This window comes from Micromonospora sp. NPDC049801 (assembly GCF_040656575.1).
Classification (GTDB): Bacteria; Actinomycetota; Actinomycetes; order Mycobacteriales; family Micromonosporaceae; genus Micromonospora.
Genome location: NZ_JBFAMS010000005.1, coordinates 298,872 through 356,542, shown reverse-complemented (window position 1 = coordinate 356,542; position 57,671 = coordinate 298,872). Strand labels below are relative to the sequence as shown.

Below are 57,671 nucleotides of genomic sequence, written 5' to 3'. Positions count from 1 at the left end.
GGCGCCCGCAGTCCGGGAGAATCTGACATGACCGACGAAAACATCACCCCTCCCCGCACCTGGGAGGACTCGGAGACCCATTACCTAAAGGCGCTCCAAGGCGAATGGTACCGCCTCGTCGTCAAACTCCAGGATTGCGTCACCTCAGCCACGGTTGAATTCTGGAGTGCGCGCGGAGTCCGTTTCGGGCACCTCCCGGTCACGACCGGGTCGATCTCGTCACCGATGGGCCTGGGTAGTGATTCGACCCCCGTGTCGGTGTCGATGTTCGATGTGCGTACGTACCTCGCCGATTCCATGCAGTTCGGGCTCGAATACCTCTGCCGCCTCAGCGAGGCGGGTGCCTATTACATGATGCCGTCCTTCCGGGGGGAGGCCTCCGACTCGACCCACCTGTGCCAGTTCTTCCACAGCGAGGCGGAGATTCCCGGAACCCTCGCCGACACTCAGGTTCTCGTCGAGGAATACATTCGGCACATCCTCCTGCGCCTTCGCAGCGAGTGCGGCCCGGATATCGCTAGGGCCAGCGGATCTCTGGACCACTTCGCCCGTCTCGATGATCCAACGCCTTTCCGCAGTCTCACCCTCGATCAGGCGATCGACATGCTCGACGGCGACCCGGAACTGGTCAAAACCGATCCGGACCTTGGCTTCCGGGGGCTCACCCGCGCCGGCGAGCGCAAGCTCATGGAACTGTGTGGCGAGTTCGTCTGGATCACCCATTTCGACGAGCGCTCCGTGCCGTTCTACCAGGCGAACGACGGCGAGGGACACGCGCTCAACGGCGATCTGCTCTTCGGCCCCGGCGAAGTCGTCGGTGCCGGTGAGCGCCACGTCGACGGCGAATCGGTACGGGCGGCGCTGCGCCTGCACGAGGTACCTGAGACCGAGTACGGGTGGTATGTCGCGATGAAGGACACCGCGCCGATGCTGACCAGCGGCTTCGGCCTCGGGGTCGAACGACTGCTCATGTGGGTCACCCAGCAGACGGACATCCGCGACTTCCAGGTATTCGTCCGTGAGAACGGCGTTGCCATCCTCCCCTGACTGTCCCCAGCCGACCAACCACCATCGAGGATGAATCGAGGTGCCGCCGTGGCCACGCTGAACAGTTCCGGGTCGGCCGGCGATCGAGCACGCGCACGGACTCCAGAGTGGATGGCGCAGTGAAGCTTCCTCATCTGGTGGTCGTCTTCGACGGCGGATCCGCATCGCCTCTCGAGCTCCTGTCGAACGCCGAGGGTACGGCGGAGCTGTCGTTCGCGGTGCCGAAGGGCTCCGACGAGGTCGCGGCTCATCTCGACCTGCTACACGAGATCGCTCTGGTTCACGAGTTCACCCCGGGTGACCCGCTCGCCCTGCTGGATGTGATCGGCCAGCCGGACGGCGTCGTGTCGTTCGCCGACCCCGGCATCGCTCCGGCGGCCCAGCTGGCCGAGGCGCTGTCGCTCCCTTCGGTCGGGACGTCGGCCGCGCGGCTCCTGCGGGACAAGTTCCTGCAGCGCTCACGCCTGCGCGCAAAGGGCGCGCGTGGTCCCGATTTTCTTGTCCCGGTCGACGGCGTCTCGTCGCCAGGACTCGACAGCATCGGGTTCCCGGCCATCATCAAGCCGAGGGCCGGCTACGGCAGCCGGCACACCTATCGGGTCGCGGACCCGGGCTCACTGCGTCCGCTCCTCGACAGTCTGGCCGCCCAGGGGCTGCCCGGTGAGTCCTTCATCCTGGAATCGATCCTCCAGGGTGACACCACGGTCGCCGGAGCGGAGTGGGGCGACTACATCTCCGTCGAGTCGGCCGTGATCGAAGGCTCGCCGACGCACGTGGGCGTCTCCGGGCGGTTCCCCATCACGCCCCCGTTCCGGGAGACGGGCATGGTCTTCCCCGACAATCTCCCCGACACCGTCAGGGCCGACGCGTACGCCGAGGCGACGAAGGCGATCGAAGCCCTCGGTGTGGAGAACGGTCTCTGCCACACCGAACTCAAGCTCACGCCCGATGGCCCCGTCATCATCGAGGTCAACGGCCGGCTGGGCGGACTCGTCGACAGCCTGCTCTGTCAGCGCAGTCCCGGAGCGCTCGTCCGGGCCGGGTATGCCATCGCGCTGGGCCGCTCCGACGAGGCGCGGAACGAACTGGCATCGATCGGCTCCGACTCCGTCAGCTATCACATCTCCCTCTATCCCGAGTTGGAGGGGACCATCGCCGGCATCCGGGGGATCGAGGAGATGGCGCGGCACCCCGGAGTCGAATCGATCCGGGTGCTCAAACATCCGGGAGATGTCGTGTCGGTCGGCATGGGGACCTTTGGCGAGACCGTCCTCCTGCTCGGCGCTGCGGCAACCCACGACGACGTACTGCGGATTCTTCAGGCGTCGCGCACGACGATCCGGATCGCGACGGCATGACCGGCCCGGAGCGAGAGCCAGAAGAGGCCGACGTCGCCAAGGAGATCTCAGAGGCTGCAGGTCGACGCCAATCCGACCTTGACGGATTTCGGCGAGGCGACCGAGGCGCCGCGGGACTCCGGCTGGATTCCCCCGGACTGGCAGCCCACCAGCACCGATCACATCGCCTTTCAACCAGACATTCCTGAGATCGAAACGAGGGAGCGCCCGTGGTAGACCACAGATCGACACGCCCGGCCGTTGACACAGCGCCACCGCCGTCACCGCAGACCCTTGTCGAGCTCGTGTCCGCGACCGCCGCTGCCTATCCCGACCACAGCGCGTGCCGCGACGACCAGATGGATTTCACCTACCGCGAGCTCGACCGGCTCTCGACCGACCTCGCGCTGGCCCTCGTGGAGGCCGGCGCCGAGCCGGGCGATCGTATCGGTCTGCTTCTCGAGCGTTCGGCCATCGTTCCGGTCGCACTCCTCGCCGTCCTCAAGGCCCGAGGCGTCTACGTGTGCGCAGACCCACGGGATCCCGACCAACGTCGCAAGGAGATGTTCTCCCGGGCCGGGGTGGCCCTCGTCATGGTGTCGAGTTCGTTCGTCCACCGCGTCGACGGCGACGCGAAACTTCTCGTACTCGATGCCGGCGACCTTCCGGCGGCGTCCGGGGCGGTCGACGACCTCACCCCGCCGTCGCCGTCGGACGCGGCCGGCCTGGTCTTCACCTCCGGATCGACAGGTCAGCCCAAGGCCATCGTGCTCGGGCATTCGGGCCTGACCTGGTTCGCCCTGAACGACGCGCTGCCCGACCTGGGCACCGACGACTGCATGGGCCAGATCTCCAGCCTGTCTTTCGACGCCTTTCACTACGAGATCTGGCGTGCCCTGGCGACCGGCGCGACGCTGGTTACGCTGCCGCACATTCCCCAGATGCTCGCCACCGGCATCGAGCGGCAGCTGACCTCGCGAAGGATCACCGCTCTTCTGGTGCCGACGATGGCGTTCAACCACATCATCGAGGCGGATCCCCGGGCGTTCAGCGGAGTGCGCGTGCTGGGTGTCGGTGGGGACGTGCTCGCCGTCTCCGCGGTGCGCAAGCTGTACGACGGAGGCTTCGCTGGGGCGTTGTACAACCTGTACGGCCCCGCCGAGATCACCACCGCGTGCACGATCCACGCCGTCCGCCCGGCTGATGCGGACGAGCCGAGCATCCCCCTGGGTCGCACCCTGGACGGCTGCTCCATCGAACTGGTGGACGAGGCGGGTCGCCCCGTGCCTCCCGGCACGCCCGGCGAGGCCGTCATCGCCGGGCCCGGCGTGAGCCTGGGCTACCAGGACAGCCCGGTTGAGAACGCTGCCGTCTTCGGGACGGCCGTGATCGGGGACGCCGAGGTGGCGACGTACCGCTCCGGAGACATCCTCGTGCAGCACGATGACTGGCTCGAGTTCGTGGGCCGGCGCGATCGGATGGTCAAGGTCAGCGGGCACCGGGTGGACCCGATCGAGATCGAGCGTGTTCTGCTCGATCACGAGTCCGTCGACGACGCTGTGCTGATCGTGGAACGGCAGTCGGTGGAGCCGTCCCTGGTCGCCATCGTCGTACTGCGCTCGGGGGCGAGCGTCGCCGAACTGCGGGAGTTCGCCGAGTCGCGGCTCCCCGCGCACCTGGTTCCGCACTCGTTGGTCACCGTGGATCGACTCCCTTCCACCGACCACGGCAAGCGCGACGTGAGTGAGATGCGCATGCTCGCTCTCGCCGAGAGCGCACGCCTGTCGGCCTTCACTCCCCCTGTCACCGAGACGCAGAAGCGGGTCGGGGCCATGTGGAGCACGCTCCTGCGGGTCTCCCCCGTGGGTCTCGATGACGACTTCTTCCGGCTCGGCGGCAACTCGATCCTGCTGTTCCGCCTGAACAAGATGATCAAAGCGGAGCTCTCGGTCGACCTCGGCTTCAAGGATCTACTTCAGGAGAAGACGCTCACCGCGCTGTCCGAACTGATCGATGAGCGGGCCACGCGATGACGCAGTCCTTTCCCGACCTGCGCGACGCAAATCTCTTTCGCACCAACGCCCCCGAAGCGATGTTCGCGCAGCTGCGGAAAGAGCAGCCTGTCTACTGGAATGACGGTGGGTCGGAAGAGGGTTTCTGGAACCTCTCCCGCTACGCGGACGTCTCCGCCTGCTACCGCGACCATGACTGGCTGAGCTCGCTGAGCGGGGCCATCATGGGCAGCTCCTTCCACTCGGACCAGGACTCCGCCAGGAGCAAGATGCTCGTCGCGAGCGACCTGCCTGAGCATCGGAACTTCCGCCGGGTGTTCCTCGGAGCTCTCGGCCCCGCGATGGCGCAGCGAATCCGCCAGCAGCTCCAGGCCCTGCTCGATCGCGAACTCGGCATCCTCCTGGCCGACGGCGGTGGCGACTTCGCGCGTTCCATCTCGCGTCAACTTCCGGTCGCCGCGCTGATGACGCTGCTCGGCATCGACGAGTCCGCCGCCAATCACGTCGTCGACCTCACCGACGCCGTGGTCGGCTACCGGGACGAGACGCTGTCCGACCTCTCCGTGCCCGAGGAGACCCGACGGGCCGTGGCACAGATAGAGCTGCTCGGGTTCCTCGACGAAATTCTCGAGGAACGACACGCCACGCAGCCCCGTGACGACGCCCTCAGCCACTTCCTCGCCGCCGAACGCACCGGCACGCTCACCCGCGACGAGGTGATCTACAACCTCGTCAATCTCGTCTTCGGTGGCAATGAGACGTCCGCCCACACGGCGTCCGGGTCGTTGCTGCTCATGATGCAGGAGCCGTGGTCGTACACCGCGCTGGTCGAGAACCCCGATCTGGTGCCCAACGCACTCACGGAGATGCTGCGGCTCACCTCCGTCGCCGCCTACGTCAAGCGGGTGGCCACCAGTGACAGGACGATGCACGGCACGACGATCAAGGCCGGGCAGACCGTGCTGCTCTGGATCTACTCCGCCAACCGTGATCCTTCAGAATTCGAGAATCCCTTGGAACTACGCCTCGACCGAAAGGCAACGAACCACCTGGCCTTCGGCGTCGGCATTCACCGCTGCGTAGGGGCGACGCCGGCGCTGGTCGAGCTCGAAACGCTCCTTCACGCGGTCGCAGCGCTGAAGGACGTGCGACTGATCCCGGACGGTGAGCCCGTGCGACTGCAGTCCAACTTCATCCGCGGCTTCACCTCCCTCCCGGTGCGGGTCAAGTGACCGACGAGATGGAGCAGACCCCGAGCCGTCCGGGGCTGAAGCGCGAGTTCCGCCTCCTGCTGACCTCCCAGGGCGTCAGCGGCTTCGGCGATGTCCTCGCCCTCGTGGCAATTCCGTTCGCGATGCTCGCGCTGGACAAGAGTGGATTCCTCACCGGGCTCGTCCTCGCCGCACGCACGATCGCCCAGGTGGCGGTGCTGCTGCTCGGCAGCGTCGCGGTCGACCGCTTCCCGCCTCGGCCGCTCATGATCGCCGCGGATCTCGTGGCCTTCGGAACCCAGGCCTCGATCGGCATGTTGATCGTCTTCGGCAACCCCTCGGCGTGGCAGCTCGTGGCGTTGTTCGCGGTCAACGGGGCAGCCGCGGCGCTCTACATACCGGCGACGAGCAAGATCCTGGCCGGACTCGCCACCGGCCGCGACCTGCAAACCGCCAACGCCGGTCTGTCCATGACCTTCACGTCGGTCGGCATCCTCGGGTTCCCACTGGCGGGCCTCCTGGTGTCCGTGACCTCGCCCGGTGTCGCGTTGCTGGCCGATGCCCTGACGTTCCTCACCAGTGCCCTGCTCCTGACTCGCATCCGTGGGATCCCGGCAACTGTCGCCCAGTCGGACAGCTCCTGGGCCGCCGACTTTGTGACCGGGGTCAAAGAGGTGGCACGGACGCCATGGCTGACCGCCGGGCTCGCCAACGCCGGAATGTTCCAGATGCTCGTACTCGGCATGCTGCCGGTGCTGGGCCCGCTACTGGCGATCAAGCACTACGACGGCGTCGCCGGCTGGTCCGCGCTGCTACTCGCGAGCTCGCTCGGGATGTTGGCCGGCGGATTCGCCTCCACCCGCTTTGTTCCGAAGCGCCCGCTGCTGGCCGCGTACACGGCGACCGCGCTCGGGGTCGCGCCCGGCCTGATCCTGCTCGCGACGGGTGCCCCCCTGCCGATCACCCTGGCCGGCATGTTCGTCTACGGCGTAGCTCTCGCGATCTTCAACACCCTCTGGGGCACCACCGTCCAGCAGCGCGTGCCCGGCAAGATGCTGGGGCGGGTGTCGGCGCTCGACGGGTTCGTCTCGTACGGTTGCCGGCCTCTCGGCCTGCTGCTGGCCGTTCCGGTGGCTGCCGCCACGAGCCCGCTCCTCGTCGTGGTCATATCCGCCGTCGCGGTGGCGCTGCTCGCCGCGACCGTCTGTGCCGTGCCGGTGTTCCGAGGAGAGGAAGCCTCGCGACGTCTCCGCGAACGGCCCGACGTGAGTGACCCGGCCGCCCCGCAGCATGAAAGGCCGGTCGCCCGATGACACAGACCAGCATGCTCTCGCAACACCACGACCTCGACACGTACGTGCGCGAGCTCGCGGACCCCGACTCGTTCCCGGTGCTGCGGAGCAGGAGTGCACCGGTCGACGTCACGTCGCTGGGAACGCCGGACAGGTCCCGACCGGTCGCCGACCTTCGCGTCGTGTGCGTCTCAGCTTCGCCTGTCGCCCGCGTCGCCGAGGCGCTGGCGGCCCGCTTCGGTGGAACGGTCATCGCGCTGCCGGCCGGCGGCCTCGGCGAGCATCTCGTCCTCGACGATCAGGCCGCCCACGTACTCGTCATCGCCCTCGCCGACGAGGTGTCCGTCGATGACGCCCTCGCCGTCGTCGATCGGGTCAACGCGTACCGGGACCGGCCGGGCGGGCGGGTACCCCGGCTCGGGTTCCTGACGGCGGGCGACCTGGACCAGCTTTCCTGGCTGATCCTGAAGAACCTGGCGTCGGGGCATCGTGAACCGGCCTCTCGGAAACACGTGTTCCTGAGCCCCTTCCCCAATGGTCCGCTGCTGAGCGCCGGCGCCTTGGTCCTCAGCGGGGCGCAGGTCACCCGCGAATCGGTCCACCAGGCAGTCGTCGCCGGCAGCGCGACCTTCCTGTCGATCACGTCGTCCGGGCGGGAGCACGCGGTACTGCTCAACGACACCGTCCTGTGCGGCAGCGATCACGAGTCCCGCCGACAGTGGCTCGAGCTCGGTACGGGTGGTGGGGCTCCGCACTGCGCGTTCGAGGGCACGTGCTTCCTGCCCGGAGTGAGCCTGGACGACGTGATCGAGGCGAGATCGGTCCGAGCCGAGGTCGTCTTCACCAACTCCTGCCTCAGCTGGCGCCCGCACAGCGGCCGGGCGCCCCGTCAGTTCCTCCTGACCAACGCGCTCAGCTCCGGCTACGCCGCGGCGGCCATCGGCCCCATGTTCCCCTCCCACACGACGGACTGGGCCACCGAGACGTTCCACCGTCTGTGCGACGCGGGAGTCCCGCTGGGTGAGGTGGTCGCAGCCCTCAACGGCAGGGCGAGGGAGACCGGGACGGAACTGCCCTACTTCGCCCTGCTCGGGTTCCCGTGGTTGGTGGCCGGTGGAGTCGCACCGGCCGACGAGGCCACCTTGAGGCGTTGGGAGGCCGACGCCGCACGCTCGGCCGAGCCCGACGTCGCGCCCGCTGCGACAGCCCCGGCATCCGGTTCCGGCACGGCAGCGACCCCGCAACAACTGCTGCGGAGCCTGCTCGATCTCGGCCTGAACTCGACGGCCCTCGAAACCTGCGTGGCCGAGTTGGAAGCCCGGTCCGTACCCGACCCGGACCTTCTGGCCCGGGCACAGATGGCGGCGGCCGCCGAACTCATCGACTACACATCGGCCACCTACTCCGGGTTCGACAGCATCTGGGAGCCCGTGTTGGCCACCCGGACCCACGCGTCGCGGACGCCGTGCCCCTACTGCGACGCCACCGTCGAGGAGTTGGTCGGCACCAGCCCGGACCGACCCTGGACCTCCCGCACGGCCGCGTTCTGCCATCGATGCAGCCACGTGTGGGACGCCCCCGCCGATCCTCAGCTACAGGTGCCGCTGATCGACATACCCGAGGTCTGGCATCGCGGGGAGGACGTTCGCGGGACGGTTCGACTGCGTCCGGGCGCCGACGGCTGGAGGACCGACCGACTCACCGTGGGCTGGTTCCTGCACGGGCAGTACTTCCAGGGCGTCGACGTTCCGGACCCCGGTGAGGTACGGGTGACGCCCGGGAGCACCGACGATGTCCTGCTGTCGGCGCAGATGCACGTCAACAACGACGCCTTCCCCTATCACCAGCATTTCTGTCGCGTAATCGTGATCGCGTCCGGCGCCGTCCACCTCGGCGGGCGAGCGTTCGCGATCGTTCCCGAGGAACGGTGAGACCGAAGATGAGTGTCCCCCGCCAAGTCCAACCGCAGGTCCTAATCCTTTCCGAGCTGAACGCCGGCGGAGTGCGCTACATCGTGCACGCCCTCCGGGAGCGGGCGTACTCGCCCGTACTCGTGTCCAACGAGCCCGACGACCTCAACCGAGGACTGTGCGACGGCCACGTCCTGGTCGATTGGGCGCACGACTCGGAGTCTCAGCTTGCCGCCAAGGTGGCTGCCCTGGCCCCGGCGCCGGTTGCCCTCATCAATCTCGTCGAAGCCCTGATCCCGTGGCAGATCCACCTCGTGGAGCACTTCGGCGTGCATGGGGCTTCGCCCGGTCTGGCCACACTTCTCAGCAAGGCGAAGGTCAGGTCGGCGATGCGTGAGCACGGCCTCTCCGACCTGCGGTTCACGGCCGGGCCGGCCGCGTCGTTCCCACTCGACGACGTGCCGGGCTTCCCGGTAATCGGCAAACCGTCGCAACGCAGCGGCGCGTCCCGGAGCGTACGGCTGCTGCACGACCGTGCGGAGGCGACTGCCTTCCTGCTCGAAGCGGCCCACGATTTCGGCGCGGACTGCGAGATGATCCTTGAGGAGTTCGTCCCCGGCACCGAGTTCTCGATGGACGGTCCGGTGACCGGTTCCCGGTTCACCCCGGTGGTCATCTTCGAGAAGGACGCGCACGTCGGGCAGCGCTTTCACGACACCGGGCTACTCGTCTCCCCGCCCACGTCCGACGGGGTCGACGAGGCCGCCCGGCGCCTGGCCGACCGGGTGTCGCAGCTCTGCGCGGCCATCGGTGTCGACGAGGCCTGGTTCCACGTCGAGGGCCGGGCCGCCGGCGGCGTCGCGGAGCTGATCGAGATCAACCCGCGCGTGGGCGGCGGCGTGAACCTGCACGCCGTCACGCAACTCACCGGGCTGAACCCGATCGACACCCTGATCGACATGGCGCTCTTCCACCCCGACGAGCGCAAGCCGAGGGAGCCCGCTCGACAACCTCATCCGGTCGAGGCCCAGCTGTGGGGCGCGCTTCCGATCCAGGCGGACGAGGCAGGAATCGTCACGTGCCACAGTGCGGTGGCCGACCTGCTGGGCCTGCCGGGCGTCGTCGACGGTCTCGTCCTCTCCCCCTACCGGGCCGAGTCGATCGACCAGGAGAACTTCTTCGCTCACTTTCTCCTGGCCGCACCGGACGTGGCGACCCTGCGGGCTCGCGCTGCCGCAGTGCGCGACGCCCTGGTCTACACGGTCAGTCCGCTTCCGGAGCACACCGCCGCCGGATGACCGTCTGCCGATTTTTCCGCCAATGCCCAGCAAGGTGACGGTGATCCCGAACAACGTGTCGGCACGGGCTGTCAGACGGGGTTGAATCCGCTTTCTGACGCACTCCGCACTTCATGCCACGACCGCACTCCTACCCCACGCACAAAAGGCATACCAGCCAATGATCAGCCACCGAACCGGGTGCGAAACACCGAGTTCAGCGGGCGTGCACTTGGCTGCCCAAGACCCTGAAGAAACCGTCGATCAATTGATCAGAAGCCCCTTGTCGCACGTCACTGTCGTCCGGTAGGTTTCCTAGATATCGAGAACAGCCGCTCCAACCCCACCGAGGTGACGCAACGAGTTCCTACGCGCCGAGATGCCCGGTAATGACCGAACCAAACATTTGTCTCAAGCATCCGCGACTATGCGCATTCTTCGTTGATCAATGCCCTTTTACTCTCGACCAGTGAGGCCGCGTAGCTATGTCACTCATGAGTACTGAGCAGTTCGAAAAGTTCTTCGAGCCCTACGCCCCCAATGTGCAAGGATTCTACGAGGCACCTTTCTGGGCCTTCTCCGACGCGCTGGTGCGTGCGCTCATGGACAAACATCTGGGCATCCAGGCCGGTCAGCACATCCTCGACGCCGGAGGTGGCACCGCCCGTTGGGCGCTCTGGGCCGCCGAGCACTTCGACGTGGACGTCACCGTCGCCGACAAGTCGGAGAAGATGGTCGAGGAAGCGCTCCAGAACGTCGCCAAGTCGCCCTTCGGCGAACGCGTCACCGTGGTGCTGTGCGACCTCGAGGACGCTCCCATGCTGGCGGACGAGTCGTTCGACGCCGCCATCTCGACCTACGGGGTACTCAGCTTCCTGGACCAGCCGGCGGCGGCCTTCGACACCCTGGCACGCGTGCTCAAGCCGGGCGCCCAGGGCATGTTCATGTCCCACTCGCTCTCCAACGCGCTGCACTCCAAGCTGAGCCGGGACGGCGTCACCCCGGAGGAACTCGACACCCTCCTGAACGACCAGATCGTGCGCTGGGCCGAGCACGTTCCGCCGCTGCGCGTGTACTCCGCGTCCGACCTGCGGGAGCTCGGCGAAAGGGCCGGCTTCGAGGTTCCCCGCGTGTACGGTGTCCCGCTGCTCACCTACCCGGGCCCCGAGGACTTCGGCTACCCGTACGAGAAGCTCGGCTTCGTGTCGAACGCGCTTCAGGACCAGGAGTTCTTCAACGCGGCGCTGGCGGCGGAGCTGAAGGCGTCGGAACGCCCGGAGTGGGCCGACCGCGGGGTCAACCTGATGGTCCACGTCCGGAAGCCCGCCGATGACTGACGTAGGGGCCGGTGTCGAGATGCCGTACGCGCAACTGGCTCCCATCTACGACCGGTGGACGGCCGAGAACCCGTACGACCGGTGGGCCGACTTCGTGGAGCGACGGCTGAAGCAGCACGACGCCCGGCGCGTCGTGGACCTGTGCTGCGGCACCGGACGCCTGACGCGGCTGCTTCGCGGGCGAGGCTTCGACGTCACGGGGATCGACGGGTCCGAGGAGATGCTCGCGCAGGCCCGTGCGATCGACGGCGAGGGGGCGGACTACCTACTGCGTACCCTCCCGTCCGCCGATCTCGGCGGCACGTACGACGCCGCGTTGTGCACGTTCGACAGCGTCAACTACATGGCTGCGGACGGCGCGCTCGCCGAGCTGCTTCGCGGCGTGGCTACCGCCCTGCGGCCCGGGGGTGTCTTCATCTTCGACGTGAACACCCAGCGGAAGATCGAGCAGGTTTTCGGCTCCTCGCACTTCGGCGACGATCTCGATGATTTCGCCTATGTCTGGCGCAATCGTTACGACGCGGCGACCCGGAGCATCGAGTTCCTGATCACCTTGTTCACGCGCGGCGATGGCGCGAGCTTCACCCGGGCGACCGAGTATCACCGGCAACGGTGGTTCACCGAGGACGAACTCGAGACAGCCTGTGCGGAGTCGGGATTTCGGGTTCTGGAGGATCTCGACGACTACACCGACAACGCCGTGACGCCGGACACCATGCGACGCTGCCTCGTTCTGGTCAAGGAATGACCCAGAAGCTGCTCTACCCTTCGCCACTGCGGCCCGGTGACACGGTTGCCATCGCTTCTCCGTCGAGCCAACCGCCACCAACCCCTGCGCGGTTCCGTCGTGGTGTCGCCTTTCTCCGTGCGTCGGGGTTCGAGGTTCGTGTGCCTGAAGGAGCAGCCAGGTCAGAGCCTCGATCCCCGGCGCAACGCGCGGAAGAGCTCAACGCTCTGCTCATTGATTCCTCCGTGCGCGCGATCATCGCCAGCATCGGTGGCTACAACAGCAACGCCCTCCTACCGATGCTGGATTTCGACGCGCTGCGTCGAGACCCGAAGTTCCTCGTCGGCTACAGCGACATAACGGCTCTTCACCTGGGGATCCTCAGCCGGGCCGGAGTTGTCTCGTTGCATGGGCCGACCCTGCTGCCGGAGTTGGCGGAATTCCCGGCGCCGCAACCCGTTTCGGAACAGGAACTGCTGCGGTTCTTCTCCGGGGCCTGGGCGGGCCCTCTTCCGCACGTGCCCGCGTGGACGGATGAATTCCTCCAGTGGGATCAGGACGATGTCCGGCCCCGCACGAAGACGTCCGGGCCGGAGCAGCGTTGGCTTGGCGCCGGGAGCGTCTCCGGGCCGCTGATCGGCGGCAACCTCGAGACCCTCGAGGCACTGCTCGGCACCGCCTATTTCCCGAATCTGAACGGTGCGATCCTGTTCTGGGAGACCTGTAACACGTCGCTCGGCCCCATCGAGCGCTCGCTGGATCATCTGGAACAGGCCGGCGCGCTCGACGACCTCGCCGGCGTGGTCGTCGGCCGCACCTTCCGTGCACCGCCCGAGCTCTCCGCCGAGATCGAGAAGGCGATGGTCCGCCGACACGGCGGCAGCGGGATGCCGGTCGTCCTCAACGTCGACATCGGGCACACCGATCCGATGCTGACCCTGCCGATCGGCCATCAGGCATCGCTGGACGCGGACGCGCGGGAACTCGTGCTGGCACCCCGACCCGGCGAGGAGCTGCGATGAGTTCCGCGCTCGTCGTGGGCGGCCGGCGCGGACTCGGCCGGGAGGTGGCCGAGCAGCTGGAGCAGGCAGGTTGGTCCGTTCTGCGCACCGGCCGTTCACGGGCGGACCTCGAATCCGCGGACGGTCGTACTCGCGACTACGAGCCGCTCGATCTCCGTGACGACAGCTCGGTGGCGCGTCTCGCCCACGCCCAGGCGTCGCGTGGCAGGACGTTGGATCTCCTCGTGATCAGTGCCGGGAGCGCGTCGCTGGGTGGCATGACCGAGCTGGAGCCAACCACGTTTCTCACGATGCTCGACGAGCACGTGGTCGGGACCTATCGACTGGTCCGGCAGTTCCGTCCGCAGCTGGCCGCCGCTCGCGGCCACGTGATTGTGGTCCTGTCACGGATGGGCAGCCGCCCACGGCCGCACGGCTACGGGTACGGAACGGCGAAGGCCGCAACGGGGTTCCTCACGCAATGCCTGGCCATGGAGCTGGAACCAGACGGGATCCGATTGAACTACGTCAGTCCTGGGGCGATGGACACCGACATGTTCCGCACCGCATTCCCTGGCCGAGATCCCGCGACCGCCCTGGACGTGGGGGATGTCGCCCGGACGATCGTCGCGCTGACAACGCCGGAGTTTCACCATCTGTCGGGCGCGGTCATCGAGCTCCCCAGACCTCGATGACGAGATGGGTCGACGTCGCCCGCGGGCTGATCCTTGAGCCGCACGAATTCCAGTCCGGAAATCACATCCTCCCGAGGGGGTAGGGCCGGTGACAGAAGACAGGCACCAGATCACCGCTTTCCATGACTCCACCCCGGATCTCGACGATCCTGGGGCGCTGCTCGGCAGACTGCGCAGGGACGGCTACCTCTTCCTCCGTCAGGTCGTGAATCCCGAGCTGCTCGAACGCGTACTCGCCGACTTCACCCGACCGATCGGCGAGAACGGCTGGTTCCTCGGTGATCCGGCCGACCGGCGAGCCGATCCGGCCAAGTTCACCGTCGAGCCGCAGGAGAACTACCGACGCGTCTACCACCAGGCGTACCGGTCGGAGGCGTTCCACAGCGTGGGCCACTCGATACGGGACAGTCTCCTGGAGCCGCTCCTGGGCGAGGCCGCGCTCATTCATCCTCGCCCCATCGGCCGCATCGTCTTTCCGGCCTCCAGCGCTCCTCGCAACATGGACTTCACCACGCCGGCGCATCAGGACTTCGTGTCCGTGCAGGGCACGACCAACGCGTACACCTGTTGGGTGCCCCTGCACGACGTCTCCTGGGAGGACGGGCCGTTGGCCGTCGCCGAGGGCTCGCACCTTTGCGGCGTACGACCGAGTGTCCCTGCCCGCGGCACCGGCGGCACAGTGATCGAGGATGTCCCGGACGAGGACTGGCGCAGCGGCGAGTTCACCCGCGGCGACGTCGTCATCTTCAATTCGCTGACGGTCCACCGCGGCTTGCCGAATCGCTCCGACCGGTTCCGGATATCGACCGACTTCAGGTTCCAGCCGCTCACGGAGCCCATCTGCGACCGTAGCCTCGCACCGTCGACCTCCGCGCTCGCCTGGGATGCGCTCTACTCCGCCTGGGAGAACGAGTCGTTGAAGTACCACTGGGATCGGCCGGAGCTACGGACCGTTTCGTTCGACTTCCGCTACGAGGAAGAGCGCAACCGACAGGCGATCGAGTACGCGAGGCGCGGCGACACGCGAGCGATCTCGTCCCTCCAACGGATGGCTGTGCACGACCCGGACCCCGCTCGTCGCCAGCTCGCCGGTGAGCTGCTCGCGTCGTTGAACGCGGTCGTGTAGTGCCGGAGACCGACAAGGATCGACATGAGAAGTGAACTGGCCCAGGACCGCCCACCGGCTGATCTGGTACGCCGGGTGGAGCTGCTCCTCGGTCCCGTCCGGGACTGGCAGAAGGTGGTGCGCGGCTTCACCGGGGCCGAACGATGGCTGGTGGTCGGCGACGACGGCGGCCCCCGGTTCGTCAAGGCGGCCACGGACGAGCTCACGGCCCGATGGCTCCGGGACGAGGCGGTGATCTACGAACGCGTCGATGCGCCGTGGTTGCCGGAGGCGATCGCCTGGGACGCGGGCGGAAGCCGTCACCCGGTCCTCGTTCTCGAAGGACTGCACGACGCGCAGTGGCCCCCACCCTGGGACGCCACCATGATCAGCCTGGTATTGGAAACGCTCGACGCGGTCCATGCCATCGAACCTGACTTCCCGCTTCCGCTCCTGCGGGACGACGTCGAACTGCTTGGTGGTTGGGACGTGGTGGCTGAGGACAGGAACCCGTTCCTCGCGACCGGGCTGGTGTCGGCCGGCTGGCTGGACCGGGCCCTACCTGCACTGAGCAAGGCGTCGGCCGCGGCGTCGGTCGACGGAACCTCTCTGCTGCACCTCGACATCCGCAGCGACAACCTGTGCTTCACGTCGGCGGGTGTCCGGATCGTCGACTGGAACTGGGCCGCGATCGGCAATCCGGTCTTCGACATCTGTGCCTGGCTGCCGAGCCTGCGAAGGGAAGGCGGCCCGTTGCCGGACCAGGTGCTGGCCGGGCAGGGCGAGTTCGCTGCCGTGCTCGCCGGCTACTGGTGCTCCCAGATGGGCCTTCCCGACACGGGCCCGCCCTCGGGTCGTCGGCTGCTCCAGCGCGATCTCGGGAAGATCTCACTCGACTGGGCCGCGCGGGAACTCGGGCTCGACGCACCGGACGGCACGGCCGACCCGAGGCAGCCGTGAACCGGCCCGCCCCATACGCCGAAGCCCGTGCGATGGGCCTGCGACGGGTCGATCCGCGGGAGTGGGCGAGCCTGCGGGGTATGCACGAGACGCTCAGGTCGGCGAACTGGGACCGCCTGTCGGCTCCGCTGATCGCGCCATGGTCCGACAACCGGTGCACCTTCGTCGGCATCCCGGTCTCGGCGGGCTCACGCCTGGGGCCCCGTCAACACTTCACGACCGCGGCCGGCGCCACCGGTGCCTTCTCGGTGCGCACCGTGGGTCTCGACTTCCAGCTCGTGCCCGGGGAGCGCCTGCGCCGACAGCGGCTCCCCCTGGCGGTGTACTCCGTGGGCGATGCTCTCGGGACCGACGGGAGCATCGAGCACGACGTGCTGCTCGCCGAGGAATGGTCGCGGCCCGAGCACTCGACGAGCGATGACCTTATGACCGTTCTCGCCTCCTCCGGATGGCAGGTCGCGCACGAGACCACCGACCTGACGTCGGTGTTGCGGCGGGTCCGGACATGCGCAGTGAGGATTGCCCGATGATCCCCGACGTGAGCCGGAAGATCCCCGCCTACCGGCGACGACTGATCGCGGCCGGTTATCTCAGCCGCCATCACATCGGCGCCGGCTACACCAATCTCACCGGCGACGGTCTCGACCTGGCCGAGCGCCTGATGGCGACCTTCCATGACCTCGTCGCCGCGCACTGGTCCGTGGACTGGGTGGCGCACGACGCGGTGATGAGCGACCGGACGAGACTCGACACCGCCCGTGCAATGTCCGAGAACTTCGACTGTTACCTGCTGGAGGACGGCCGACCCGTACTCTTCGATCTCAACCTCGCGCACCTGCGCTGGCTTCGGGCGGCAGCGCTGGATCGGACCGCCCGTGCCGTCGTGTCCGCGAGTGGGATCTACCGACCGGTCGCGCGCACCGAGCCCCTGATCCGCGACGAGTACATCGCGCCGTTCATGGCAATGCACGTCGTCGTGCCTCGCGGCCAGTTGGCCGAGGGCTGGGCGGCCGTCGAGGACATCCTGGCGGGCATCGCTGCCGCGGTCGGCGCTCCCCTGCTGCTCGTCGAGCAGCCTCCGCCGCCTCACTACGCCGATCGGTGCCTCGCGGCCCTCATGCCCGATCCGCGGGACTCGCTCGAGCCGTGGTCGCTGGCCTACGAGCTCGGGCCGGAGTTCCTCGCTCACCTCGACGCCCCGGACACCGCAGTCCTCGAGATTGGGATTTCGGGACGTCTGCTGGCCTTCCTGGCCCAGCTTCAGACCGGACTCGCCGCGGCCTTCGGAAGTACGGTCGCGCCCCTTCACGTCCATGTTCGTGGCGAAGACCCCCGCGCGGAGAGCATGGACACCGGGCTGCGCTGCCGGGTGGAACGCAGGCCGGTCCCCGCCGGCGCGTTGGCACCGGTGCTCTGGGTGCCGGGGCAGGCCAGGGCGGCGCTTCTCGTGGAGGACTACTCCCGCTGGTACCCGGTCGACGACCCTCACCAGGACCTGCCTGAGCTGCTCGGCCGAGCCGACAGGTTGCTCGCCGACGGCGCGACGCGACGGCTGACCGACATCATCCACGGCGCGCACGCCGTACATGGTCGCCCGACTCGCGGGTCGCTGCGGGTCCTGCGCGCCCCCGCCCCGGATCTCGTCGGCCAGCACCTCGTACGACGGTCCTACCAACCTGCGTGACTCGCCGTGGCCTCGGGACCATCCATGCTCGACAGTCGGCGTCCTGGTCCGCGCAACGCATCGGGCCGGCAGATCAGCCAACGTCGACGACTCGGGCTGAGGTACTAGGCTAGTCTCTCCAGATGGATACGTCGCGACTGCGTCTTCCCGAGCAGCGCCGAGCAGTCCCGGAGCAATTGAATGACAGCCCCCGGAGCAGGTGCGGCTAGGCCTCCGGGCACCGGGGCTTGCTCTTCTCCTTTTCCGAGCGCAGCCCGCACGCGTTTCCGCGTCCACGCGAGTCGGGGCCAGGCCCGACCGGACCAGATGGAGATACAGGACGATGAGCGACATGACTTCGAACAGTCATGAGCACCCGGAGAACGACGGTACGCCGCCGTTCCGCTATTCGGCCGCATTGGCCGGCCGTATCGAGCTGGAATGGCAGCAGCGCTGGGAGAAGGAAGGCACCTTTTACGCCGCCAACCCCACCGGGAACCTAGCAGGTCTTGCCGGTCCCAAGCGCAGCTTCGTCATGGACATGTTCCCGTACCCGTCCGGTTCGGGGCTGCATGTCGGGCACCCTCTCGGGTTCATCGCGACCGACATCTACGCGCGCTTCATGCGGATGAACGGCCACAACGTCCTGTACACCATGGGGTACGACGCCTTCGGGCTGCCCGCCGAACAGCATGCCATTCAGACGGGCACCCATCCGCGGGTGACGACCGAAGCCAATATCGAGCGCTACCGCGACCAGCTTCGTTCGCTGGGCATGTCCTACGACTACCGACGCTCGATCACGACGATCGAACCGGATTACTACCGCTGGACGCAGTGGCTCTTCCTGCAGATCTTCAATTCGTGGTACGACCCTGAGCTCGATCGGGCGAGGCCCATCGACACCCTGGTGGAGCAGTTCGAGCGCGGTGAGCGCGCGGTGCCGGGCGGTCAGGCGTGGGCGGAGTTGTCCCCGCTCGACAAGGATGAGGTGCTCAGCGAGTACCGGCTCGCCTACTCCAAGGAAGCGCCCGTCAACTGGTGTCCGGGGCTGGGCACCGTGCTGTCGAACGAGGAGGTCACCGCCGACGGGCGTTCCGAGCGTGGCAACTTCCCGGTCTTCCGCACCCGGCTGCGTCAGTGGATGATGCGCATCACCGCGTACGGTAATCGCCTCTTGGACGACCTGGAGGGGCTGGACTGGCCCGAAGCGATCAAGCTGCAGCAGCGCAACTGGATCGGTCGTTCCGAGGGCGCACGCGTCGAGTTCGCCGTCGACGGCGTCGAGCGATCGATCGACGTCTTCACCACCCGTCCCGACACCCTGTTCGGCGCCACGTATCTGGTGCTGGCGCCCGAGCACGACATGGTGGACGAACTGGTGACCGCGACGTGGCCGGAACAGTCGTCGCTTCCGGAAACCTGGACCGGCGGGTACGCCACACCCGCCGAGGCTGTCGCTGCGTACCGGAGGCAGGCCGCCAGCAGGTCGGAACTGGAGCGGATGGCTGAGGATCGCGCCAAGACCGGCGTGTTCGTCGGCAAATATGCTCGTAACCCGGTAAACGGGGAACTGCTGCCCATTTTCGTGGCCGACTACGTACTCATGGGGTACGGCACCGGCGCCATCATGGCCGTACCGGCCCATGACCAGCGTGACTTCGAGTTCGCCCGCGCCTTCACACTGCCGATCCGCTGCGTGGTGGAGCCCAAGGACGGACGCGGCACGGACCCGGCCGAGTGGCCCGATGCCATGGCCTCCCATGACGCACGACTCGTGAACTCCGCCAACACGTCGGTGTCCCTGGACGGGCTCACCGTCGCCGAGGCCAAGAAGCGCATCACGGCCTGGCTGACGGAGCATGGTCCGGGCGAAGGCATGGTCAACTTCCGGTTGCGGGACTGGCTGTTCAGCCGGCAGCGGTACTGGGGGGAGCCTTTCCCGATCGTCTACGACGAGGACGGCGTCGCCCATGCGCTGCCGGAATCGATGCTGCCCGTCCGGCTGCCCGAGATCGACGACTACGCTCCGCGCACCTATGACCCCCAGGACCTGAGCAGCACCCCGGAGACGCCACTGTCCCGGTCCGTCGGGTGGGTCGAGGTCGAGCTTGATCTGGGCCGAGGGGACGGGCCGCGACGCTATCGGCGTGAGACCAACACCATGCCGAACTGGGCGGGCTCGAGCTGGTACCAGTTCCGTTACATCGATCCGGACAACCAGCAGGCGATGGTCGACCCCGCGAACGACCGCTACTGGATGGAGCCGACGGAGCACAAGCCGCACGGCGGAGTTGATCTGTACGTGGGCGGATCAGAGCAGGCCGTCCTGCATCTGCTGTACGCGCGCTTCTGGCAGAAGATCCTCTTCGACCTCGGGCACGTCTCGTCCGACGAGCCGTTCCACCGGCTCTACAACCAGGGCATGGTCACCGCCCACGTCTACCGGGACAGCCGGGGCTTTCCGGTGCCGGCCGCGGAGGTAGAGGAGCGCGACGGCGGCTGGTACTGGAAGGGCGAACGGGTCAGCCGAGAAGCTGGCAAGATGGGCAAGTCGCTGCGGAACGCGGTCTCGCCGGATGAGATCCGCGAGGAGTACGGCGCCGACACGCTGCGGCTGTACGAGATGGCGACCGGCCCCCTGGACGCGTCCCGCCCCTGGGACTCCCGAGCCATCGTCGGCTCCCACCGGTTCCTCCAGCGGCTGTGGCGCACCATCGTCGACGAGCACACCGGCGATCTCGTGGTCACCGACGAGGAGCCCGATACCGAGACCCTGCGGGCCCTGCACCGGGCCATCAACGGGATCGCGGCCGACCTGTCCGGGCTGCGTTTCAACACCGCGGTCGCCAAGGCCATCGAACTGGTCAACTTCCTGGTCAAGCGGGGCAGCACGCCGCGCACGGTGGCCGAGCAGGCGGTGCTGCTCGTGGCTCCGCTGGCCCCGCACATCGCCGAGGAGCTGTGGCAGCGGCTGGGATACCCCACGTCGTTGGCTCGTCAGCCGTTCCCCGTGGCCGACCCGGCATACCTGCGCCAGCCCACGGTCACCTGTGTGGTGCAGATCCGGGGCAAGGTCAAGGCCCGGCTCGAGGTGGCCCCCGAGATCGGCGAGGACGAGCTGCGCAGTCTCGCCCTCGCCGAGGCGGCGGTGGTCTCCTCGCTCGGGGACGCCGAGGTGCGCAAGGTCGTTGTGCGCGCACCGAAGCTGGTGAACATCGTCATCTGACGGGTGGTGGGTGGCCGGGCAGCACTCCGGCCACCCACGTCCGGCAAGGAGCGCGACCCGAGCGGTGACCACAGCTACTCCTTGCCCTTCGGGCAATTACACCCGGCACCTGCACCTGTCGACGATCATCGTCTCCACCGGCCGCGGACGATAGGCTGCGGTCGGCGTCCGACTGACCTAAGGGGAACGGGTGATAGGCGGAACAGTTCACGTGGTGGTCGCGGTCTGCGGGCATCGGGCGTGAACAACGGGCTGCGTCCCGGTGACCCGGCCCGCCTCGGCGGATACGACGTGTTGGACCGGCTCGGCGACGGTGGCATGGGAACTGTCTTCCTGGCCCGCTCGGCGCAGGGACGGCGGGTGGCGGTCAAGGTCGTCCGTCCGGAACTCTCGCACGACGAGGAGTTCCGGGGCCGATTCCGTAGCGAGGTGAACCGCGCGCGCCAGGTCCCACCGTTCTGCACCGCCGAGGTTCTGGACGCCGACCCGGACCACGACCCGCCGTATTTGGTGGTGGAGTACGTCGAGGGCCCCAGCCTGGCCCAGGTGCTCCGGGAGCGGGGGCCGCTGGGGGCGGCGCAGCTACACAGCATCGCGGTCGGGGTGGCTACCGCGCTCACCGCCATCCACCGCGCCGGGGTCATCCACCGGGACCTGAAGCCGGCGAACGTCCTGGTGGCGCCGGGCGGGATCAAGGTCATCGACTTCGGTATCGCCCGAGCGTTCGAAGCGACGAGCCAGCACACCCGGACCGACCAGATGGTTGGAACCGTCTCGTACATGGCTCCCGAGCGGTTGGACACCGCGTCCGGTTATCCGGTGGGCCCGGCTGCGGACATCTTCGCCTGGGGTGCCCTGGTCGCCCATGCCGCGACCGGCCGCAACCCGTTCGGAGGCGACTCCGCTACCGCCACCGCGATGCGGATCCTGACTCAACCGCCGGATCTGACCGGGCTCGATGGGCCGTTGCGGGAGTTGGTCTCCCGGGCGTTGGAGAAGAATCCCGCTGCTCGTCCCAGCGCCCGCGACCTGCTCGATGGGTTGTTGACGGCAGGGTACGCGGGAGGTGCTGGAGAGTCGGCCCAGCTTCCGGGCGCGGGTGGTGCTGACCAGAACGGGCGGTCGATGCCACCCGGTCTCGTCGCTGCCGGTCGCCCGGGCTGGGGCCGGCGTCGCTGGCTCACGGCGGGCGGAGCAGCCGCGGCGGTGATCGCGGTGTTGGTGTCCGCCACACTGTTCGGCCCGCGACTGCTCAACAGCGGGTCCGGACCGGATCACGTTGGCTCGACGCCGACCGGCAGCCCGCTAGCGAGCGCACCGGCGACCTCCGTGTCCGCGGCCACATCGGGTACGCCCACCGCGTCACCGTCGAGGAGCACGGACCCGACCCGGGCGATACTGACCGGTCAGCGGCGGATCCTGCTGCACCTGGTGGAGATCGACCGTGACCTCAAGCTGCCGTTCCACGGCGAGCTGGAGGCCGGCGACGGCACCGGCAAGGACGCGCTCTTCGTGCTCGAGCCGGTCGGCGTCGACTTCATGATCAAATCGTTGAATCCGGACGTCGACCACCGACCGTGCCTCGGAGTCAAGATCGATTCAGAGCAGTACGCGTCGTTGGTGGGAGCCGAGTGTTACGCCTCCGCCGCAACCGTGTTCGCGCTGTCCCGGGAGGGCAAGGACGACAAGGGACGCACGTCCTACTCGATCATCAGCGACGAGTACGGGGTGGTGCAGTGGAGCCCGACGAAGAAAGCGATCTACGTCGAGCATCTCGGTGACGCCCCGATCGACACGACGTTCAGCCTGGTCGACCGGGGCGCGGTCTGACCGACGGGGACAGCTCAGCGGCGCGGCAGGGTTGCCAGGGCCAGGTTCGGGTCGACGCCCGTGGTGTACGCGGCGCTGAGCACGTAGAGAGTACGACCGCGCAGGGCCACCGAGGTCGGGTTCTGCAGCCCGTCGCCGGCCGTCAGCAACGTTCGCGCCCGACCGGCCGCGTCGATGCTCACCACCGTGTTCGGTCCGTTCAGCGTGGCGATGACCCGTTGGTCACCGACACCGACGAACGCGAAGTCGTCGATACCGACCAGCCCGGTCGCGACCACCTGGACAGGTCCGGGCCGACCGTGCCGCGACGGGATGCGCAGCAGCGTGCCCTGGTCGAGGTTGGTCGCCCACACCGCGTCAGCGCGTACCTTGATGCCGTTGGCACCCAGGAACCCTGCCGCAGCCAGCTCGGGTGCCGACGACCACACCTCGACACGGCCGCCTCCCAGCGCGACCGTCGAGATCGTCCCGAGCACCGAGTCGGTGAGGTAGAACCTCTTCGCCACCGCGTCGAACGCCAGACCGTTGGGAAGCCCGCCGGCCGGCAGGGCGGCGATGCGCTGCGGGACGCTTCCGGGACGTAGTCGGTACAGGCCGGTGGAGGCGGCATCGCCGCTCGCGTACAGGAAATAGAGGGTGCCGTCCGTCATCCGGACGATGCCCGTCGTGAGCGCGAATTTGAGCACGGGTGTGTTGACGCCGCCGTCGGCCGGGGCGGGCAGAGTCGCCAGGATTCGCGTCCCGCCGGACGGGGTGACCGCGGCGACCTGTCGAGCGGCCGCGAAGGTGACGTAGGCCGTGCCGTCGGGGCCGACCGCGATGTTCTCCGGCAGCTGCCCCTTGGCCAGGTCGAAGTGGACCGCGATCCGCGAGGGCGCCGGCGGGGCGGATGGTCGGGCCAGCCCCGCGGGCGGGGCCGGCGCGGTCGCAGCCTTCGTCGCGCTCGGCGGGACGACGGTCACGACGCCGGTCACGGCCGCCGCGAGAGCGACTGCGATGGTCATCGTTCTTGGGCGCATTTCTCTCCCCTACTCATGCTGTTCGTGATTGGCCTGGTGCGGGCACGACGCGTCCGGCGCTCCTGTCGGAGCACCTCTTGTCGGCCGGTGGGGTGGTGTTAGTCGCGCAGGGCAGCCGGCTGGACAGCGCCGGCACGGGTGGTGACGGCACCGTGGACGAGCAACGTCATCGCGGCGTGGGACGCGGAGCCGGGCTCGGTGGTGGCGACCACGACGCTCTGGCCGTCCTCGGTACGAAGGGTCTGCTGCGTCACGTCCATCGCGCCAACCAGCGGGTGACGCATCTGGTAGACGGTGTCGCCGCCGGCTTTCACCCGGTGGTCGGCCCACCTGGCGGCGAACTCCGGACTCCGTACCGTCAACTCGCCGACCAGCGCGGCCATCAGCGGATCGTCCGGGTTCTGCCCGGAGGCCATCCGGAGCGTCGCCACCACCGCGCGGGCCTTGGTGGGCCAGTCCGCATACAGGTCGCGGGTGTGCGCGTCCAGGAACACCAGCCGCGCCATGTTCACGTACCGGCCCGGCCGCTCGGGGATCTCCGGAGGCAGATGGCCGGCGAAGAGGGCATGGCCTGCGGTGTTCCAGGCCAGCACGTCGGCCCGGCGGCCGAGCACCACCACCGGTACGTCCCCGAGCACCGCGACGAGCTGGCGGACCGCTGGGCTCACCCGCTCCGGAGTCGGGCGACGCGCGGCGGGCCGACGGCGGGTGCCCGCCGCGAGCTCGCCGAGGTGGCGGCGTTCCGCGTCGTCGAGCCGCAACGCCCGGGCGAGCGCGTCGAGCACCTCAGGAGAGGCGTTCACCGCCTGACCCTGCTCCAACCGGGAGTAGTACGAAACGCTCACTCCGGCCAACAGCGCCAGTTCCTCCCGGCGCAGTCCTCGAACGCGCCGCCGCTCACCGTAGGTCGGCACGCCAGTGTCCTCCGGGCGCAGCTGAGAGCGCCGGGCCTGGAGGAAGTCGCCGAGCTGTCCTCTCGCGTTCATGACTCGAAGTATCGCCAGCCCTGCCTGTGCCAACCACTCCCTGCCAGGGCTAGGCACCGCAGGGCGAGGCCGACCAGGGAGCCGTGCGGCTGCGGCGCACGGCCCGTCAACGTCGCCCGATGTCTACGAGGGCGAGGATCGGGCTGCCCGGCGGCGTTCGGTGAGCCGTCGCGCCTTCACCACGTTGCCGCAGTCAGCCATCCGGCACCAGCGACGGGAACCGTTGCGGCTCTGATCGAGGAACAGCCAGCCACAGCCACCGTCGCGCACCGGGCAGCGGCGCACCCGGGTCGGATCGGCGGTCAGCATGATGTCGAAGGCGGCCTCGGCGGTCCGGTCGGGCACCAACATGGCTGGCACCGTGCCGTAGGCCAGCCGCACCCGCGACGAGCCGAGCACCAGTCTCGCGCGAGCGGCCGCGCCCGACCAACGCTCGTGCAGTCCGACCAGCGCGGCACCGGCCGCGACGGTGTCACCGTCCGGGTCGGTGATGACCGCGAGCAGCACGAGGTGGAGCCCCGCACGGATGTCCCGCACGGCGGTGAGCCCCGCGTGCGCCGCCGCCGGCTCGTCGTGCCACGCCCGGTCGACCTGGTCGGCCTCCGCGTCGCTGATCACTCCCGCCCGGACCGACCAGCTCAGCAGGGCGGAGCTGTCGGACAGGAAGTCGTGGGGCGGCGAGTTGCCGCCTCGTTCGAGGGTGTTGACCAGGTCGAGCGCCGGGTGCCCGCCGACCAACGGCAGCTCGGACACATCGAGGGGCATATCGACGAGGCTACCACCTATACCGCTGAAGGCGGTTGCCCTGCGCGCGGCCCTGGCCCGGCACTCCGCGACAACAAAGAGCATCTATGGCTTCACGCTACCGTCTAATCATGGTTACGTGGAATCACATAACGACCTGTGAGGATTGGGAGGTAGCCGATGGCGCACCCTCGACGCGCGGTCCATGCCCTCGTCGCCTTGTCCGCCGCCACGTTCTGTTACGTCACCACCGAGGTGCTGCCGATCGGTCTGCTCACGCTGATCGCGCCAGACCTGGGACGCTCCAGGTCCGAGGCCGGCCTGCTGGTGACCGGGTACGCCGTCGTGGTCATGATCGTGGCCCTGCCGCTGACCCGGGTCACCCGGCGAGTGCCACGGCGTCCACTACTCGCCGGCACCCTGGGTGTCTTCGCCGCCGCGACGACGGTGTCGGCCTTCGCCGACTCCTACGAGGTGCTGCTCGCCGCACGACTGGTGTCCGCCACCACCAACGGCGTCTTCTGGGCAGTGGTGTTTCCCGTAGCGATCTCGATGTTTCCGGCGAACGTTCGAGGCCGCATCGTGGCTCGACTCTCGATCGGCAACGCGCTCGGGCCGGTCCTCGGCGTACCGCTGGGCACCTGGTTGGGCGGGGAGTTCGGGTGGCGGGCCGCCTTCGCCGCGATGGCCGTCCTCGGCTTCGCCGTCTGCCTTGCGATCGCCCTGCTCCTGCCGAGTGTCACACCGCGCCAGAGTGCGGGAGACATCGGGCCGATGCCGGACCGACAGCGCTTCGTCGTGCTCCTCGTCGCCACCACTCTCGCGGTCACCGGCGCCATGGGCGCGTTCACGTACATGACCGTCTTCCTCCTCGACGTGAGCGGGTTCGCCGCGGCGTCTCTCGGCTTGTTGCTCTTCGTCCAGGGCTCGTTCGGCGTCGTCGGCACCTGGGCGGTCGGTCGGGTCCTGGACCGGTTTCCGCTCGGTGTCGTGCTGGGCCTGCTCGGGCTCCTCACGGCCGCGATGCTCGGCCTCTACGGGATCGGCGCGAGCAAGGTGGCGGCGATACCGTTGCTCGCCGTGGCGGGGATGTCGTTCAGTTCACTGATCGCGGGGATCCAGCACCGCATCATGCAGGTCGCCCCGTCGACCACCGACATGGCGTCGGCCAGCCTCAGCGTCGCGTTCAACGTCGGCCTCGCGGCCGGCTCGCTCATCGGGGCGGGCCTGCTCGCGACGGCCGGGGTGCGCGTCGTCCCGTTGTTCGGTGGACTGCTGACGGCCGTCGCGTTGGCGTTGCTCGCCGGCCACGAGATGTCCCGTGGGCGAAGACGAGCGAACGGAACGGCCCGTCGTGATCCCGACCCGCAACCGATCGGACAATCCGCAGTTCACGCTTGAGTCTCCGCGCACAGGCCGCCGTACGGTGGCGATGGTGACTCGTCACCTTGCCGCTGGCCGGTCCGGCCCGCACCCCCCAATGGTGCTGGCCCGGCGCGGAGGCGGTCCTCCGCGCCGGGCCGTGACTTCGGTCGGGGTCAGGCGGCCGCGCAGCTGGCCGTCGCCCCCGGGCCGGTGCCGGTGCCCTGGAAGCCGAAGTTGGTCGACTGCCCGGCGCCCACGCGTCCGTTGTAGCCCACGTTGGTGTACCGGACGGTTCCGCTCGTGCCGCTGGCCTGCGCGTTCCAGACCCCGGTGACCGCGGCGCCGCTGGGCAGCGTGATGGTCACGGTCCAGCCGTTGATGTCCGCGGACCCGGCCGTGACCGTCACGCTCGCGGTGAAGCCACCGGACCACTGGTTGAGCGCCACCGACGCGGAGCAGCCGTTACCGGTCGGCGGAGGCGTGGTGGGCGGGGGCGTGGTGGGCGGCGGGGTCGTCGGCGGAGGCGTGGTCGGGGGCGGCGTGGTCGGCGGGGCGGACGTCGGCGGCGGAGTCGTCGGCGGGGCCGTCGTGGGCGGGTTGGGCACGCCGTTGGCCAGGCTGTAGGCCAGGTCGGGCTGGAACGAACCGGCGGTGTAGCGGCAGCCGTCCGCCTCGCCCGGAGGCTTCACCCAGAGGTACGCGTCGATGTTGCTGTCGCCGGTGTTCGTCGTCGGGTACATCCCGATACGGCGGTCGGTGTTGTCGTCGCCGCACCAGTCTCCGCTGGCGCCGCCGTTGCGGCTGGTGTCGATCACCTGGCGCTTGCCCGAGAGGCCCATGCCGTTGAGGGAGGAGATGACCGCCCGACCGAAGTTGGCCTCGCTGGAGGTCGAGTTGTAGTTCGACACGTTGCTGAAGAAACCGTCGGCGTACTGCACGCCGGCTGCCCGGAGCCGGTTGGCGGTCTCACCCGCGCTGTTCCAGGTGGAGTGGCCGGCGTCGAGGTAGACCTTGGCGTTGGGGTTGGCCGACTTGATGGTGCGGGTGGCCGTCGAGATCGCCTGGTTACGGGCGTTGATCTCGTTGCTGTTCAGGCAGGTCAGCAGGGCGAGCGAGTCGGTCTCCAGGATGATGATGACCGTCTGGTTGCCCAGTCCCCGGGAGAAGTTGGACACCCAGCTCTGGTACTGGTTGAGGTCCGGCGCACCACCGGCGCTGGCACCGCCGCAATCCCGGTTGGTGATCTGGTACACCGCGATCACCGGGATCTGCTGCGCGGCATTGGCGGCGCCCACGTACGCGGCGGCCTCGGACTGCGCCGTCGAGATGTTGAAGTTGGCGAACCAGCGGGCCTGCGGCTGGCTCGCGATCTTGTCGCGGATGACGCCGGCGCGCGAGTCGCCGGGGTTTGCGGCGACCCAGCGTACGACCGCCGAACTCGGGTCGCGATAGAGCGGGCCGGAGATCGTGCCGGCGGACGCGCTGCTGACGGCGAGGCACACGCCGGCCGCGGCAGCGCCCGCGACCGCGGCCACGCTGAGGGCCGTGGATCTGCGTCGCCGGAGGGAGAGGATAGCCACGTCGTGTTTCCTCCTGATCACATTGATGTATCTAAGTTCATGGGAGCGTTCCCATGAAGGTAGCGGAGGCGCGCGCCGCTGCCAAGGTGCGCGAAACTTCCGGTGTACGGCCGCCGCCGGGCGTTCCTGGCCCGGACCCGGATGCCGCCGCACGCCTCTCGGCGCAGCAGGACGGTGACGGTGACCCCGGCGGCGACCAGCCTCGGGTGGCGGCAGAGGAGGAAGACATGGCGACGTTCGTGCTCGTGCCGGGCGGCTGGAAGGGTGGCTGGGCGTTCGAGGCGGTGGTTCCGCTCCTGGAGGGCGCCGGCCACCGGGTGCACGCCCTGACGCTGTCGGGCCTGCGGCCAGACGACGACATCGCGACGGTGGCGACCGCCAACCTCGACACACACGCCGACGACGTACTACGGCACCTCGATCGACACCAGGTCACCAACGCGACGCTGGTCGGCCACAGCTACGCCGGAATGGTGATCGCCGCCGCCGCCGACCGCGCCGAGGGCCGCGTCTCACGGCTGGTGCATCTCGACGCCTACGTACCGCGCGATGGCGAGTCGTGCTGGTCGGCGACCAGTGACCACTTCCGGCACGTGTTCGCCGCTGGCGCGGCCGCCACCGGATACGCCGTCCGACCGCCGGACGGCGGTGACCCCCGCCGTCGGCCGCACCCCCTCGCCTCGCTCCTGCAGACGATCCGACTCACCGGCGCCGTCACCCAGGTCCCGCGCCGCGAGTTCGTCTACTGCTCCGGCTGGGACCGCACGCCCTTCGCCGAACTCCGCGCACGGCTGGACGCCCAACCCGACTGGCAGGTCCACGACCTCCCCACCGGCCACGACGCGATGCGCGAAGCGCCGGAGGCCGTCGCCGCCCTGTTGCTCGACGAGTGACCCACGGACCACGTCGCCAGGGGTCACCGCCGGGGCGCAGTGGAGCCGCGGTTACGGGCGGAGCGCTGTCGCGGCGGGCGTCCAGCTCGACTCGTTGCGGACGTCGGCCACCGTGATCCCCTTGGCGATCTTCTTCAGCTCGGCCTGGGACAGCTGGTCACCGAGACCCGCGGAGCTGACCTGGAGGACGACCCTGCCGTCGGCGCTCCAGATGTTGCAGAAGCCGCCGTCGGCGTTCCGGCCACTCTCTTCGGATGCGTCGTAGCACCTGGTGGCACCGGGCTCGGGCGACTGGTTCGAGCTGGTGTTCGGGGTGACGAAGATGTTGAACCCGTTCTCGATGCCGTCCTCGGCCGAGTCGTAGGGCGCGGTCAGACCCGAGGTGGGCGCGGCGGGCTTGGTGTACGTCGCGCCCCCGTAGTCACCGGCGCGGGCCGCCGCGATGCCGCTGAGGCCGGGCATCGCGTGCGTGCCGATCTGCAGCGGCTGGTAGCCGGCCGGGACGTAGCCCATCGTGAACGGCACCAGGGCCGGCGTCGGCCGGCTGGGCTTCAGGCCCTCGACCAGGCCGCTCAGGTCCTCGAAGGTCGGCGTGGCCTCGTCCGAGGAGACCGACGTGACAGCGGCCCAGGCGTTGTCGGTGTACTCCCAGGCGAACAGCTTGTTGCGGGTGTCCGGCTCATTGCGCGGGTCGAGACCGACCGGCAGGGTCGCCCGCACGGCCTTGCGCCCCGCCACGGTGACGCTCTTACCACCCTTGATGCCGGTGGCGTCGAAGGCGCCCGGTCGGTAGACGGTCAGGTAGGCCCACAGGTTCGGCTTGTCGTCGGCGGCCCCCTTCTTGCTCTCCATCTCGGTGCCGACGCCCGGGGCATCAGCCTCCCCCTCGCTCACCGGCCTGTCGTTCGAGTCGTGACGGTCGGAGTAGACGGAGGCGATCTGGTAAGCGGTGGACGCGACGATCGGGTCCTGCACGTGCAGCGTGCCGGCGTCGTACCCGGTGAAGGTGAAGGTGAACGGCTCGGCGTCGGACCACGCGGCCTGGCCGGGCTTGGACGTCGTTGCGCCGGCCGGGGCCGGAGCCGGAGTGGTGTTCTGTTCGGCGCCCAGGGCGGGCAGGACGAGCACGCCGGCGACCGCGACCAGGCCCGCCGCACCGGCCGACGTGAACCCGACGCGGCGACGCCGCTCGGCACGCCGCCCCAACGCGATGATGTCGTCGACGGTACGGGCCATCGGCGGTTCGTCACCCGTCACCGTGTCCACCAGGTCACGCAACTGCATTGGTCCACTCCTCCATCGGCTTCCCGCTGAGATTGACGCGTTCGGCGGCGAGTGACTCGCGCAGTTTCGCCAGGCCCCGCGAGGCCTGGCTCTTGGCCGCGCCGACCGTGCAGTTGAGGACGCCGGCCGTGTCCTCCAGGCTCAGACCCAGGTAGTGCCGAAGCACGACCGCGGCCCGCTGCCGGGCCGGCACCGCGTCGAGCGCCACCCGCAGGCGCATCCGCTCGTCGGTCGCGACGGCCGGATCCCGCACCACCACGTCCGGCAGGGCATCACCGGTCGGTCGCTCGCGCCGCCACGGCCGACGGGTCTCGTCGATCGCGGCCCGGTAGACCATGGTCTTGACGTACAGATCGGGTCGGTCCAACTTGCGCCACCGCGGGTAGAGCTTGATCAGCGCGTTGGCGACGGCGTCCTCTGCCGTGTGCCAGTCGCCGCAGGTCACGTACGCCAGCTTGCGCAATGACGCCATCTCTGACGTCACAAACTCGCGGAATGCCTGCTCGTCTTCGGCTTTCACGTCGACTGCCTCCTCGTGACTGAGGTAGAACGGAACCGCCGTACCGGGAAGTTGCATCGGCCGGACAAGTAGTTGTGTGACTACTCAGCGATGAACACGTCCGACTGCCCCGACTCGGGCATGACGAGGCGGTGCGCTGGGCCGGAACGGCACCGGCGAGGGCCGAGGCAGCGCACCCGGCCCGACGAGCGGGTGCTTATGCTCGACGGGTGGACGAGAGCGGGCAGGCGGTGCTGACCGGGGTGTTGCAGGCGGCCGAGGACGCCGCTCCGGTGGAGGCGGTCGAGGCGGTCACGGGCACCATCGCCGCCGCGCTGCACGCGTCCAGTGTCTCGCTGCTGATCGCCGACCTCAGCGGCCGCGCGCTGGTCCGGCTGACCCACCAACCGACCCCCGGGGGTCCGGGCCGTCGCCACGACGAGGAGGCCGCCGAGGTCCTGCCGTTCGACGGCGGCCCCCGCGAGCAGGTCCTTCGTCAGCAGGGCACCCAGGTGCTCATGGGCGACGGCCGGTGGACCGTGCTGGCGCCGGTCACCGAACGCGGCGAGGCCATTGGTCTGCTGGAGATCGACCTTCCGCAGGAGCCGGACGAGTCGATCATCGCGCAGATCGCCCGGACCGCGCACGCGCTGGCGTTCGTGGTCATCGCCAACCGCCGGCACACCGACCTGTTCGAGTGGGGTCAGCGCAGCAGCCCGTTCACCCTCTCCGCGGAGATCCAGCGCCGGCTGCTGCCCGCCGCGTTCACCTGCGAGGCCGGCGCCTTCGCGCTGTCCGGATGGCTGGAACCGGCGGCCAGTGTCGGCGGGGACACCTTCGACTACAGCCTCGCCCGGGACCTGCTGCACGTCAGCGTCACCGACGCGATGGGGCACGGCGTGGCCAGCGCGCTGACCGCCACCCTCGGGGTGGGCAGCCTGCGGAACACCCGCCGTCGCGGCGACAGCCTCGTCGCGCAGGCCGACCAGGCCAGCCGGGCCGTCGCCGAGCACGCCAACGTGCCCGGCGCGTACGTGACCGCCGTGCTGGGCCGGATGGACCTGCGTACCGGTCGCTGCGAACTGCTCAACGCCGGGCACGTCCCGCCGCTGCTGGTCCGGGGCGACCGGGTCGTACCGGTGGAGCTGCCCAGCAACTTCCCGCTGGGCATGTTTCCCGAGGAGCGCTACCGCAGCGGGGACATCTCCCTGCTTCCCGGCGACCGGCTGGTGATCGTCACCGACGGGATGCGCGAACGCAATGCCGCCGACCTGGACCTGGCCGCGGCGCTGCTCGAGATCGCCCACCTGCACCCGCGCGAGGCGGTCCGGGCGCTCTCGGACAAGGTGCTGGCGACGGCCGGCCCGGTGCTGGCCGACGACGCGACCCTGCTCATCATCGACTGGTACGACAGCCACGGGCCACGCCGTACCGCCGCCGGCGCTGACATCGCCCGCGCCAGCACCCGCTGAACCACGCTCAGGACGCCGCCGGGGACGCCGCCTCGGCGTCCTGCACGGTGTCGAAGGATTCGATGACCCGATCCACCGATGTGATCGACAGCACCTTGCGTACCGAAGGCTGGACTCCAGCCAGGCAGAGCCAGCCGTCCCGCGCCCGCATCGCCTTGTAGGCGATCACGAGCGCGCCCAGGCCGCTGGAGTCCATGAACCCGACGGCAGCGAGGTCGACCACCACCACCCGGGTTCCGCTCTCGACCGCCTCCAGCAGCCCGTCACGCAGACGCGGTGTGGTGCTCATGTCCAGATCGCCGGCGACCTCCACCACCGTGCCGACGCGCCCTCGCCGGGTTGCCAACGCGAAATCCACCACTCCCCCTCACGTGCGCTGCGCCGATCCGCTGTGCGGTGCCTGCTCGCCCCCTACCGTGCCAGATGCCGAGACCGAACGCCTTCCGAAGGTTCCCGATCCGTCGTGGCGGCACGGGTATCGGGGCACCCGGCCGTGGGTATGACAGGGTGATCCGGGCTGGCGACGCACGGGTCTGGAAGGGGGCTGAGCGATGCGGGTGGACATGACTGCGTCGCTCCCGCGCCAGCCGTCGGCGGTGGCCCGAGCCCGGCACATACTCGCCACCCTGCTGAGCCTGACCGACATCGGCGACGACGTTCGCGCCAACCTGGCGGTCCTGATCAGCGAGGCGTGCTCCAACGCGGTGATCCACGCCGATCCCAGCGGCGCTGTCGACCTCACGATCAGCATCGACGACGACGTCTGTGTCCTCGAGGTCGGCAACCGGGGCAGCACCCCGGACGCCGCCAAGCTCGACGCCGACCTTCCCGCGCCGCTGACCATCGGCGGCCGTGGACTACCGCTGATCGCCGCGCTCTCGGACGTGGCCGCGTTCGTCGACGGGCCACCGGACCAGGTGCTGCTGCGCATCACCAAGAACCTCAGCGGGGTACGAGCAGCGCCGTAGCGCCGACCCTCGCGTCGGGTCGCAACCCACTCGACACAGCATTGACATATTTCACTGCCAGATCTAGCGTCGGGGCCGAATCGATTCGGCCGTGGACCGGGTGCTCCGATCGACGGCCGGGCGTGGCGTTCGGGCGTACGACGTGGCCGCCGACGATTCGACGACCCTCTGGTCCCGCTTGGGCGGCGGAACCAGCGGTGCAGACCCATGGCGACGAGCCGGTCGGTCCGTGGGCACACCGCGTCGGGGTTTCGTCCGCGCCGAGCGGCGTCGGCAGCGGTGAGCGGTGGCGTGTCGTGGTCGCCGTGGATCCCCTCACCTATCACTTCGTGCCGATTGGCGGGAGCCCATCATGACAGGACGTAGACCCATCCTCGGTTCTCTTGCGACGGCGGCGCTCGTCGTCGCGACCGTGGGTGCGGCGATAGTGACCGGTGGCGTGAGCACCACCGCGTCGGCCGCGAACGTCGCAGCGGCCGCAGCAACCGCCGGGTGCGGCAAGGCGCCCACGCTGACCAGCGGTCAACGGTCCATCCAGAGCAGCGGTCAGAACCGTAGTTTCATCCTGCGGATCCCTGACAACTACGACCGGAACCACCCGTACCGGCTGATCTTCGGATTCCACTGGAACGGCGGCACCATGAACGACGTCGACGGCGGCGGGTCCGACGGTGCGGCCTGGTCCTACTACGGCCTGCGCCAGCAGGCCAACAACAGCACCATCTTCGTCGCCCCCCAGGGCAACGGAAACGGCTGGGCCAACCCCGGCGGCCAGGACGTCACCTTCGTCGACAACATGATCAGCCTGATCGAGGCCGACCTCTGCGTCGACACGTCGCAACTCTTCGCGCTCGGCTTCAGCTACGGCGGCGGCATGAGCTACTCGCTGGCCTGCTCCCGCGCCAACGTCTTCCGCGCCGTCGCCGTCTACTCCGGCGGCCAGCTCAGCGGTTGCGGCGGCGGCACCCAGCCGATCGCGTACATGGGCATCCACGGCATCGGGGACCCGGTGCTCAACATCTCCGCCGGGCGGTCCCTGCGGGACACGTTCGTGCGGAACAACGGATGCACGGCACAGAGCCCTCCCGAGCCGAGAGCGGGCAGCCTGACCCACATCACCACCACGTACTCCGGCTGCCGGTCCGGCTATCCGGTGGTCTGGGCCGCCTTCGACGGCGGGCACACCCCCGGCCCGGTGGACGGCGGCGGGGACAGCGGCGCGCGGACCTGGACCAAGGGCGAGGTGTGGCGGTTCTTCACGCAGTTCAGCAGCACCGACCCGACGCCGAGCCCGACCGTGTCGCCCACCGGCAACCCGACCACCCCGCCACCGAGCAGCACGTCGGCGGTGCGCAACACCGCCTCCGGCCGCTGCCTGGACGTCAACGGCGCCTCGCAGACGAACGGCTCGGCGGCGATCATCTGGGACTGCCACGGCCAGAGCAACCAGAGCTGGACCTCGACGGCGTCGCAGGAACTGCGGGTGTTCGGCGGCAAGTGTCTCGACGTCAACGGCGCCGCCACGGCGAACGGCAGCTCGGTGATCATCTGGGACTGCAATGGCCAGTCCAACCAGCGGTGGCGGTTCAACTCCGACGGCTCGATCACCGGGGTCGGGTCCGGTCGGTGCCTCGCCCTGGTCAACAACGGGACCGCCAACGGCACCCGCGCCGAGATCCGGGACTGCAGCGGCGCCGCCAACCAGCGGTGGACCCGAAGCTGAGCCCGGCGGTCGCCTCCAGCGCGCAAGGGTAGGGATCGCGCTCGGCGGCGGAACCGTCAGGTTCCGCCGCCGAGCCACTCGGCCGTACTCCGACAGGCCACATTCATCAAATCTTTTTAGGTCTCTGCGCGAAGTCCGTCGATGCAAATGGCGGTAATTGAGCGTAGTAGTGGCATTGACCGGCGATCCATGCGGTGCTTAACATACGACGTCTGCTCATCAACGATCTTCGATCATCGGCCCCAGCGCCTTGCGACAGCTCGACAACCTGCCGTACGGCTTCGGGTGTCGGGACGGTCCGGGAGGCGAATCAGATGTTCGGTAGAGAGAGTCGGCGGCGCGGTGCCGGCGAGGCGGCACGACGCCGGTCATGGCGACACACGCGACGTCCACGTCGGTTAACGGCCGCCCTGGTGGGGGCGCTCGTCGGGGCGGCAGCCGTACTGACCGTCGTCGCCTCCCCCGCTCAGGCGGCGACCGCCATCACGATCAACGGCGGGTCCGGTGGACGGGCGCTCGACGGGATCGGCGCGGTCAGTGGCGGCGGTGGCAACAGCAGACTTCTGATCGACTACCCGGAACCGCAGCGCAGTGACATCCTGGACTACCTGTTCAAGCCGGGCCGTGGCGCTGCGATGCAGCTGCTGAAGACGGAGATCGGCGGCGACACGAACTCGACCTCCGGCGCGGAGCCCAGTCACGAGCACACCCGGGGCAGCATCAACTGCAACCGGGGCTACGAGTGGTGGCTGATGGAGCAGGCGCGGACGCGCAACCCCAACATCGCCCTGGCGGGCCTGGCGTGGGGAGCCCCGGGCTGGATCGGCAACGGCAACTTCTGGTCCAACGACTCGATCGAGTACCTGGTCGCCTGGCTGGACTGCGCGGGCACCCACGGGCTGACCATCAACTACCTCGGCGGATGGAACGAGAAGGGCTACAACGCCACCTGGTACAAGAACCTGCGGTCCACCCTGAACTCCCGCGGCTACAGCAACGTCAAGATCGTTGCCTCGGACGACTTCGGCTGGGGCGCCGCCGACGAGTCGCTGCGCGATCCGGCGTTCGCCAACGCCGTACAGGTCTTCGGCAGCCACTACGTCTGCGGCTACCGCAGCGCCCAGAGCAGCTGCCCCAGCTCCAACAACGCGATATCCACCGGCAAGGCGCTCTGGGCCAGCGAGAACGGCTCCGACGACTACAACGCCGGCGCGCAGGCGCTCGCCCGGGGCATCAACCGTGGCTACATCGACGGCAAGATGACCGGCTACATCAACTGGCCCGCCATCGCCGCCATCACCCCCAACATCCCGTGGGCGACCACGGGCGTGGCGGTGGCCCAGCAGCCCTGGTCCGGCGCCTACTCGATCGGCAAGAGCACCTGGGTGATGGCACAGACGACGCAGTTCACCGCCCCGGGCTGGCGCTACCTCGACTCTTCGAGCGGCTACCTCGGCGGCAACCGCAACAACGGCAGCTACGTGTCGCTGAAGTCCACCAACAACAGCGACTACAGCACCATCATCGAGACGATGGACGCCGGATCGGCGCAGACCCTCGACTTCACCGTCACCGGCGGACTGTCCACCGGCACCGTCCACGTCTGGGCCACGAACGTCAGGTCGAACAACAGCGCCGACCACTTCGTGCGGGGCAGCGACCTCACGCCGAGCGGCGGGCGTTTCTCGCTCACCGTCCAGCCCGGCTACGTCTACAGCATCACCACCACCAGCGGGCAGGGCAAGAGCACGGCGACCAGCCCCGCGCAGGGCACCCTGAAGCTGCCGTACAGCGACACGTTCGACAGCTACGACGTCGGGCGTGAGGCCAAGTACCTGATGGACCAGCAGGGTTCGTTCGAGATCGCGGCCTGCGGGGGCGGCCACTCGGGCCGGTGCGTCCGGCAGATGTCGGAGCAGACGCCGATCTTCTGGACGTCCGGCCAGGCCGAGCCGTACACGCTGTTGGGTGACCTGAGCTGGCGTAACTACACGCTCTCCTCCGACGTCATGCTGGAGAAGTCCGGCTACGCGCAGCTCATCGGGCGGGCGAACACGTACAACCACCAGGGGCCGCAGAACCTGAACGGCTACTACTTCCGGGTGACCGACGGTGGCGCGTGGTCGATCCGGAGCAACAACACCAGCGGCAACTGGCGCACGCTGGCCAGCGGGAACACCTCGGCGCTGGGCACCGGGCGCTGGCACACCCTGGCGTTGACGCTCAACGGGAGCACCCTCACGGCGAGCATCGACGGCACCACCGTCGGCACGGCCTCCGACTCGACCTGGGTCGCCGGCCAGATCGGTTACGGCACGGGTCAGGGAGTCAGCGCCCAGTTCGACAACCTCTCCGTCACGCCGGTCGGCAACTCCGGTGAACCGGGTGCGACCGGCACGATCCGGGGCGCGGGCTCCAACCGGTGCCTGGACGTCAACGGCCAGAGCCAGGCCGACGGCGCGGTCGTGCAGATCTGGGACTGCAACAGCGGCGCGAACCAGCAGTGGACGCTCACCAGCAGCAACCAGCTCACCGTCTACGGCAACAAGTGCCTCGACGTGGCCAGCAGCTCGACGGGGAGCCGCGCGCGGATCATGACCTGCAACGGCGGCGGCGGCCAGCAGTGGCGCGTCAACGGCGACGGCACGATCACCGGCGTCGCCTCGGGGCTCTGCCTGGACGTCAACGGCGCGGGCACGGCCAACGGCACCGCCGTGCAGATCTGGACGTGCACCGGCGGCAGCAACCAGCAGTGGATCCGCGGCTGAGCGGGTAGCGGGTCCACGCCAGACCCGTACCCCCGATCGATGGCTCCCGGCCGCTCACCCGAGCGGCCGGGAGTCGCCGTTCGGGCGGACGGCGCGGGCTCCACGTCGGAGAGTGAGGGCGTATCGTGTGCTGGCTGCGCCGCCTCGGGCCGACCCCGGGTGCGGCCGGCGGTGGTCACCCGGGGGAGGTCTGATGGCGCAGTTCCCGAACGCGGACTTCGGCGCGGCGACCGAAGACTTCGTCGCTTCCTGGGCGGCGGGCATCTCCGAGCGGGCCGCCCGTGCGCACGAGTTGTCGGAGCGCGTGGCGGCGATGTCGGCGACCGCCGAGGGCGCGGACGGCGCGGTCCAGGTCACCGTCGCCGCGTCCGGCGCCATGACCGACCTGCGGCTCGACGACCGGGTGCTGCGCTGGCGGGCGGACGAGATCGCCGCCGAGGTGCTGGCCGTGATGCGCCGGGCGCAGGGCCGGTTGACGCCGCAGGTGGCCGAGGCGGCCGCCGAGACCGTCGGCGCCGACTCCGAGACCGCCCGCGCCGTCGTGGGCAGCTACGAGTCGCGCTTCCCGGAGGTGCCCGAGGAGGACGAGCAGGGGTACGGCCCGTGGGGTGACCGTGGGCGCTGAGGCAGCCGGCTTCGAGGTCACCACGGCGGCGGTGAGCACACACGCCCGTTCCGTCGACCGGATCTCCACGGGAATCGGCATCGCACACGACGCGGCCGCGTACGTGCGGATGGGTGCCGACGCGTACGGGCACCTGCCCGTCTGTCAGGCGCTCCCCTTCCTGCTGGACTTCCTCCAGGGCCCGGCCGCCGAGGCGCTCGCGGCGGCGCAGGAGGCGTTGCACAGCGCGGCCGGGGCGCTCGACGAGACGGTGGACGCCTACCACGACACCGACGCGACGATCTCCGCCTCCCTCGGGCGGATGCACCGGTGAGCACCGACGTCGCGAACCCGCTGATCGCTGCCCGGCAGGACACCACCACCTCGTACAGCGGCCTCGGGCTCGTCGAGAGCCTGGTCGACCTGCGCAACGGCATCGAGAGCGGCTCCTGGGTCGACCTGACCATCGGCGGCTTCGGTACGTCGATGGAGGTGCTGGCGACCTGCGTCGACCCGATCGGTTCGATCGTCTCGTGGGGGGTGGCCTGGCTCATCGAGCACGTCAAGCCACTCTCCGACGCCCTCGACTGGCTGGCCGGCGACCCGGACCAGATCACCGCGTACGCGCAGACGTGGCACAACGTCTCCCGGCAGGTCAGCGACCAGGCCACCGCCCTGTCCGAGGCGGTCCGGACCGAGATCGCCACCTGGACGGGCCCCGCGTCCGAGGCGTACCGCCGCTACAGCGACCAGCACCTGCGTCATCTCGCCGGCCTGGCGGACGCCACCGATCTGATCGGCACCGTCGTCGAGGGCGCGGGCCTGCTGGTGGCGCTGGTCCGGGAACTGGTCCGGGACCTCATCGCCGACTTCGTCTCGGTCCTCGCCGTCCGGCTGTGGGTGTGGCTCGCCGAGGCCGGCCTGACCCTGGGCGCGGCCACTCCCCTGGTCGCCGCGCAGGTCTCCTCGCTCGTCGCCAAGTGGGCCGCCAAGGTTTCCGGGCTCCTCACGGCGCTGGCCCGCAGCGTCAGCCGCCTGCGGCCAATCCTCTCCAAGCTCGGCGAACTGCTCGACGCCCTGCGCACGGCGTTGCGGGGCCTGCGGCGTACCCCGGGCGGGTCGCGCTCCACCGACATGCCGGCCCCCGGTCCGGGCGCGCGCGGCTACACCGACCCGGCGGGCGGCGGCCAGCCGCCGCCGTGGGCCCGGCAGGACGACTGGCCACCCGACGTCGACCGCGGGCCGGGGCCAGCCGGCGGCGGACCGGGCGGCGGCGGACCGGGCGGCGGCGGACCGGGCGGCGGCGGGCCAGGCGGGGGCGGGCCAGGCGGGGGCGGGCCAGGCGGCGGCGGACCGGGCCACGACGGTGGCACGTCGCACGACGGTGGCACGTCGCACGGTGGTGAAGAGCCGACGGACCCCGACGGGAATGCCGCGCCGGACTCCGGCTCCAACGCCGATCCGCTGACGCCTGATCACGCGAGCGAGGCCGAGTTGCGGCTGCTCGGCAGAGAGGTACACAGCATGACCGAACTCGACCCCGGCGGACACGTCAACGACGCGTACGAGGTCACGTTCACCGACGGTACGCACGGCGTCTACAAGCCGAACGTGCCGGAGAACGAGTTCGTCCAGGTGCGTTCGTCCATCCCGGAGAACGAGTTGGCCCCGCGTGAGGTCGCCGCCTCGCGCCTGGACGAGGATCTGGGCTTCGGCCTGGTGCCGACGACGGCACGCTGGGACGGACCGCACGGGGCCGGGTCGATGCAGGAGTTCGTGGAGAACACGACCCCGGGCCGCCCGACCAACGCCTATTCGGCCGTCGAGGGCGAGCGGATGGCGGTCCTCGACTACATCAGCGGCAACACCGACCGGCACATGCTCAACTACCTGACCGGACCCGACGGCCGGCTGGTCGCCATCGACCACGGTTACTCGTTCCCCGAGTCGAACGCCGAACCGTTGCGCTCGGACTTCGTGACGCAGCAGATGAACCGGCCGCTGAGCCCGGAGACGATGGCCCGGCTCCAGGACACCGACCCGGCGGCGCTGGCCGAGCGGCTGCGCGGCACCGGCCTGAGTGAGCAGGCGCTGTCCGGTGCGATGGACCGCTTCAACGAGATCCGTGCCCGGGGCACGATCACGGGCGAGGCGTGGAACGCCTTCCGCCCGCCGAGCCCGTGGTGAGTGAGCCGCAGTGAACCAGGAGGCAGGAATGACCGAGCAGGCGGCGACCAGGGTGGCGCTGTACACGTTCGCCAAGCACACGAAACATCGGGTGGCCGAGTTCAATTGGCAGCCCGGCCAACCGGTGTCGCTGACCATTCTCGATCCGGAGTGGGGTGCAGTCGCACAGGACTTCTACGACAACGGCGTGCCGGCCGGCGCGCACCGGGTGTCGCCGGAGGCCGGCCCGGAGTTCATGCGCGCGCTGCTGCAACGATTCCGCGCGAGCTACTACAAGTTCGTGGACGAGAGCGACTGATCCGCGCCCTGCCCGGCGGCTTCGCGGCCCTCTTCGTATCCTGGCCGGGGTGAGTGGACCGCGATCCAGCGGTGCAGCGACGGAAGCCGTACCGGAGAGAGGCGACCACAGCATGACGGCGGTACCGAACCAGCGGGCGACCGCCGTACGGTCTTCGGACGCCGGACAGGCGGCGCAGGAGGATCTGCGGGCGCTGTTCGGGCAGTCCATCGCGGTGTTCGCGTCCCTCGGGGGGCCCACGCACGTGGTGGAGGCGGCGAACCCGGCGTTCTTCGCCGCCATCGGTTCCGAACGCGCCCGCACCGGGATCACGGTCGCCGAGCTGCTGCCCGAGTTGGCCGGTCAGGGCTTCCTCGACCTGCTGGACGAGGTCTACCGCACGGGCGAGCCGTACACCGGTCGGGACGCCCGGATCATGCTCGGCGTCGGCCCGCACGCGCGGGAGGCGTTCTTCGACTTCACCTACGAGCCGCGCCGCGACGCCGACGGCACGGTGACCGGGATCCGGGTGATCGGCGTGGAGATCACCCAGGTCAAGCACGCCCAGCGGTTGATGGTCGAGCACCGCGCCCTGCTGGAGCAGATCGCCCGTCAGGCGCCGCTGACCGAGGTGCTGGACGGGATGGCCCGCTGCATCGAGGATCTGACGCCCGAGCAGGTGCTCGTCTCCGTGCTGCTCGCCGACGAGGACGGCCGGCACCTGCGCCACGGGGCCGCGCCGAGCCTGCCCGAGTTCTACAACCAGGCCATCGACGGGATCGCCACCGGCGAGGGTGTCGGCTCGTGCGGCACCGCCGCCTACCGGCGGGAGCCGGTCATCGTCACCGACATCGCCACCGACCCCTTCTGGGCGGACTTCCGGGAGCTGGCGGAGCGGGCCGGTCTCGCCGCCTGCTGGTCGATGCCGATTCTGGCCCGCGACGGCGGCCTGTTGGGCACCTTCGCCATGTACCACCGCACGCCGCGCGTCCCGCAGGACACCGACCTGGCCCTGGCCCGGGTCTTCGCCGACACGGCGGCCCTGGCCATCGAGCGTCACCACGTCGAGCAGGCGAAGACGGCCGCCGAGGCCCGCGCCAGGGCGGCCCACGAGGAGCTGGCGAAGGCGGTGCGCGCGGAGCGGCAGTTGCGCGCCGAGGCGGAGCAGCGTGCGGCCGCCGCCGCGGAGCTCACCGAGCGGATGCGTAACGCCGCGGCCGCCCAGGCCGCCCGACCGCATCCGGAGCACTGCCAGCTCGGCGGGGTCCAGGGCTGCTCCGCACCCGCCAGGATCAAGATCGCCGATTCGTGGGGCGACTCGGCCTGGGGCTGCGACACGCACGTGGAGGAGGCCATCCTCAACGTGCGGTCGGTGTTCATCGCCAACGAGGAACTCGGCGGCCTCGCCGCGTACGTCAACCGCTGACCGCCCCGGCGCGACGGCCGGTCAGGCCGCGACGGCCGCCCGGACGTCGTCGTCGGCCTCGCGCAGCCGTGCCGCGGCCTCCTCAGCGGTGCAGTGCGCGAGCAGCAGCACGATGGCCGTCTTGGCATGGCCGTGCGCCGCGGCCAGCGCCTCCGCGGCCGTGTCGAGATCGGTGTCGGCGGCCTCGGCGACGATGCGACGCGCCCGGTCGACGAGCTTGGCGTTGGTGGCGTTCATGTCCACCATCAGGTTGCCGTAGACCTTGCCGAGCCGGGCCATCGTGGCGGTCGAGAGCATGTTGCAGACGAGCTTCTCGGCGGTGCCGGCCTTGAGCCGGGTCGAGCCGGTGAGCACCTCGGGGCCGGTGGGCACCTCGATGGCGACGTCGGCGTGCCGGCTGATCACCGCGTCGGTGTTGCAGGCGACGGAGACGGTGCTCGCCCCCCGCGCGCGGGCGTGCGCCAACCCACCCACCACATACGGGGTACGACCGCTGGCCGCGAGCCCCACCACCGTGTCGCGGTCGCTGACCCCGATCGCGTCGAGATCGGCGACGGCACGGTCCGGGTCGTCCTCCGCGCCCTCGACGGCGACGCCGAACGCTCCCGCCCCGCCGGCGAGCAGACCGACGACCCGCTCGGGCGACGTACCGAAGGTCGGTGGGCACTCGACGGCGTCGAGCATGCCGATCCGGCCGCTGGTGCCGGCGCCCAGGTAGATCAACCGACCGCCTCGGCGCAGCGAGGCCACGACGACGTCGACGGCGGCCGCGATGTCCGGCACGGCCCGGCGGACGGCGTCCGCGACCGTGTGGTCCTCGTCGTTCATGGCGAGGAGCATCTCGGTGGGCGACATGCGGTCGAGGTCGGTGGTGTTGTCGTTGCGGGTCTCGGTGCCGAGGGTGCTGAGGTCCACGGGGTGTTCGTTCCTCTCGCTGGTGACTCAGTCGCCGACCGGGCGAGTGCTCCCTGACCAGTTCGGCGACGCGCGCCAGATCGTTGAGAATCCGCCGGCAACGCACCGTTTGGGCCTCGCGTCCGCCCCGTATCGGCAGGCTGAGACCACAGCGTAACCAGACCGGACGGGCACTGGCAAAAAGTTTCGGGTTAGTGTGGGCCAACGTCACTTATTGACAACCCCGCTGGTTGGGAGTGAACCGTGCGTCAACTCGACCTTGTCGTGATCGTGCTGTACCTCGTGGTGATCGCCGCCGTCGGACTACGCCTGTCCGGTAAACAGAAGTCGTCCAAGGACTACTTCGTGGGCGAGGGAAAACTGCCCTGGTGGACCGTCTCGTTCTCCGTGGTCGCCACCGAGACGAGCGTTCTCACGGTGATCAGCGTGCCCGGCGGCGCGTACAGCAGTCAGGGCTTCGGCAACGTCGAACTGGCCCTCGGCTACGTGATCGGCCGCGTGATCGTGGCCGCGGTGCTCATCCCGCTCTACAAGCGGGGTGGCTTCGTCAGCGCCTACCAGTACCTCGGTGAGCGGTTCGGCCTGAAACTCCAGGGCCTGGCGTCGATCACCTTCGTCTTCACCCGCCTGCTCGCCGAGGGCGTACGACTGTTCGCCTCGGCCATCCCGATCAAGCTGCTCCTCGACGAGTTCGGGCTGAACGTCGGCTACCAGGCGATCATCATCGTGCTGACACTGATCACGGTGGTCTACACCTACCTCGGTGGCATCAAGGCGGTCATCTGGACCGACGCCATCCAGATGGGCCTCTACCTCGGCGGGGCGATCCTGGCCGTCGCGGTGCTCAGCCACGCCATCGGGTTCGACGGCTACTCGCAGGCGTTGGACGCCGGCAAGTTCCAGCTCTTCGACACCAACTTCGACCTCGCGCACGTGCTCACCAGCCCGTTCGCGCTGCCGACCGCGATCATCGGTGGCGCCATCTTCGCGATGGCCAGCCACGGGTCGGACCAGCTCATCGTCCAGCGCATCCTGTCGACCCGCACGCTGCGCGAGGGCCAGTTGGCGATGGTCTCCTCGGGCATCTTCGTGGTCATCCAGTTCGCGGCGTTCTCGCTGGTCGGCGCGCTGCTCTGGTCGTACAACAAGGGCCAGACCTTCAAGGAGCTGGGCCTGAACAGCACCGACAACCTGTACCCGAACTTCATCCTGCACGCCCTGCCGGTGGGCATCTCGGGCTTGCTGGTCGCCGGCATCCTCGGCGCGGCGATGGGGTCGCTGTCGTCGGCGCTGAACTCGATGTCGAACTCCACGGTCGCCGACTTCATCCACAGCTTCTTCAAGAAGGTCCCGTCGGACGACGCCATGCTCCGGCTCGCCCGGGTGATGACCCTGGTCTGGGCGGTGCTGATGGCGATCTTCGCCTGCGCGTTCAGCTCCAGCACCGGAAACGTCTACCTGACCGGTCTGACCATCGCCGGCTACACCTACGGAGCGCTGCTCGGCGCGTTCCTGCTCGGCCGCCTCGTGAAGCGGGCCAACCAGGTCGACGCGGTGATCGCGTTCCTCGTCACGATCTCGGTGATGACGTACATCGTCCGCTACGTCAAGATCGATGTGACGACGGCCGGCACCACCACCGCGACCGCCATCGCCGCCCAGTGGCTGGTGCCGATCGGCGTGCTGATCACCCTGGCCGTCGGCGTGGTGTCGAGCTGGTTCCACCCGGCCCCGACGCCGTACGACCACAGCCGCGTCGACGATGACGACGAGACAACGGCGGCACCCGTGGGCCGGGCATGAAGGAGACCGCCATGCGCGTGATCGGCCTGATGTCCGGCACCTCGTACGACGGCATCGAAGCCGCCGCCGCGGAGTTCGAGCTGACCGGCGACACCCTGCGGATGCGCCCGCTGGGCCGGCTCAGCCACCCGTACCCGGACGAGCTGCGGGCCCGGATCGCCGCCGCCCTGCCACCCGCGCCGACCACCACCGAGGCGATCTGCGTGCTGGACACCGGCATCGGCCGGGCGTTCGCCGCAGCCGGCACGCGAGCCCTCGCCGAGCTGTGCGAGGGGCGGGCCGACCTGGTCGTCTCACACGGCCAGACCATGCACCACTGGGTCGAGGACGGCACGGTCCGGGGCACCCTGCAACTGGGTCAGCCGGCCTGGATCGCCGAGGCCACCGGACTTCCGGTCGTGGCCGATCTGCGCAGCCGCGACGTCGCGGCCGGCGGCCAGGGCGCACCGCTCGTCGCCCTCTTCGACACGCTGCTGCTGCGCGGTCTGCCGGGCATCCCGGCCGCCCTCAACCTGGGCGGGATCGCCAACATCACGGTCGTCGCACCGGACGCCGACCCTCTCGCGTTCGACACCGGACCGGCCAACGCGCTTCTCGACGCCGCCGTACGCCACTTCAGCGGCGGCGTCGAGGAGTACGACCGGGACGGGCGCGGGGCAGCCGCCGGGCAGGTGAGCCCGGCGCTGCTGCGGCGGCTGCTCGACGAGCCGTACTACCGGCTGCCCGGCCCGAAGAGCACCGGCAAGGAGCTGTTCCACCTGCCGTACCTGCTCGCCGCCCTGGCCGACGTGCCCACCCCGGATTCGCGGGACGTGCTGGCCACGCTCACCCGGCTGACGGCGGTCACGGTGGCCGACGCCTGCCGCGCGCACGGCGTCACCCGGCTCGTGGTCTCCGGCGGCGGGGCGCACAACCCCACGCTGATGGGCATGCTCGTCGACGAGCTGCCGGGCGTCGACCTGACGTCCAGCGACGAGGTGGGTGTCCCGTCGGACGCCAAGGAGGCGCTGGCGTTCGCGCTGCTGGGCTACCTGACCGTGCACGGGCTGCCGGGCACCCTGCCCTCGGGCACCGGCGCGCGGCACGCTTCGGTGCTCGGCAGCATCACCCCCGGCCGCGAGCCGCTGCGGCTACCCGCGCCGGGCGGCACCGCCCCGACCAGGCTGCTGATCGTCGCGTCCGACTGACCGCCCCGCACGGGAGGATCCGCCCATGAGCACCGTCGTACCCGCGCCGACCGCCGCCGGCGTCCGCGCCCGCGAGGTCGCCGACCTGCTGCGCTCCCGCCTCGACGACCCGAGCCGGGCCAGCGCCGAGCTGCCCCGGCGGCTCGCGGCGGCGCACGACGCCTCGCCGTACCTGTTCGAGCCGCAGGCGGTGGTCCGCGCCGCCTCGGCGGCCGAGGTGGGCGCGCTGATGGCCGGCGCCCGCGAGGCCGGGGTGCCGCTGACCCTGCGCGGCGGCGGCACCAGCCTCGCCGGGCAGGCCGGCGGCGCGGGGGTCCTGGTCGACGTGCGCACCGACTGGCGCGACGCGGAGGTCCTCGACGACGGGCGGCGCATCCGGCTCCAGCCGGGGCTGACGATCCGGCAGGCCAACGCCCGGCTGGCCCGCTACGGCCGGCGGCTCGGCCCGGACCCGGCCAGCGAGGCCGCCTGCACGGTGGGCGGCATGGTGGCCAACAACTCCAGCGGGATGACCTGCGGTACCACCGACAACGCGTACCGCACGATGGAGTCGCTACGTTTCGTGCTGCCGTCCGGCACGGTCGTCGACTCCGCCGCCCGCGACGCCGACGAGCGGCTGCGGGCCGCCGAACCCGAGCTGCACGCCGGGCTGCTGCGGCTGCGCGACCGGGTGCGGTCCGACCCCGGCTCGCGGGCCACCGTCGAGCGGCTGTTCGCGATGAAGAACACCATGGGGTACGGACTGAACTCGCTGCTCGACCACAGCAGCCCGGTTGACATGCTCGCCCACCTGATGATCGGCAGCGAGGGCACCCTCGGCTTCGTGGCCGAGGCCGTCTTCCGCACCGTCGAGATCCACCCCCATGCCGCCACCGGGCTGCTCATCCTGCCCGGTCTCACCGACGCCACCGACGCGCTGCCCGCCCTGCTCGCCGCCGGCGCGCGTACCGCCGAGCTGCTGGACGCGGCCGCGCTGCGGGTCAGCCAGCGCGACCCCGGCGCGAGCGCGACCCTGCGCGGGCTGACCGTCACCGGTCACGCGGCGCTGCTGGTGGAGTTCGCCGAGGACAGCGCGGAGCACCTGGCCGCGACGCTCGCCGACGCCCGGCGAGTGCTCGACCGGCTGCCGGCCGTCACCGGCACCGAGCTGACCCGTGACCCGCGCGAGCGGGCCAAGCTCTGGCACCTGCGCAAGGGCCTCTACACGGCGGTCGCCGGGGCCCGACCACCCGGCACCACGGCCCTGCTGGAGGACATCGCGGTGCCGATGCCCCGCCTGACCGGCACCTGCGACGGCCTGATCGACCTGTTCGAGCGGCACGGGTACGCCGACGCGGTGATCTTCGGACACGCGCGCGACGGCAACCTGCACTTCATGCTCACCCAGTCCTTCGACACGCCGGCCGAGATCGACCGCTACGCGCGGTTCACCGACGACATGGTCGACCTCGTGCTCGCCGAGGGCGGCACCCTCAAGGCCGAACACGGCACCGGCCGGGCCATGGCGCCCTTCGTCCGCCGGCAGTACGGCGACGAGCTGTACGACGTCATGCGCGAACTGAAGCGGCTGTGCGACCCGAGCGGCCTGCTCAACCCGGGCGTGCTGCTCAACGACGACCCGAGCGTGCACCTGCGGCAGCTCAAGGCCGTCCCGACGGTCGACGAGGAGTTGGACGCCTGCGTGGAGTGCGGCTACTGCGAGCCGGTCTGCCCCACCGCCGACGTCACCACCACGCCCCGGCAGCGCATCGTGCTGCAACGGCAGATCGCCCTCGCCACCGCCGCCGGTGACGAGGAGCGCCGCCGGGAGTTGACCGACGACTACGCGTACGCGGCGGTGGACACCTGCGCCGCCGACAGCCTCTGCGTCACCGCCTGCCCGGTCGGCATCGACACCGGAGCCGCGATGAAGCGGCTGCGCGCCGAGCGGCACAGCCCGCGCGCGCAGCGCACCGCAGCCGGTGTGGCGCGGCACTGGAAGGCCGCCGTGACCGGTGTCCGGGTCGGGCTGAACGCTGCGCACGTCACCCCGACGCCGGTGGTCCGCGCCGCTACCGGGGTGCTCCGGTCCCTCGGCGGCACCGAACTCGTACCACAGTGGAGCGACGACATCCCCCGGGCCGGCGCGTCCCGTCCGACGCCGCGCAGCGCGCCGGACGCCCAGGCGGTGTTCTTCGCGGCCTGCATCGGCAGCGTCTTCGCGGCCCAGGACGGTCCGTCCGGCGGCTCGGCGGCGGCGTTCCTGCGCCTGTGTGACCTGGCCGGGGTGCCGGTGGTCGTACCGGCCGGCACGGCGGGTCTGTGCTGCGGGACGCCCTGGCAGTCCAAGGGCTACCCGGCCGGGCACCGCGAGATGGCCGAGCGCACCCTGGCCGTGCTCTGGGCCGCCAGCGACCACGGCCGGCTGCCCGTCGTGTGCGACGCGTCGTCCTGTACCCACGGTCTCGCCCAGTTGACCGCCGCGCTCGCCGAGGAAGACCGGGCGCGGTACGCCGGGCTGCGCTTCGTCGACAGTGTCACCTTCACCGCGCGGCACCTGCTGCCGGCGCTGCCCGAGGCCCGGCGACTCGGTTCGCTCGCGCTGCACCCCACCTGCTCGACCGTGCACCTCGACGGCGTCGACGACCTGCACACGGTGGCTCGGGCGGTCGCCGACACGGTGACCGTGCCGGACAGTTGGGGCTGCTGCGCCTTCGCGGGTGACCGGGGACTGCTGCACCCCGAGGTCACCGCCGGCGCGACCGCGGCCCAGGCCGCCGAGGTCAACGAGCGCCCGCACGACGCGTACGCCTCCTGCAACCGCACCTGCGAGATGGGCATGAGTCGGGCCACCGGGCAGCCGTACCGGCACGTGCTGGAGGTGCTCGCCGAGGCGGTCGAGCCGCCGGCCTAGCCGCCGGCCGTCGGCGTCCGGGCGGTGTGCGCGCGGCGCAGCAGTGCGGCGGCGAGCAGACCACCAGCCAGTACCGCAGCGGCGCCGACCAGTTGCCCGGTCTCCAGCGCGGAGGCGAAGGCGGTGGTCACGGCCGCCCGCTGCGGTCCCTCCCGCGCGGCGGCGAGCGCCGCCGGGAACGAGTCCGCGCCGGCCAGCGCGGCGGGCAGCAGCGCCGCGAACCGAGCGTTCAGGACCGCGCCGAGTACGGCGATGCCGAGGCTGCTGCCGACCTCGGTCATGGTCCCGTCCACTCCGGCGCCGGCGCCGGCCTTCTCGGCCGGGATCGCGCTCATCACCGCCTCCACGATCGCCGGGTTGGCCAGCGCGCAGCCGACGCCCATGACGAGCAGGCCAGCGAGCAGCACCCCGTACCCGTCGTCCGACCGGAGGGTCACCGCCGCGAGGCCGGCCGCGAGCAGGGTCATGCCGACGGCGATGGCGGCGGCCAGCCCGAGACGACGGATCACGGCGGCCGCCACCCCGCTGACGTTGAGCAGCACGATGGACAGCGCGAAGGGGGCCATGCGCAGGCCCGCCTCCCAGGCCGGATAGCCACGGACGAACTGGAGGTGCTGGGTCAGCAGGAACAGCGCGCCGGTCGCCCCGAAGGTGACCAGGACGACCCCGGACACCGCGCCGACGAACTGCCGGTTCCGGAAGAAGTGCAGGTCCAGCATGGGGTGGGCGATCCGCCGCTCCCAGCGGACGAACCAGCCGAGCAGGAGTACGCCGGCACCCGCCGTACCGACCACCTCGGTCGAGGCCCAACCCCGCTCCGGCCCGGCGATGATCGCGAAGACGACCGCGGTCAGCCCCGCGGTGGAGAGCGTCGCGCCCCACCCGTCGAGCCGGCCCCCGGTCGTGCCACGGGACTCGGGAACGAGCGCCCGCCCGACGAGCAGGCAGACCAGCACGATGGGGACGTTCAGCAGGAAGATGGCACCCCACGGCAGGTGGGCCAGGATGGTGCCACCGATCGGCGGCCCGACCGCGAAGCCGAACGCGCTGGTGGCGGCCCAGATGCCGATGGCGCGGGAGCGTTCGGGCCCGTCGAAGACCTGCATCGCCACCGCGAGCGTCGACGTGACCAGCAGCGCCCCGCCGACGCCCATCCCCGCCCGTGCGGCGATCAACTGACCGCTGCTGCTCGCGAGGCCCGCCGCCAGCGAGCCGAGTCCGAACAGGACGAGCCCGGCGAGCAGCATCCGGCGTCGCCCGTACCGGTCCGCGGCCGCGCCGGCCGTGAGCAGCAGCCCCGACAGGGCCAGGGCGTACGCGTTGATCATCCACTGCGCGTCGGCGGTGCTGGCGCCCAGCTCGCTGGTGAGCACCGGCACCGCCACGGTCAGCACCGTGTTGTCCAGCACCACGACGAGCTGGGCGACGCAGAGCACGGCCAGGACGAGCCAGCGGTGTGGTGGTCGGGCCGACGCCGTGGGAGCGGTGACCGGCTGGGTGAGCGTCACACCGCCGCCCGTACGCCGGTCGACCTGCGCTCGGTAGCCGGTTCGGAGGCGGCGTGGGGTGTGCGCGGGAACCGACGCTGGTGCGCCAGACCGAGGGCGACCCCGGCGGCCACCAGCACGACGGCGGCGACCGCCACCGGCGGGTAGCCGACCCGGTCCGCGGCCGCCAGGCCCAGCGAGGAGGCGCCGAACGAGCACACCAGGCCGAACGACGACAGGACGGTGAAATCGGTGCCACCGGTTCCCGGCCGCGAATAGTCCATGTTGACCGTGTAGAGCACGACGTTGGCGATCGTGTAGGCCACCATGAAGCAGCAGAGGGCGATGACGGTCCCGCCCAGCGGGGCACGGCCGTTCAGCAACGGCAGCAGCATCGTCGTCGACACCACGAGGGCCACCCCGCCGGCCACGAGCATGGTGCCGCGACCGAACCGGCCGACGCCGACCCCGGCGACCAGCCCGGCCACGATGGCCGGCGCGCTGGTCACCACACCGGTCACCACCCCGATCCGGCCCAACGACCATCCCGCGTCCACCAGGGCGGGCGTGACCAGCGCGTACGCCATGCCCGCGCCGACGTAGACCAGTGGCACGACGCCGAAGGTCCACCGCCGGCAGCCGGGCTGGCCGAACACCGACAGCAGCGCCCGGTAGGCGGTACCGACGCGGTCGACCCGATCGGTACGGGCCGGCTCGGCGAACCGCCACACCACCAGCAGCCCGACCGCGGTCATCGCGGCCAGCAGGCCGACCGCCGGCACCCAGCCGAACCGGTCGTAGACCAGTACGCAGGCGCCGCCGCCGAGCAGGTTGCCGAGGTAGCTCGCCGCCACCTGGATGCCGTTGCCGGTCCCCCGGTCCGCCTCGTGGAGCATCCGCACGGCGACGGCGTCCACGGCGATGTCCTGGGTGGCGGAGAAGAAGACGTACGCGGCGCAGATCGCGATGACCGGACCGAGCGCGTCGGCCGGACGGGGAAACGGCAGCAGGGCCAGCAGGGCCAACACCAGGGCGCTCTGGAGGACGAGCAGCCAGGATCGGTAGTGGCCGTGCCGACGGGAGCCGTACCGGTCGAGGATCGGCGCCCAGAGGAACTTGACGGGCCAGATCACGCCGACGACCTGGAGCAGCGCGAGGGTGTCCAGCGAGGTGCCGCCGTCGCGCAGGATGGCGGTCAGTCCGACGGTGATGAAGCCGATGCCGAGGTACTGCGTGACGTACAGCGCGGTGAGGGTGCCGAGCCGGCCTCTCACGGGGCTCTCCAGTAGCCGAGCGAGGTCAGCCGGTCCTTGTCCACGCCCAGCGTCCGGCGGATGTGCCGGGTGATGCCCCGGGTGGTGGCCGCCTCGCAGGCGACCCAGTAGTGGGCCGCGTCGTTGGCCGGCAGATCGGAGCGGACGGTGTCGACGAGGTGCTGGCCGTCGGCGTCCCGGGGCACCCAGGTCACGTCGTGGTGCGCCCGGGCGCGCGGCGCGAGGGCCTTCTCGCCCTCGTGGGCGTACTCGAGCCAGATCGTCGCCGGGATGTCGGCACCGGCGTCGAGCAGGCTGTTGACCGCCGGCAGGGAGGCCGCGTCGCCGACGAGGTAGAGGTGCTCCGGCGCGGGGTCGGGCAGTGCGAAGGCGCTGCCCTGCACGGTGGCGACGATGGTGTCGCCCACCCGCGCCGAGGTCGCCCAGCGGGCGGCGCAGCCGTCATGGATGGCGAATTCGAGGCTGAACCGGCCGGTGGCCGGGTCGGGGTCGACGAGCGTGTACGCCCGCTGGTGCGCCCGCCCGTCGTTGTCGAACCACAGTCGGACCCACATCGTGGGGTGGACGCCGCACGCCGCCAGCAGGCCGCCGTCGTCCAGGAGCAGCCGCTGGTAGTGCCCGTCCACCGACTCGGTGGCCCGCACCGTCAACTGAAAGTCCCGGCCTCCCATGGCCTTGAGGACCAGGGCTTCCCAGTTCCGCTTCACGCACCCTCCAGGTAAGGCGAACCTTTGTTAGGGCAGGCTAACCTACCTTCGCCGCAGGCGGAACGCGCGTCCCCCTCGCGCCATCCCAGCCCGCAGCAGCAAAGGAGCACGACATGACATACCAGGAGAAGATCACCGGCCTCGGCGAGCTCACGCTGACGCCCGTGGCGCCCGACCGGGACGCGGCGCTCCTGCACCGCTGGGTCACGCTGCCCCGGAACTCGTTCTGGGGCATGGGGACACACACCCTCGACCAGGTCCGCGAGATCTACACCTTCGTCGAAGGCCTGCCCACGCACCACGCGTACCTGATCCGCGTCGACGGGGAGCCGGTCGGCCTGTTCCAGACCTATCAGCCCGAGGCGGACCCGGTCGGCGAGCGGTACGCCGTACAGCCCGGCGACATCGGGATGCACCTGCTGCTCAGCCCGGCCCGGCACCTCGCCCGTGGTCTCACCGACGCGGTCGGTCCGGCCCTGGCGCGGTTCCTGTTCCGCGACCCGGCCGCGCGGCGGATCGTCGTCGAGCCGGACGTCCGCAACCACCTCGCGCTGCGCCGCCTGGAGATCGAGGGGTTCACCTTCGACGCCGAGATCGACATGCCGGACAAGCGCGCCCAGCTCGCGTTCCTCACCCGGTCCCGCTTCGAGGCCGACCACCCGGCCGGCTGACCACCGGATCAGCGATTCGCGCTGAGGAAGCCGATCAGCGTCGCGGCCCACCAGCCGAGCTGGGAGGTGAGGGCGGCGGCGACGCCGGGCAGCAGAGCGGACCAGCGTGGGCCGTCCTGGACCGCGACGAGTCGATCCCGTACCCGGCCGAGGAAGAGTCCGTTGAGGCCGACCACGAGCACCGCGACCAGCTTGACCCACACCAGCGCGGAGGACGTGTCCGGTCCCAACGCCGCGCCGCTGACCACCAGACCGACGAGGCCCAGCCAGATGAGCGGGTGAGCCGCCCGTGCCGCGTTCAGCACGGCGTCGAGCGGTTCGCGACGCAACAGCCAGCGCAGGCTGAACCAGTCCACCGTCAACACCGCGCCGAAGCCCACCACCAGGCAGGTCAGGTGGCAGAAGAGGGCGAGCATCCGCCCGCCCGGGGAGAGGGTGACGTGCGGCGCGGCGAGAATCGCGAGCAGCCACCCCAGGCCCACCAGCGCGCTCGCCCGGACCAGGGTGGCGTGACCCGTGGCACGGCGGTGCCCACCGCGCCAACCCGCCGTCGGTGTGGTCGCGGCACCCCGGCGGGGTGACCCTGCCCCACCGGTACGACCTCGCCGGACGCTGTCCGCGTACCCGGTCGTCGCGGCACGATGGCCAGCCCGCGACACCCGCGCCGGACCGCCGACGGTGTCGTACAGGTCAGTGGTCCGCATCGCCGGTCGAGCCGGGACGACCCGCCAGAGCGCTCAGCTCGGCGGCCCGCGTCGTCTGGATCCGGCCGGCGAGCGCCCGCACCTCCGGGCTGCCCCCGGCGTTCTGCTCGCCCCGGCACAGCACCACCGTCTGCTCAAGATGCGCCCGGAGCAGACCCACGGCCCGGGACGGCACCTCGGCGTCGGGGGCGGCGCGTAGCTCGGTGAGGCGGTCGTCCGTCACCATGCCGGGCATCTGGTGCCCCTCGTGGATGTTCTGTTCGGGGACGTTGCCGGCGGCCAGCAGACGCCGCAGCTCCGACGCCTCGGCCCGGTGCGCCGTCCGGATGTCACCGAGGATGGCGCGCAGCGCGGGGTCGGTCGCCGACGGACGGGTGTCGAGGTGGTCGATCAGCGCGAGGACACCCTCGTCCATCGGGAGCAGCAGTTGGATGAAGGCGTCGTCGGTGCCGTTGAGCAGCACCGACGCGGCCGGCGCGGGAGCTGACGACGCGGGCGCGGCGGGTTGGTCCGGGCGGCTCGCGTTCCAGGTCAGGCCGACGGCCAACGTCGTCGCGGCCAGGGTCGCGGCGACGCCGGCGATCCGCCAGGCGGGGGTCTTGAGCGCGGAACCGGTCATCAGCGCGCCGCCTGGAACGCGCGGCCGACAGCCGTCGCCTTGGAACCGTCGCTGAACAACCCGGACTTGTCCTTGTCGGTCGCGGGCAGGCCGAACCAGGCGTACCGCTGCACGTAGGAGAGCTGGCCGAGCATGCTGGTCGCCGCGGTGAGGAAGGCGGCCTGCTGCTCCTGACTGGGGAACACCTGACGCCCGCCGTCGTACCGGATCAGCGCGAACTCGGTCAGCCAGATCGGCTTCTTGTACCGCTGATAGACGGCTTGCAGGTACTGCCGGAGCTGGTCCACGGCCGCGGCCGTCGTGAAGTCGCCCCCGTACCAGTGCAGGGCGATGAAGTCGACGCGGTGGCCCCGGGCCTCGGCGCCGGCCATGAACCTGCCCAGCCAACCCTGCGGATCCGCCCCGCCCCAGGCGACCGCCGGACTGCTCAGTTTGCTGCCGGTCGCCATCAGTTGCGGCCACAGGTCCAGTGCCTGGTCGACGGTCATGTTGGCCTGCTCGGGCAGGTCCGGCTCGTTGAAGCCGAGCAGGTAGGGCCCGGCCGCCCGGGCCCGGGCCAGCTCCCCGGCGTTGACGTTCTCCGCGCTGCGGATCATGGGAACGAACGCCGCGCCCTTGGGAGTGGTGATGCCGGGATGCTGGGTGCCCCAGGTGTAGTACCAACCGGCCTTCGAGTTGGCCAACGCCTGACTCGCGCCCGCGAAGTTCCACACCCCCACGCCCTTGCGCGCGGAGCTGACCGCCGGCACGACCGGCGCCTTCGAGGGCGACGGACGGACGCTCGGTGACGGCGCCTTGCTCGGCGAGGCGACGACGGTGGGCGAGGCGGGCGGCGCCGCCGCCCAGGAGGGCGTGGCCTGCGGCGCGGCGGCCGGATCAGCCGGCAGGAGCACCACCAACGCGGTGACCGCGGTGACCGCCACCGCCACCGAAGCCGCGAGGGACGGCAGCAGGCCACTTGGCGCGTGCGCCGCCAGGCCGGCGACGTTCGACGACGGCCCGACGGTCGGTGCGACGGCCATGGGCGCGGTCGCCTGCGGGAGGTGGGCGCTGAGGCCGGCCGGCAGCGGCAGCAGCGACATCCCCGCGAGCAGCCGGTCGATCGGCAGGAAGGCGGCGCCCAGGTGACCGCAGAACGCACAGTCCCGGACGTGTCGGCCCAACCGCTTGCGCCACAGCGGGCTCGGGTTGCCGTCCCACTCGGCCGTCACGGCGTGCAGGTCCGGGCACCCGGGTCGTTCGTGCAGCGCGCGGACGACCCCGCGAGCGCTCTGGATCTGCTCCTTCATCCGGTGGATGCGGACCGCGACGTGCCCCGGCGACAGATTCGCCGCCTCGGCGATCTCGGTACGCGTCAGCTCGCCGGTCTCCTCCAACCACCACAGCGACAGCAGTTCCTGGTCGTCCGGATCGAGCCACCGGGTGGCCTCGGCGACCTCACGTCGCTGGTCGGTGAGGCCGAGCCGGAGGATCGTCATCCCGGCGAAGTCGGAGGCGGGGTCGGGCACGTTGTGGATCGCGTCCAGCCCGGCGTCCCGGTTGAGGGCGAGGCGTCGGCGCTGGTCCCAGTCGCGTACCTGCCGGATGGTGATCGCCACCAGCCAGGACCGGTACGCCTCCGGGTCGTTGAGGGTGGGCAGGTGCCGGATCACCCGTACCAGAGTCTCCTGGACGACGTCGTCGACGTCGGCGTGACCGCGCAGCGCGCGCCCGACGATGTTGTAGACCAGCGGAAGCGAGGCCGCCACGAGGTCGTCGAGAGCGCGCCGGTCGCCCTGTCGCGCCGCGACGACCAACCCGGGATCGGCAACTGCCCGACCGGCTGACGACATGGGTTCCACTCCTTGTGCGCTCGGTCCGAACAGCGCCTGTGCGCGCTGACCGCCTCCTGATCGGAGACGAGCGGTGGCAGGTCAGATTACGGTTTTCTGCTCGGACCGGACACCGGCCGCGGCCGTCGGGCGTGAGCTGTCCGACTCACCCTGCCGGGTCCGGCCGACACCGTTACGGTCGAGGCTGCGGTAAGCGGGTGCGGTGCGCAAGGACGGGGACGGGACATGACGATTCAGATCGATCTTGCCGGTAGGACCGCGCTGGTCACCGGCTCGACCCAGGGCATCGGCGCGGCCATCACGGTCGGGCTCGCCCGGGCGGGGGCGCGGGTGGCCGTGAACGGCCGTACCGCCGCCAGCGTGCGGCGCGCGGCGAAGGCGCTACGCGACGAGGTCCCCGGCGCGGAGGTCGTCGAGGTGGACGCGGACGTGTCGACCGACGAGGGTGCGGCTCGTACGCTCGACCTGCTGCCCAGCGTCGACATCCTGGTCAACAACCTCGGCATCTTCGGACCGACCGAGCCGTTGGAGATCTCGGACGACGAGTGGCGTCGCTACTTCGAGGTGAACGTGCTGGCCGGTGTCCGGCTGACCCGCGCCTACCTGCCGGCGATGATGGACCGCGGTTGGGGACGGGTGCAGTACGTCGCCAGTGACTCGGCCGTCGTCATCCCCGCCGAAATGATCCACTACGGCGTCTCGAAGACCGCCCTGCTCGGCGTCTCGCGCGGGTTCGCGAAGGCCGCGGCCGGCACCGGCGTGACCGTCAACTCGGTGCTCGCCGGGCCGACCCACACCGGCGGCGTGGAGGACCTCGTCGCCGATCTGGTGGGCGACAGCCTCCCGTGGGATGAGGCCCAGCGGGAGTTCATGCGGCTGCACCGGCCGCAGTCGCTGCTCCAGCGGCTCATCGAGCCGGAGGAGATCGCCAACATGGTCACGTACCTCGCCTCTCCGCTCGCCTCGGCGACGACGGGCGCTGCGGTCCGGGTCGACGGCGGCTACGTCGACGCCATCGTGCCGTAACGCGGCTAGAGCTGGATGACGTGGCCCACCCGTGGGGGCGTACGACCGGCGAGGACGTCGAGCCAGGCGTCCCGCAGCGCCTCCGGACCGTGGCCGACCCGCACGTCGAGCCATCCGCTCACCTT

General features: G+C 70.2%; 48 protein-coding genes (1 of these 48 only partly in view). 33 read left to right on the top strand and 15 right to left on the bottom strand.

What is annotated here, in order from left to right; all coding sequences use genetic code 11:
* Positions 1-27 precede the first annotated feature (27 nt).
* The 17 genes from AB0I89_RS12170 to AB0I89_RS12090 all read left to right on the top strand — a co-directional run bounded on the left by AB0I89_RS12170 (position 28) and on the right by AB0I89_RS12090 (position 22,633).
* Entirely contained in the window at positions 28-1,047 is a 1,020-nt protein-coding gene (locus AB0I89_RS12170; protein WP_357124306.1) for an asparagine synthetase A, read from the top strand.
* Between the two features lie 137 nt (positions 1,048-1,184).
* Positions 1,185-2,405, top strand: a complete 1,221-nt coding sequence (locus tag AB0I89_RS12165) for an ATP-grasp domain-containing protein (RefSeq protein ID WP_357124303.1) — start codon at positions 1,185-1,187, stop codon at positions 2,403-2,405.
* A gap of 284 nt (positions 2,406-2,689) precedes the next feature.
* Positions 2,690-4,417, top strand: a complete 1,728-nt coding sequence (locus AB0I89_RS12160; RefSeq protein WP_357124300.1) for a non-ribosomal peptide synthetase — start codon at positions 2,690-2,692, stop codon at positions 4,415-4,417.
* Entirely contained in the window at positions 4,414-5,628 is a 1,215-nt protein-coding gene (locus AB0I89_RS12155; RefSeq protein ID WP_357124297.1) for a cytochrome P450, read from the top strand. Before AB0I89_RS12160 ends, AB0I89_RS12155 begins: the two co-directional genes overlap by 4 nt.
* Positions 5,625-6,920 (top strand): MFS transporter, encoded by a 1,296-nt coding sequence (locus AB0I89_RS12150; protein WP_357124294.1) that lies wholly within the window; start codon positions 5,625-5,627, stop codon positions 6,918-6,920. The genes AB0I89_RS12155 and AB0I89_RS12150 overlap by 4 nt, the downstream gene beginning before the upstream one ends.
* Positions 6,917-8,830 carry a hypothetical protein gene (locus tag AB0I89_RS12145; protein WP_357124290.1) on the top strand — a complete coding sequence of 638 codons (1,914 nt, stop codon included), beginning with the start codon at positions 6,917-6,919 and terminating at the stop codon, positions 8,828-8,830. The genes AB0I89_RS12150 and AB0I89_RS12145 overlap by 4 nt, the downstream gene beginning before the upstream one ends.
* A gap of 8 nt (positions 8,831-8,838) precedes the next feature.
* Positions 8,839-10,107 (top strand): ATP-grasp domain-containing protein, encoded by a 1,269-nt coding sequence (locus AB0I89_RS12140; RefSeq protein ID WP_357124287.1) that lies wholly within the window; start codon positions 8,839-8,841, stop codon positions 10,105-10,107.
* A gap of 473 nt (positions 10,108-10,580) precedes the next feature.
* Positions 10,581-11,423 carry a methyltransferase domain-containing protein gene (locus AB0I89_RS12135; protein WP_357124284.1) on the top strand — a complete coding sequence of 281 codons (843 nt, stop codon included), beginning with the start codon at positions 10,581-10,583 and terminating at the stop codon, positions 11,421-11,423.
* Entirely contained in the window at positions 11,416-12,171 is a 756-nt protein-coding gene (locus tag AB0I89_RS12130; protein ID WP_357124281.1) for a class I SAM-dependent methyltransferase, read from the top strand. The genes AB0I89_RS12135 and AB0I89_RS12130 overlap by 8 nt, the downstream gene beginning before the upstream one ends.
* Positions 12,168-13,172 (top strand): S66 peptidase family protein, encoded by a 1,005-nt coding sequence (locus AB0I89_RS12125; RefSeq protein ID WP_357124278.1) that lies wholly within the window; start codon positions 12,168-12,170, stop codon positions 13,170-13,172. Before AB0I89_RS12130 ends, AB0I89_RS12125 begins: the two co-directional genes overlap by 4 nt.
* A complete protein-coding gene (locus AB0I89_RS12120) occupies positions 13,169-13,846 on the top strand; it encodes an SDR family oxidoreductase (RefSeq protein ID WP_357124275.1) in 678 nt (225 codons plus the stop codon). The genes AB0I89_RS12125 and AB0I89_RS12120 overlap by 4 nt, the downstream gene beginning before the upstream one ends.
* Before the next feature lie 88 nt (positions 13,847-13,934).
* Positions 13,935-14,972 (top strand): phytanoyl-CoA dioxygenase family protein, encoded by a 1,038-nt coding sequence (locus AB0I89_RS12115; protein WP_357124272.1) that lies wholly within the window; start codon positions 13,935-13,937, stop codon positions 14,970-14,972.
* A gap of 24 nt (positions 14,973-14,996) precedes the next feature.
* Positions 14,997-15,911 carry a phosphotransferase gene (locus AB0I89_RS12110; protein ID WP_357124269.1) on the top strand — a complete coding sequence of 305 codons (915 nt, stop codon included), beginning with the start codon at positions 14,997-14,999 and terminating at the stop codon, positions 15,909-15,911.
* A gap of 80 nt (positions 15,912-15,991) precedes the next feature.
* On the top strand, positions 15,992-16,441 hold the full coding sequence (locus AB0I89_RS12105; RefSeq protein WP_357124266.1) for a hypothetical protein: 450 nt from the start codon (positions 15,992-15,994) through the stop codon (positions 16,439-16,441).
* Positions 16,438-17,595, top strand: coding sequence for a hypothetical protein (locus tag AB0I89_RS12100; protein WP_357124263.1), 1,158 nt, complete (start codon positions 16,438-16,440; stop codon positions 17,593-17,595). Before AB0I89_RS12105 ends, AB0I89_RS12100 begins: the two co-directional genes overlap by 4 nt.
* A gap of 331 nt (positions 17,596-17,926) precedes the next feature.
* A complete protein-coding gene (gene leuS / locus AB0I89_RS12095; RefSeq protein WP_357124679.1) occupies positions 17,927-20,803 on the top strand; it encodes a leucine--tRNA ligase in 2,877 nt (958 codons plus the stop codon).
* A gap of 240 nt (positions 20,804-21,043) precedes the next feature.
* Entirely contained in the window at positions 21,044-22,633 is a 1,590-nt protein-coding gene (locus AB0I89_RS12090) for a serine/threonine-protein kinase (RefSeq protein WP_357124260.1), read from the top strand.
* Between the two features lie 14 nt (positions 22,634-22,647).
* On the opposite strand, the gene AB0I89_RS12085 is transcribed toward AB0I89_RS12090, so the two are convergent.
* The 3 genes from AB0I89_RS12085 to AB0I89_RS12075 form a co-directional block, all read right to left on the bottom strand.
* Positions 22,648-23,637, bottom strand: a complete 990-nt coding sequence (locus tag AB0I89_RS12085; protein ID WP_357124257.1) for a hypothetical protein — start codon at positions 23,635-23,637, stop codon at positions 22,648-22,650.
* Between the two features lie 113 nt (positions 23,638-23,750).
* A complete protein-coding gene (locus AB0I89_RS12080) occupies positions 23,751-24,638 on the bottom strand; it encodes a helix-turn-helix transcriptional regulator (RefSeq protein WP_357124254.1) in 888 nt (295 codons plus the stop codon).
* A 123-nt stretch (positions 24,639-24,761) separates the two neighbouring features.
* A complete protein-coding gene (locus AB0I89_RS12075; protein ID WP_357124251.1) occupies positions 24,762-25,403 on the bottom strand; it encodes a CGNR zinc finger domain-containing protein in 642 nt (213 codons plus the stop codon).
* Positions 25,404-25,562: 159 nt separating this feature from the next.
* Here AB0I89_RS12075 and AB0I89_RS12070 point away from each other — a divergent pair, with 159 nt between their 5' ends.
* A complete protein-coding gene (locus tag AB0I89_RS12070) occupies positions 25,563-26,783 on the top strand; it encodes an MFS transporter (protein ID WP_357124248.1) in 1,221 nt (406 codons plus the stop codon).
* A 137-nt stretch (positions 26,784-26,920) separates the two neighbouring features.
* On the opposite strand, the gene AB0I89_RS12065 is transcribed toward AB0I89_RS12070, so the two are convergent.
* Complete coding sequence (locus AB0I89_RS12065; RefSeq protein WP_357124245.1) at positions 26,921-28,327, bottom strand: glycoside hydrolase family 6 protein; 1,407 nt, start codon at positions 28,325-28,327, stop codon at positions 26,921-26,923.
* Between the two features lie 53 nt (positions 28,328-28,380).
* Here AB0I89_RS12065 and AB0I89_RS12060 point away from each other — a divergent pair, with 53 nt between their 5' ends.
* Positions 28,381-29,220 (top strand): alpha/beta hydrolase family protein, encoded by an 840-nt coding sequence (locus AB0I89_RS12060; RefSeq protein ID WP_357124242.1) that lies wholly within the window; start codon positions 28,381-28,383, stop codon positions 29,218-29,220.
* 51 nt (positions 29,221-29,271) lie between these two features.
* On the opposite strand, the gene AB0I89_RS12055 is transcribed toward AB0I89_RS12060, so the two are convergent.
* Positions 29,272-30,504: a hypothetical protein gene (locus tag AB0I89_RS12055; RefSeq protein WP_357124239.1), complete on the bottom strand. Its 1,233-nt coding sequence runs from the start codon at positions 30,502-30,504 to the stop codon at positions 29,272-29,274.
* On the bottom strand, positions 30,491-31,024 hold the full coding sequence (locus AB0I89_RS12050; protein ID WP_357124236.1) for a SigE family RNA polymerase sigma factor: 534 nt from the start codon (positions 31,022-31,024) through the stop codon (positions 30,491-30,493). Before AB0I89_RS12050 ends, AB0I89_RS12055 begins: the two co-directional genes overlap by 14 nt.
* 209 nt (positions 31,025-31,233) lie before the next feature.
* Here AB0I89_RS12050 and AB0I89_RS12045 point away from each other — a divergent pair, with 209 nt between their 5' ends.
* The gene (locus tag AB0I89_RS12045) at positions 31,234-32,475 is read left to right on the top strand and encodes a PP2C family protein-serine/threonine phosphatase (RefSeq protein ID WP_357124233.1); all 1,242 of its coding nucleotides are present in this window, start codon (positions 31,234-31,236) and stop codon (positions 32,473-32,475) included.
* 7 nt (positions 32,476-32,482) lie between these two features.
* Here the strand turns inward: AB0I89_RS12045 and AB0I89_RS12040 are convergent, their stop codons facing one another.
* Positions 32,483-32,833 carry an STAS domain-containing protein gene (locus AB0I89_RS12040; protein WP_357124229.1) on the bottom strand — a complete coding sequence of 117 codons (351 nt, stop codon included), beginning with the start codon at positions 32,831-32,833 and terminating at the stop codon, positions 32,483-32,485.
* Between the two features lie 205 nt (positions 32,834-33,038).
* Between AB0I89_RS12040 and AB0I89_RS12035 the strand changes: the two genes are divergently transcribed.
* The 8 genes from AB0I89_RS12035 to AB0I89_RS12000 all read left to right on the top strand — a co-directional run bounded on the left by AB0I89_RS12035 (position 33,039) and on the right by AB0I89_RS12000 (position 42,428).
* Positions 33,039-33,443: an ATP-binding protein gene (locus tag AB0I89_RS12035; protein ID WP_357124226.1), complete on the top strand. Its 405-nt coding sequence runs from the start codon at positions 33,039-33,041 to the stop codon at positions 33,441-33,443.
* Positions 33,444-33,795: 352 nt separating this feature from the next.
* Positions 33,796-35,166 carry a ricin-type beta-trefoil lectin domain protein gene (locus AB0I89_RS12030; protein WP_357124223.1) on the top strand — a complete coding sequence of 457 codons (1,371 nt, stop codon included), beginning with the start codon at positions 33,796-33,798 and terminating at the stop codon, positions 35,164-35,166.
* Positions 35,167-35,480: 314 nt separating this feature from the next.
* A complete protein-coding gene (locus AB0I89_RS12025; RefSeq protein ID WP_357124220.1) occupies positions 35,481-37,934 on the top strand; it encodes a ricin-type beta-trefoil lectin domain protein in 2,454 nt (817 codons plus the stop codon).
* 193 nt (positions 37,935-38,127) lie between these two features.
* Entirely contained in the window at positions 38,128-38,559 is a 432-nt protein-coding gene (locus tag AB0I89_RS12020) for a YbaB/EbfC family nucleoid-associated protein (protein ID WP_357124216.1), read from the top strand.
* A complete protein-coding gene (locus tag AB0I89_RS12015) occupies positions 38,549-38,872 on the top strand; it encodes a hypothetical protein (RefSeq protein ID WP_357124213.1) in 324 nt (107 codons plus the stop codon). Before AB0I89_RS12020 ends, AB0I89_RS12015 begins: the two co-directional genes overlap by 11 nt.
* A complete protein-coding gene (locus tag AB0I89_RS12010; protein WP_357124210.1) occupies positions 38,869-40,725 on the top strand; it encodes a hypothetical protein in 1,857 nt (618 codons plus the stop codon). Before AB0I89_RS12015 ends, AB0I89_RS12010 begins: the two co-directional genes overlap by 4 nt.
* Before the next feature lie 28 nt (positions 40,726-40,753).
* Positions 40,754-41,023, top strand: coding sequence for a hypothetical protein (locus AB0I89_RS12005; RefSeq protein ID WP_357124207.1), 270 nt, complete (start codon positions 40,754-40,756; stop codon positions 41,021-41,023).
* A 112-nt stretch (positions 41,024-41,135) separates the two neighbouring features.
* Positions 41,136-42,428 carry a GAF domain-containing protein gene (locus AB0I89_RS12000; RefSeq protein ID WP_357124204.1) on the top strand — a complete coding sequence of 431 codons (1,293 nt, stop codon included), beginning with the start codon at positions 41,136-41,138 and terminating at the stop codon, positions 42,426-42,428.
* A gap of 21 nt (positions 42,429-42,449) precedes the next feature.
* Here the strand turns inward: AB0I89_RS12000 and murQ are convergent, their stop codons facing one another.
* Positions 42,450-43,343 carry an N-acetylmuramic acid 6-phosphate etherase gene (murQ, locus tag AB0I89_RS11995; protein ID WP_357124201.1) on the bottom strand — a complete coding sequence of 298 codons (894 nt, stop codon included), beginning with the start codon at positions 43,341-43,343 and terminating at the stop codon, positions 42,450-42,452.
* A gap of 243 nt (positions 43,344-43,586) precedes the next feature.
* On the opposite strand from murQ, the gene AB0I89_RS11990 reads away from it, so the two are divergent.
* Genes AB0I89_RS11990 through AB0I89_RS11980 form a run of 3 tightly spaced genes read left to right on the top strand, consistent with a single transcriptional unit; the run spans position 43,587 to position 49,226 of the window.
* Positions 43,587-45,146 carry a sodium:solute symporter gene (locus AB0I89_RS11990; RefSeq protein ID WP_357124198.1) on the top strand — a complete coding sequence of 520 codons (1,560 nt, stop codon included), beginning with the start codon at positions 43,587-43,589 and terminating at the stop codon, positions 45,144-45,146.
* 11 nt (positions 45,147-45,157) lie between these two features.
* A complete protein-coding gene (locus AB0I89_RS11985; RefSeq protein WP_357124195.1) occupies positions 45,158-46,333 on the top strand; it encodes an anhydro-N-acetylmuramic acid kinase in 1,176 nt (391 codons plus the stop codon).
* 25 nt (positions 46,334-46,358) lie between these two features.
* On the top strand, positions 46,359-49,226 hold the full coding sequence (locus AB0I89_RS11980) for an FAD-binding and (Fe-S)-binding domain-containing protein (RefSeq protein ID WP_357124192.1): 2,868 nt from the start codon (positions 46,359-46,361) through the stop codon (positions 49,224-49,226).
* Here AB0I89_RS11980 and AB0I89_RS11975 read toward each other — a convergent pair.
* From AB0I89_RS11975 to AB0I89_RS11965, 3 genes are read right to left on the bottom strand one after another with little or no spacing between them, the layout of a single operon-like run.
* A complete protein-coding gene (locus tag AB0I89_RS11975; RefSeq protein ID WP_357124189.1) occupies positions 49,223-50,734 on the bottom strand; it encodes an MFS transporter in 1,512 nt (503 codons plus the stop codon). The genes AB0I89_RS11980 and AB0I89_RS11975 overlap by 4 nt on opposite strands.
* Positions 50,731-51,987 carry an MFS transporter gene (locus AB0I89_RS11970; RefSeq protein WP_357124186.1) on the bottom strand — a complete coding sequence of 419 codons (1,257 nt, stop codon included), beginning with the start codon at positions 51,985-51,987 and terminating at the stop codon, positions 50,731-50,733. Before AB0I89_RS11970 ends, AB0I89_RS11975 begins: the two co-directional genes overlap by 4 nt.
* Positions 51,984-52,694, bottom strand: coding sequence for a siderophore-interacting protein (locus tag AB0I89_RS11965; RefSeq protein WP_357124183.1), 711 nt, complete (start codon positions 52,692-52,694; stop codon positions 51,984-51,986). The genes AB0I89_RS11970 and AB0I89_RS11965 overlap by 4 nt, the downstream gene beginning before the upstream one ends.
* Before the next feature lie 113 nt (positions 52,695-52,807).
* Between AB0I89_RS11965 and AB0I89_RS11960 the strand changes: the two genes are divergently transcribed.
* Complete coding sequence (locus AB0I89_RS11960) at positions 52,808-53,365, top strand: GNAT family N-acetyltransferase (protein WP_357124180.1); 558 nt, start codon at positions 52,808-52,810, stop codon at positions 53,363-53,365.
* An 8-nt stretch (positions 53,366-53,373) separates the two neighbouring features.
* Here the strand turns inward: AB0I89_RS11960 and AB0I89_RS11955 are convergent, their stop codons facing one another.
* Genes AB0I89_RS11955 through AB0I89_RS11945 form a run of 3 tightly spaced genes read right to left on the bottom strand, consistent with a single transcriptional unit; the run spans position 53,374 to position 56,520 of the window.
* The gene (locus AB0I89_RS11955) at positions 53,374-54,069 is read right to left on the bottom strand and encodes a hypothetical protein (RefSeq protein WP_357124177.1); all 696 of its coding nucleotides are present in this window, start codon (positions 54,067-54,069) and stop codon (positions 53,374-53,376) included.
* Entirely contained in the window at positions 54,056-54,688 is a 633-nt protein-coding gene (locus AB0I89_RS11950; RefSeq protein WP_357124174.1) for a DUF305 domain-containing protein, read from the bottom strand. Before AB0I89_RS11950 ends, AB0I89_RS11955 begins: the two co-directional genes overlap by 14 nt.
* Positions 54,688-56,520, bottom strand: coding sequence for a sigma-70 family RNA polymerase sigma factor (locus AB0I89_RS11945; protein WP_357124171.1), 1,833 nt, complete (start codon positions 56,518-56,520; stop codon positions 54,688-54,690). Before AB0I89_RS11945 ends, AB0I89_RS11950 begins: the two co-directional genes overlap by 1 nt.
* 225 nt (positions 56,521-56,745) lie before the next feature.
* Between AB0I89_RS11945 and AB0I89_RS11940 the strand changes: the two genes are divergently transcribed.
* Positions 56,746-57,546: an SDR family oxidoreductase gene (locus tag AB0I89_RS11940; protein WP_357124167.1), complete on the top strand. Its 801-nt coding sequence runs from the start codon at positions 56,746-56,748 to the stop codon at positions 57,544-57,546.
* Between the two features lie 5 nt (positions 57,547-57,551).
* Here the strand turns inward: AB0I89_RS11940 and AB0I89_RS11935 are convergent, their stop codons facing one another.
* Positions 57,552-57,671: the 3' end of a DUF2855 family protein gene (locus AB0I89_RS11935; RefSeq protein ID WP_357124164.1), read on the bottom strand. The gene runs 948 nt beyond the window's last position; the window shows 120 of its 1,068 coding nt (coding positions 949-1,068); the start codon falls outside the window, past its right edge — the gene reads right to left on this strand; it ends in the stop codon at positions 57,552-57,554.

Coding starts and splice junctions, on each gene's coding strand:
- AB0I89_RS12170 (WP_357124306.1), top strand. CDS start 28: ATGACCGACGAAAACATCACCCCTCCCCGCACCTGGGAGGACTCGGAG.
- AB0I89_RS12155 (WP_357124297.1), top strand. CDS start 4,414: ATGACGCAGTCCTTTCCCGACCTGCGCGACGCAAATCTCTTTCGCACC.
- AB0I89_RS12145 (WP_357124290.1), top strand. CDS start 6,917: ATGACACAGACCAGCATGCTCTCGCAACACCACGACCTCGACACGTAC.
- AB0I89_RS12140 (WP_357124287.1), top strand. CDS start 8,839: ATGAGTGTCCCCCGCCAAGTCCAACCGCAGGTCCTAATCCTTTCCGAG.
- AB0I89_RS12135 (WP_357124284.1), top strand. CDS start 10,581: ATGAGTACTGAGCAGTTCGAAAAGTTCTTCGAGCCCTACGCCCCCAAT.
- AB0I89_RS12130 (WP_357124281.1), top strand. CDS start 11,416: ATGACTGACGTAGGGGCCGGTGTCGAGATGCCGTACGCGCAACTGGCT.
- AB0I89_RS12125 (WP_357124278.1), top strand. CDS start 12,168: ATGACCCAGAAGCTGCTCTACCCTTCGCCACTGCGGCCCGGTGACACG.
- AB0I89_RS12120 (WP_357124275.1), top strand. CDS start 13,169: ATGAGTTCCGCGCTCGTCGTGGGCGGCCGGCGCGGACTCGGCCGGGAG.
- AB0I89_RS12110 (WP_357124269.1), top strand. CDS start 14,997: ATGAGAAGTGAACTGGCCCAGGACCGCCCACCGGCTGATCTGGTACGC.
- AB0I89_RS12105 (WP_357124266.1), top strand. CDS start 15,992: ATGCACGAGACGCTCAGGTCGGCGAACTGGGACCGCCTGTCGGCTCCG.
- AB0I89_RS12100 (WP_357124263.1), top strand. CDS start 16,438: ATGATCCCCGACGTGAGCCGGAAGATCCCCGCCTACCGGCGACGACTG.
- leuS (WP_357124679.1), top strand. CDS start 17,927: ATGACTTCGAACAGTCATGAGCACCCGGAGAACGACGGTACGCCGCCG.
- AB0I89_RS12085 (WP_357124257.1), bottom strand. CDS start 23,637: ATGACCATCGCAGTCGCTCTCGCGGCGGCCGTGACCGGCGTCGTGACC.
- AB0I89_RS12080 (WP_357124254.1), bottom strand. CDS start 24,638: ATGAACGCGAGAGGACAGCTCGGCGACTTCCTCCAGGCCCGGCGCTCT.
- AB0I89_RS12075 (WP_357124251.1), bottom strand. CDS start 25,403: ATGCCCCTCGATGTGTCCGAGCTGCCGTTGGTCGGCGGGCACCCGGCG.
- AB0I89_RS12070 (WP_357124248.1), top strand. CDS start 25,563: ATGGCGCACCCTCGACGCGCGGTCCATGCCCTCGTCGCCTTGTCCGCC.
- AB0I89_RS12060 (WP_357124242.1), top strand. CDS start 28,381: ATGAAGGTAGCGGAGGCGCGCGCCGCTGCCAAGGTGCGCGAAACTTCC.
- AB0I89_RS12055 (WP_357124239.1), bottom strand. CDS start 30,504: ATGCAGTTGCGTGACCTGGTGGACACGGTGACGGGTGACGAACCGCCG.
- AB0I89_RS12035 (WP_357124226.1), top strand. CDS start 33,039: ATGACTGCGTCGCTCCCGCGCCAGCCGTCGGCGGTGGCCCGAGCCCGG.
- AB0I89_RS12030 (WP_357124223.1), top strand. CDS start 33,796: ATGACAGGACGTAGACCCATCCTCGGTTCTCTTGCGACGGCGGCGCTC.
- AB0I89_RS12025 (WP_357124220.1), top strand. CDS start 35,481: ATGTTCGGTAGAGAGAGTCGGCGGCGCGGTGCCGGCGAGGCGGCACGA.
- AB0I89_RS12020 (WP_357124216.1), top strand. CDS start 38,128: ATGGCGCAGTTCCCGAACGCGGACTTCGGCGCGGCGACCGAAGACTTC.
- AB0I89_RS12005 (WP_357124207.1), top strand. CDS start 40,754: ATGACCGAGCAGGCGGCGACCAGGGTGGCGCTGTACACGTTCGCCAAG.
- AB0I89_RS12000 (WP_357124204.1), top strand. CDS start 41,136: ATGACGGCGGTACCGAACCAGCGGGCGACCGCCGTACGGTCTTCGGAC.
- AB0I89_RS11985 (WP_357124195.1), top strand. CDS start 45,158: ATGCGCGTGATCGGCCTGATGTCCGGCACCTCGTACGACGGCATCGAA.
- AB0I89_RS11980 (WP_357124192.1), top strand. CDS start 46,359: ATGAGCACCGTCGTACCCGCGCCGACCGCCGCCGGCGTCCGCGCCCGC.
- AB0I89_RS11960 (WP_357124180.1), top strand. CDS start 52,808: ATGACATACCAGGAGAAGATCACCGGCCTCGGCGAGCTCACGCTGACG.
- AB0I89_RS11955 (WP_357124177.1), bottom strand. CDS start 54,069: ATGCGGACCACTGACCTGTACGACACCGTCGGCGGTCCGGCGCGGGTG.
- AB0I89_RS11950 (WP_357124174.1), bottom strand. CDS start 54,688: ATGACCGGTTCCGCGCTCAAGACCCCCGCCTGGCGGATCGCCGGCGTC.
- AB0I89_RS11945 (WP_357124171.1), bottom strand. CDS start 56,520: ATGTCGTCAGCCGGTCGGGCAGTTGCCGATCCCGGGTTGGTCGTCGCG.
- AB0I89_RS11940 (WP_357124167.1), top strand. CDS start 56,746: ATGACGATTCAGATCGATCTTGCCGGTAGGACCGCGCTGGTCACCGGC.